The 54772-nt window shown below is 58.7% G+C and carries 59 protein-coding genes, 6 tRNA genes and 3 rRNA genes (1 of these 68 cut by a window edge); 57 read left to right on the forward strand and 11 right to left on the reverse strand.

Annotation, left to right across the window (positions count from 1 at the left end):
- From ACPRTJ_RS12665 to ACPRTJ_RS12705, 9 genes are all read left to right on the forward strand, one after another.
- Window positions 1-67 carry the final stretch of an ABC transporter permease gene (locus ACPRTJ_RS12665; RefSeq protein ID WP_043863767.1) on the forward strand. 1181 nt of this gene lie to the left of the window's left edge, so the window shows 67 of its 1248 coding nt (coding positions 1182-1248); its start codon lies off the left edge, out of view; its stop codon occupies window positions 65-67.
- An 11-nt stretch (window positions 68-78) separates the two neighbouring features.
- Complete coding sequence (locus tag ACPRTJ_RS12670) at window positions 79-906, forward strand: ABC transporter permease (RefSeq protein ID WP_043863768.1); 828 nt, start codon at window positions 79-81, stop codon at window positions 904-906.
- Window positions 907-1066: 160 nt separating this feature from the next.
- Window positions 1067-1741: a ribulose-phosphate 3-epimerase gene (gene rpe / locus ACPRTJ_RS12675; protein WP_043863783.1), complete on the forward strand. Its 675-nt coding sequence runs from the start codon at window positions 1067-1069 to the stop codon at window positions 1739-1741.
- Window positions 1738-2553: a phosphoglycolate phosphatase gene (locus tag ACPRTJ_RS12680; protein WP_043863769.1), complete on the forward strand. Its 816-nt coding sequence runs from the start codon at window positions 1738-1740 to the stop codon at window positions 2551-2553. Before rpe ends, ACPRTJ_RS12680 begins: the two co-directional genes overlap by 4 nt.
- A gap of 70 nt (window positions 2554-2623) precedes the next feature.
- Window positions 2624-4105 carry an anthranilate synthase component I gene (gene trpE / locus ACPRTJ_RS12685; RefSeq protein ID WP_426428982.1) on the forward strand — a complete coding sequence of 494 codons (1482 nt, stop codon included), beginning with the start codon at window positions 2624-2626 and terminating at the stop codon, window positions 4103-4105.
- Between the two features lie 62 nt (window positions 4106-4167).
- Entirely contained in the window at window positions 4168-4761 is a 594-nt protein-coding gene (locus ACPRTJ_RS12690) for an aminodeoxychorismate/anthranilate synthase component II (RefSeq protein ID WP_043863771.1), read from the forward strand.
- A 12-nt stretch (window positions 4762-4773) separates the two neighbouring features.
- A complete protein-coding gene (gene trpD / locus ACPRTJ_RS12695; protein ID WP_043863772.1) occupies window positions 4774-5823 on the forward strand; it encodes an anthranilate phosphoribosyltransferase in 1050 nt (349 codons plus the stop codon).
- The gene (gene trpC / locus ACPRTJ_RS12700; protein WP_054915953.1) at window positions 5820-6656 is read left to right on the forward strand and encodes an indole-3-glycerol phosphate synthase TrpC; all 837 of its coding nucleotides are present in this window, start codon (window positions 5820-5822) and stop codon (window positions 6654-6656) included. Before trpD ends, trpC begins: the two co-directional genes overlap by 4 nt.
- 52 nt (window positions 6657-6708) lie before the next feature.
- Complete coding sequence (locus ACPRTJ_RS12705; protein WP_058541841.1) at window positions 6709-7413, forward strand: lipoate--protein ligase family protein; 705 nt, start codon at window positions 6709-6711, stop codon at window positions 7411-7413.
- Here ACPRTJ_RS12705 and crp read toward each other — a convergent pair.
- The gene (gene crp / locus ACPRTJ_RS12710; RefSeq protein WP_043859825.1) at window positions 7410-8054 is read right to left on the reverse strand and encodes a cAMP-activated global transcriptional regulator CRP; all 645 of its coding nucleotides are present in this window, start codon (window positions 8052-8054) and stop codon (window positions 7410-7412) included. The genes ACPRTJ_RS12705 and crp overlap by 4 nt on opposite strands.
- A gap of 189 nt (window positions 8055-8243) precedes the next feature.
- Between crp and ACPRTJ_RS12715 the strand changes: the two genes are divergently transcribed.
- Window positions 8244-8666, forward strand: a complete 423-nt coding sequence (locus ACPRTJ_RS12715; RefSeq protein ID WP_043859826.1) for an OsmC family protein — start codon at window positions 8244-8246, stop codon at window positions 8664-8666.
- 34 nt (window positions 8667-8700) lie between these two features.
- On the opposite strand, the gene ACPRTJ_RS12720 is transcribed toward ACPRTJ_RS12715, so the two are convergent.
- The 8 genes from ACPRTJ_RS12720 to hemJ all read right to left on the reverse strand — a co-directional run bounded on the left by ACPRTJ_RS12720 (window position 8701) and on the right by hemJ (window position 14054).
- The gene (locus ACPRTJ_RS12720; RefSeq protein ID WP_426428983.1) at window positions 8701-9156 is read right to left on the reverse strand and encodes a hypothetical protein; all 456 of its coding nucleotides are present in this window, start codon (window positions 9154-9156) and stop codon (window positions 8701-8703) included.
- Window positions 9153-10193, reverse strand: a complete 1041-nt coding sequence (locus tag ACPRTJ_RS12725; protein ID WP_426429117.1) for a DUF2157 domain-containing protein — start codon at window positions 10191-10193, stop codon at window positions 9153-9155. The genes ACPRTJ_RS12720 and ACPRTJ_RS12725 overlap by 4 nt, the downstream gene beginning before the upstream one ends.
- Window positions 10190-10837, reverse strand: a complete 648-nt coding sequence (gene coq7, locus ACPRTJ_RS12730; protein ID WP_054915949.1) for a 2-polyprenyl-3-methyl-6-methoxy-1,4-benzoquinone monooxygenase — start codon at window positions 10835-10837, stop codon at window positions 10190-10192. Before coq7 ends, ACPRTJ_RS12725 begins: the two co-directional genes overlap by 4 nt.
- Window positions 10838-10902: 65 nt before the next feature.
- Window positions 10903-11241 carry a histidine triad nucleotide-binding protein gene (locus ACPRTJ_RS12735; protein WP_043859829.1) on the reverse strand — a complete coding sequence of 113 codons (339 nt, stop codon included), beginning with the start codon at window positions 11239-11241 and terminating at the stop codon, window positions 10903-10905.
- 73 nt (window positions 11242-11314) lie between these two features.
- Window positions 11315-12088 (reverse strand): SDR family NAD(P)-dependent oxidoreductase, encoded by a 774-nt coding sequence (locus tag ACPRTJ_RS12740; protein WP_043859830.1) that lies wholly within the window; start codon window positions 12086-12088, stop codon window positions 11315-11317.
- Between the two features lie 72 nt (window positions 12089-12160).
- Window positions 12161-12622, reverse strand: coding sequence for a DUF805 domain-containing protein (locus ACPRTJ_RS12745; RefSeq protein WP_058541845.1), 462 nt, complete (start codon window positions 12620-12622; stop codon window positions 12161-12163).
- Between the two features lie 27 nt (window positions 12623-12649).
- Window positions 12650-13606 (reverse strand): NAD(P)H-dependent flavin oxidoreductase, encoded by a 957-nt coding sequence (locus ACPRTJ_RS12750; RefSeq protein ID WP_426428985.1) that lies wholly within the window; start codon window positions 13604-13606, stop codon window positions 12650-12652.
- 22 nt (window positions 13607-13628) lie between these two features.
- Window positions 13629-14054: a protoporphyrinogen oxidase HemJ gene (gene hemJ / locus ACPRTJ_RS12755; protein WP_043859832.1), complete on the reverse strand. Its 426-nt coding sequence runs from the start codon at window positions 14052-14054 to the stop codon at window positions 13629-13631.
- A 139-nt stretch (window positions 14055-14193) separates the two neighbouring features.
- On the opposite strand from hemJ, the gene argC reads away from it, so the two are divergent.
- Both argC and erpA read left to right on the forward strand, forming a co-directional pair.
- Window positions 14194-15228: an N-acetyl-gamma-glutamyl-phosphate reductase gene (argC, locus tag ACPRTJ_RS12760; RefSeq protein ID WP_426428986.1), complete on the forward strand. Its 1035-nt coding sequence runs from the start codon at window positions 14194-14196 to the stop codon at window positions 15226-15228.
- 156 nt (window positions 15229-15384) lie between these two features.
- The gene (gene erpA / locus ACPRTJ_RS12765; RefSeq protein WP_043859834.1) at window positions 15385-15735 is read left to right on the forward strand and encodes an iron-sulfur cluster insertion protein ErpA; all 351 of its coding nucleotides are present in this window, start codon (window positions 15385-15387) and stop codon (window positions 15733-15735) included.
- Between the two features lie 55 nt (window positions 15736-15790).
- Here erpA and ACPRTJ_RS12770 read toward each other — a convergent pair whose 3' ends face one another.
- A complete protein-coding gene (locus ACPRTJ_RS12770; RefSeq protein ID WP_043859835.1) occupies window positions 15791-16882 on the reverse strand; it encodes an anhydro-N-acetylmuramic acid kinase in 1092 nt (363 codons plus the stop codon).
- A gap of 3 nt (window positions 16883-16885) precedes the next feature.
- Window positions 16886-18298, reverse strand: coding sequence for a peptidoglycan DD-metalloendopeptidase family protein (locus ACPRTJ_RS12775; RefSeq protein ID WP_043859836.1), 1413 nt, complete (start codon window positions 18296-18298; stop codon window positions 16886-16888).
- 210 nt (window positions 18299-18508) lie between these two features.
- On the opposite strand from ACPRTJ_RS12775, the gene tyrS reads away from it, so the two are divergent.
- The 45 genes from tyrS to rpsE all read left to right on the forward strand — a co-directional run bounded on the left by tyrS (window position 18509) and on the right by rpsE (window position 54770).
- A complete protein-coding gene (gene tyrS, locus ACPRTJ_RS12780) occupies window positions 18509-19708 on the forward strand; it encodes a tyrosine--tRNA ligase (RefSeq protein ID WP_054915947.1) in 1200 nt (399 codons plus the stop codon).
- A 558-nt stretch (window positions 19709-20266) separates the two neighbouring features.
- Window positions 20267-21803: ribosomal RNA gene (locus tag ACPRTJ_RS12785) — 16S ribosomal RNA — on the forward strand.
- Between the two features lie 84 nt (window positions 21804-21887).
- Window positions 21888-21964 (forward strand) — tRNA-Ile (locus tag ACPRTJ_RS12790).
- Window positions 21965-21971: 7 nt separating this feature from the next.
- Window positions 21972-22047, forward strand: a tRNA-Ala gene (locus ACPRTJ_RS12795).
- Between the two features lie 224 nt (window positions 22048-22271).
- A 23S ribosomal RNA gene (locus ACPRTJ_RS12800) occupies window positions 22272-25161 on the forward strand.
- Between the two features lie 138 nt (window positions 25162-25299).
- Window positions 25300-25415, forward strand: a 5S ribosomal RNA gene (gene rrf, locus ACPRTJ_RS12805).
- The 16S, 23S and 5S rRNA genes sit together here with 2 tRNA genes alongside, the layout of an rRNA operon.
- A gap of 168 nt (window positions 25416-25583) precedes the next feature.
- Window positions 25584-26543 (forward strand): bifunctional biotin--[acetyl-CoA-carboxylase] ligase/biotin operon repressor BirA, encoded by a 960-nt coding sequence (gene birA, locus ACPRTJ_RS12810; RefSeq protein ID WP_229589809.1) that lies wholly within the window; start codon window positions 25584-25586, stop codon window positions 26541-26543.
- Window positions 26533-27279 (forward strand): pantothenate kinase, encoded by a 747-nt coding sequence (locus tag ACPRTJ_RS12815; RefSeq protein WP_043861943.1) that lies wholly within the window; start codon window positions 26533-26535, stop codon window positions 27277-27279. The genes birA and ACPRTJ_RS12815 overlap by 11 nt, the downstream gene beginning before the upstream one ends.
- Window positions 27280-27286: 7 nt before the next feature.
- Complete coding sequence (locus ACPRTJ_RS12820) at window positions 27287-27709, forward strand: hypothetical protein (protein WP_054916720.1); 423 nt, start codon at window positions 27287-27289, stop codon at window positions 27707-27709.
- 143 nt (window positions 27710-27852) lie between these two features.
- A tRNA-Tyr gene (locus ACPRTJ_RS12825) sits at window positions 27853-27937 on the forward strand.
- Window positions 27938-27960: 23 nt separating this feature from the next.
- Window positions 27961-28034: transfer RNA gene (locus tag ACPRTJ_RS12830), tRNA-Gly, on the forward strand.
- Window positions 28035-28060: 26 nt separating this feature from the next.
- Window positions 28061-28136 (forward strand) — tRNA-Thr (locus ACPRTJ_RS12835).
- Window positions 28137-28221: 85 nt separating this feature from the next.
- On the forward strand, window positions 28222-29415 hold the full coding sequence (gene tuf / locus ACPRTJ_RS12840) for an elongation factor Tu (RefSeq protein ID WP_426428988.1): 1194 nt from the start codon (window positions 28222-28224) through the stop codon (window positions 29413-29415).
- Window positions 29416-29468: 53 nt separating this feature from the next.
- Window positions 29469-29544 (forward strand) — tRNA-Trp (locus ACPRTJ_RS12845).
- 45 nt (window positions 29545-29589) lie between these two features.
- Window positions 29590-29958 (forward strand): preprotein translocase subunit SecE, encoded by a 369-nt coding sequence (gene secE / locus ACPRTJ_RS12850; protein WP_426428990.1) that lies wholly within the window; start codon window positions 29590-29592, stop codon window positions 29956-29958.
- A 9-nt stretch (window positions 29959-29967) separates the two neighbouring features.
- Complete coding sequence (nusG, locus tag ACPRTJ_RS12855; RefSeq protein WP_043861939.1) at window positions 29968-30501, forward strand: transcription termination/antitermination protein NusG; 534 nt, start codon at window positions 29968-29970, stop codon at window positions 30499-30501.
- Between the two features lie 119 nt (window positions 30502-30620).
- Window positions 30621-31052, forward strand: a complete 432-nt coding sequence (gene rplK, locus ACPRTJ_RS12860; RefSeq protein WP_028944937.1) for a 50S ribosomal protein L11 — start codon at window positions 30621-30623, stop codon at window positions 31050-31052.
- The gene (gene rplA, locus ACPRTJ_RS12865; protein WP_043861938.1) at window positions 31052-31747 is read left to right on the forward strand and encodes a 50S ribosomal protein L1; all 696 of its coding nucleotides are present in this window, start codon (window positions 31052-31054) and stop codon (window positions 31745-31747) included. The genes rplK and rplA overlap by 1 nt, the downstream gene beginning before the upstream one ends.
- A gap of 200 nt (window positions 31748-31947) precedes the next feature.
- Window positions 31948-32448: a 50S ribosomal protein L10 gene (rplJ, locus tag ACPRTJ_RS12870; RefSeq protein ID WP_043861937.1), complete on the forward strand. Its 501-nt coding sequence runs from the start codon at window positions 31948-31950 to the stop codon at window positions 32446-32448.
- A gap of 78 nt (window positions 32449-32526) precedes the next feature.
- A complete protein-coding gene (rplL, locus tag ACPRTJ_RS12875; protein ID WP_043861936.1) occupies window positions 32527-32892 on the forward strand; it encodes a 50S ribosomal protein L7/L12 in 366 nt (121 codons plus the stop codon).
- Between the two features lie 219 nt (window positions 32893-33111).
- Window positions 33112-37185 carry a DNA-directed RNA polymerase subunit beta gene (rpoB, locus tag ACPRTJ_RS12880; protein ID WP_043861935.1) on the forward strand — a complete coding sequence of 1358 codons (4074 nt, stop codon included), beginning with the start codon at window positions 33112-33114 and terminating at the stop codon, window positions 37183-37185.
- A gap of 64 nt (window positions 37186-37249) precedes the next feature.
- Entirely contained in the window at window positions 37250-41449 is a 4200-nt protein-coding gene (gene rpoC / locus ACPRTJ_RS12885) for a DNA-directed RNA polymerase subunit beta' (RefSeq protein WP_054916698.1), read from the forward strand.
- A gap of 203 nt (window positions 41450-41652) precedes the next feature.
- Entirely contained in the window at window positions 41653-42024 is a 372-nt protein-coding gene (gene rpsL / locus ACPRTJ_RS12890; RefSeq protein WP_003186084.1) for a 30S ribosomal protein S12, read from the forward strand.
- A gap of 120 nt (window positions 42025-42144) precedes the next feature.
- Window positions 42145-42615 (forward strand): 30S ribosomal protein S7, encoded by a 471-nt coding sequence (gene rpsG / locus ACPRTJ_RS12895; protein ID WP_008089143.1) that lies wholly within the window; start codon window positions 42145-42147, stop codon window positions 42613-42615.
- 30 nt (window positions 42616-42645) lie between these two features.
- Window positions 42646-44793, forward strand: a complete 2148-nt coding sequence (gene fusA / locus ACPRTJ_RS12900) for an elongation factor G (protein ID WP_043861933.1) — start codon at window positions 42646-42648, stop codon at window positions 44791-44793.
- A 30-nt stretch (window positions 44794-44823) separates the two neighbouring features.
- Entirely contained in the window at window positions 44824-46017 is a 1194-nt protein-coding gene (tuf, locus tag ACPRTJ_RS12905) for an elongation factor Tu (RefSeq protein WP_043861932.1), read from the forward strand.
- A 143-nt stretch (window positions 46018-46160) separates the two neighbouring features.
- Complete coding sequence (gene rpsJ / locus ACPRTJ_RS12910) at window positions 46161-46472, forward strand: 30S ribosomal protein S10 (RefSeq protein WP_003186070.1); 312 nt, start codon at window positions 46161-46163, stop codon at window positions 46470-46472.
- Between the two features lie 81 nt (window positions 46473-46553).
- Entirely contained in the window at window positions 46554-47189 is a 636-nt protein-coding gene (gene rplC, locus ACPRTJ_RS12915) for a 50S ribosomal protein L3 (RefSeq protein ID WP_043861931.1), read from the forward strand.
- A 12-nt stretch (window positions 47190-47201) separates the two neighbouring features.
- Window positions 47202-47804 (forward strand): 50S ribosomal protein L4, encoded by a 603-nt coding sequence (gene rplD, locus ACPRTJ_RS12920; protein ID WP_010220305.1) that lies wholly within the window; start codon window positions 47202-47204, stop codon window positions 47802-47804.
- Window positions 47801-48100 (forward strand): 50S ribosomal protein L23, encoded by a 300-nt coding sequence (gene rplW, locus ACPRTJ_RS12925; RefSeq protein WP_009397515.1) that lies wholly within the window; start codon window positions 47801-47803, stop codon window positions 48098-48100. Before rplD ends, rplW begins: the two co-directional genes overlap by 4 nt.
- 14 nt (window positions 48101-48114) lie before the next feature.
- Window positions 48115-48939, forward strand: coding sequence for a 50S ribosomal protein L2 (gene rplB, locus ACPRTJ_RS12930; RefSeq protein ID WP_078481646.1), 825 nt, complete (start codon window positions 48115-48117; stop codon window positions 48937-48939).
- A gap of 16 nt (window positions 48940-48955) precedes the next feature.
- Window positions 48956-49231, forward strand: a complete 276-nt coding sequence (gene rpsS / locus ACPRTJ_RS12935; RefSeq protein WP_002555486.1) for a 30S ribosomal protein S19 — start codon at window positions 48956-48958, stop codon at window positions 49229-49231.
- A gap of 11 nt (window positions 49232-49242) precedes the next feature.
- A complete protein-coding gene (rplV, locus tag ACPRTJ_RS12940) occupies window positions 49243-49575 on the forward strand; it encodes a 50S ribosomal protein L22 (protein WP_003103908.1) in 333 nt (110 codons plus the stop codon).
- A gap of 13 nt (window positions 49576-49588) precedes the next feature.
- Window positions 49589-50275 carry a 30S ribosomal protein S3 gene (gene rpsC / locus ACPRTJ_RS12945; protein ID WP_010220308.1) on the forward strand — a complete coding sequence of 229 codons (687 nt, stop codon included), beginning with the start codon at window positions 49589-49591 and terminating at the stop codon, window positions 50273-50275.
- Window positions 50276-50287: 12 nt separating this feature from the next.
- Window positions 50288-50701: a 50S ribosomal protein L16 gene (gene rplP / locus ACPRTJ_RS12950; protein WP_003255479.1), complete on the forward strand. Its 414-nt coding sequence runs from the start codon at window positions 50288-50290 to the stop codon at window positions 50699-50701.
- A complete protein-coding gene (rpmC, locus tag ACPRTJ_RS12955; RefSeq protein WP_002555481.1) occupies window positions 50701-50892 on the forward strand; it encodes a 50S ribosomal protein L29 in 192 nt (63 codons plus the stop codon). The genes rplP and rpmC overlap by 1 nt, the downstream gene beginning before the upstream one ends.
- A gap of 2 nt (window positions 50893-50894) precedes the next feature.
- Window positions 50895-51161 (forward strand): 30S ribosomal protein S17, encoded by a 267-nt coding sequence (rpsQ, locus tag ACPRTJ_RS12960; RefSeq protein ID WP_008374160.1) that lies wholly within the window; start codon window positions 50895-50897, stop codon window positions 51159-51161.
- A 23-nt stretch (window positions 51162-51184) separates the two neighbouring features.
- Window positions 51185-51553: a 50S ribosomal protein L14 gene (gene rplN / locus ACPRTJ_RS12965; protein WP_002555479.1), complete on the forward strand. Its 369-nt coding sequence runs from the start codon at window positions 51185-51187 to the stop codon at window positions 51551-51553.
- Between the two features lie 11 nt (window positions 51554-51564).
- Window positions 51565-51879 carry a 50S ribosomal protein L24 gene (gene rplX, locus ACPRTJ_RS12970; RefSeq protein ID WP_008374158.1) on the forward strand — a complete coding sequence of 105 codons (315 nt, stop codon included), beginning with the start codon at window positions 51565-51567 and terminating at the stop codon, window positions 51877-51879.
- Window positions 51880-51899: 20 nt separating this feature from the next.
- A complete protein-coding gene (gene rplE / locus ACPRTJ_RS12975; RefSeq protein ID WP_043861930.1) occupies window positions 51900-52439 on the forward strand; it encodes a 50S ribosomal protein L5 in 540 nt (179 codons plus the stop codon).
- Window positions 52440-52452: 13 nt separating this feature from the next.
- Entirely contained in the window at window positions 52453-52758 is a 306-nt protein-coding gene (gene rpsN / locus ACPRTJ_RS12980; RefSeq protein ID WP_043861929.1) for a 30S ribosomal protein S14, read from the forward strand.
- Window positions 52759-52966: 208 nt separating this feature from the next.
- Window positions 52967-53359, forward strand: a complete 393-nt coding sequence (gene rpsH, locus ACPRTJ_RS12985; protein ID WP_010220313.1) for a 30S ribosomal protein S8 — start codon at window positions 52967-52969, stop codon at window positions 53357-53359.
- Window positions 53360-53371: 12 nt separating this feature from the next.
- Window positions 53372-53905, forward strand: coding sequence for a 50S ribosomal protein L6 (rplF, locus tag ACPRTJ_RS12990; protein ID WP_043861928.1), 534 nt, complete (start codon window positions 53372-53374; stop codon window positions 53903-53905).
- Between the two features lie 10 nt (window positions 53906-53915).
- On the forward strand, window positions 53916-54266 hold the full coding sequence (gene rplR, locus ACPRTJ_RS12995) for a 50S ribosomal protein L18 (RefSeq protein ID WP_043861927.1): 351 nt from the start codon (window positions 53916-53918) through the stop codon (window positions 54264-54266).
- Between the two features lie 3 nt (window positions 54267-54269).
- Window positions 54270-54770, forward strand: coding sequence for a 30S ribosomal protein S5 (rpsE, locus tag ACPRTJ_RS13000; protein ID WP_043861926.1), 501 nt, complete (start codon window positions 54270-54272; stop codon window positions 54768-54770).
- Window positions 54771-54772: the final 2 nt, after the last annotated feature.

Raw genomic sequence — 54772 nt, forward strand, 5'->3', positions numbered from 1 at the left:
GGCCACCGTGCTGTTGTACCTGATCTATAGCTGGCTGGTTGGCGCAAGCCGCCTGCGTCTGAGCTGAGGAGCGTTGTCATGCTGAGCCCTTACATGTCGCCCGTCGAACGGGTCTGGTACTACAGTTTGCGCATCCTTTGCGGGCTGGTGCTGCTGTTCCTGGTGTTGCCGGTACTGGTGATCATCCCGTTGTCGTTCAACTCGGGGAGCTTCCTGGTGTATCCGCTGCAAGGCTTCTCGCTGCAGTGGTACCAAGACTTCTTCGGTTCGGCCGAGTGGATGCGCGCCCTCAAGAACAGCATCATCGTGGCCCCGGCGGCGACGCTGCTGGCGATGGTGTTCGGCACCCTGGCCTCGATCGGCCTGACCCGTGGCGACTTCCCCGGCAAATCGCTGGTGATGGCGCTGGTGATCTCGCCGATGGTAGTACCGGTGGTGATCATCGGTGTGGCCAGCTACCTGTTCTTCGCCCCGCTGGGCCTGGGCAACAGCTTCACCTCGCTGATTCTGGTGCATGCGGTGCTGGGTGTACCGTTCGTGATCATCACGGTGTCGGCCACCCTGCAAGGCTTCAACCACAACCTGGTACGGGCTGCGGCCAGCCTGGGCGCCTCGCCGGTCACCACGTTCCGCCGGGTGACCCTGCCGCTGATCGCCCCGGGTGTGATCTCGGGGGCCCTGTTCGCCTTCGCGACATCGTTCGACGAGGTGGTGGTGACGCTGTTCCTCGCCGGGCCGGAGCAGGCCACGCTGCCACGCCAGATGTTCAGCGGTATCCGCGAGAACCTGAGCCCGACCATTGCTGCAGCGGCGACCTTGCTGATCGCGTTCTCGGTGGTGCTGTTGCTGACCCTGGAATGGCTGCGCGGGCGTGGCGAGAAGCTGCGTACCCAACAGCCGGGCTGAAACAGACGACCCTTCGCCGGCAGGGCTGGCTCCTGTAGGAGCCGGCCTTGTCGGCGAAGTGGGCACCACCGATCCTGATCCAGGCTTGATGCCAGTCAGCCCCTGACGGTTTGCCTGAGGTACAATGCGCGCCACCGTGATTCTGCCCAACAGGTGCGCCATGCAGCCCTACGCTATTGCCCCCTCCATCCTCTCAGCCGACTTTGCCCGCCTGGGCGAAGAAGTCGACAAGGTGCTCGAAGCCGGCGCCGATATCGTCCACTTCGACGTGATGGACAACCACTACGTTCCCAACCTGACCATCGGTCCGATGGTGTGCAGCGCCCTGCGCAAGTACGGCGTGACCGCGCCGATCGACGCACACCTGATGGTCACCCCGGTGGACCGCATCATCGGCGACTTCATCGAAGCCGGCGCCACCTACATCACCTTCCACCCCGACGCCACCCTGCACGTCGATCGCTCGCTGCAGCTGATCCGTGACGGCGGCTGCAAGGCGGGCCTTGTGTTCAACCCGGCTGCCTCGCTGGATGCGCTCAAGTACGTGATGGACAAGGTCGACATGATCCTGCTCATGAGCGTCAACCCGGGCTTTGGCGGCCAGAAGTTCATTCCGGCCACCCTCGACAAGCTGCGCGAAGCCCGCGCGCTGATCGATGCCAGCGGGCGTGATATCCGCCTGGAGATCGACGGTGGGGTCAACGTCAACAATATCCGGGAAATCGCCGCTGCTGGCGCCGACACCTTCGTGGCCGGCTCGGCGATCTTCAATGCCCCGGACTACAAAGAGGTGATCGCCAGGATGCACGCCGAACTGGCCCTGGCCCGCCCATGAGCGGCTTCGAGCAGCTGTTCCCCGGGGGCCTGCCCAAGCTGGTGATGTTCGACCTGGATGGCACCCTGATCGATTCGGTGCCGGACCTGGCGGCCGCCGTGGATCACATGCTGCTCGAAATGGGGCGCCAGCCCGCCGGTGTCGCCGCCGTGCGCGAATGGGTCGGTAATGGCGTGCAGGTGCTGGTGCGCCGCGCCCTGGCCGGCAGCATCGAGCATGCCGGGGTGGACGACGATGAGGCCGCGCGCGGGCTCGAGCTGTTCATGCAGGCCTATGCCGACAACCATGAATTGACGGTGGTCTACCCCGGCGTGCGTGACACCCTCAAGTGGCTGCACAAGCAGGGCGTGGAAATGGCCCTGATCACCAACAAGCCGGAGCGCTTCGTCGCTCCCTTGCTGGACCAGATGAAGATCGGGCGATACTTTCGCTGGATCATCGGCGGCGACACCCTGCCGCAGAAGAAACCCGACCCCGCCGCATTGCTGTTCGTGATGCAGATGGCTAACGTGGCGCCGGCCCAGGCGCTGTTCGTGGGCGACTCGCGCAGTGATGTGCTGGCGTCCCGGGCGGCAGGGGTGCAATGCGTGGCGCTCAGCTACGGCTACAACCATGGCCGCCCGATCAGCGAGGAGTCGCCCGCGCTGGTGATCGATGACCTGCGCGCGCTGCTGCCTGGTTGCTTAGATTCGGCCACTGAGCTAATGTCGGACGATCAATCCCCCCCTGATAGAGATTCCATCGTGGTGGCACCCGGCAAACTCTGGATGAAAGTCATCAAGGCCCTGGCCCGTTGGCGTTGGCGCGCCTGACTTTTTTCTGGCCGGCCTGATCCGGCGCGTTTGCCTGTACGACTTATTGCCCCATTGCCACGAGGCTATCATGACCCGCGAAGAATTCCTGCGCCTGGCCACTGCCGGCTACAACCGCATTCCCCTGGCCTGCGAAACCCTGGCCGACTTCGACACGCCGCTGTCGATCTACCTGAAACTGGCCGACCAGCCCAACTCCTACCTGCTCGAATCGGTGCAGGGCGGCGAGAAGTGGGGGCGTTATTCGATAATCGGCCTGCCATGTCGCACCGTGTTGCGCGTACATGACCATCAGGTGCGCATCACCCATGACGGTGTCGAGATCGAACAGCATGAAGTCGAAGACCCGCTGGCCTTCGTCGAGACGTTCAAGGAACGCTACAACGTACCGACCATCGACGGCCTGCCGCGCTTCAACGGTGGCCTGGTGGGGTATTTCGGCTACGACTGCGTGCGCTATGTAGAGAAGCGCCTGGGCAAGTGCCCGAATCCCGATCCGCTGGGCGTGCCGGACATCCTGCTGATGGTGTCGGACGCCGTGGTGGTGTTCGACAACCTGGCCGGCAAGATGCACGCCATCGTGCTGGCCGACCCCGCTCAGGACAACGCCTACGAAAATGGCCTGGCGCGTCTTGAAGAACTGCTCGAACAACTGCGCCAGCCGATCGCCCCGCGTCGCGGCCTGGCCCTGGGCGGCCCTCTGGCTGCTGAGCCGGAGTTTCGTTCAAGCTTCACCCAGGCCGACTACGAACGCGCCGTCGATACCGTCAAGGAGTACATCCTGGCCGGCGACTGCATGCAGGTGGTGCCCTCGCAGCGCATGTCCATCGACTTCAAGGCCGCGCCCATCGACCTGTACCGCGCGTTGCGCTGCTTCAACCCCACGCCGTACATGTACTTCTTCAACTTCGGCGACTTCCATGTGGTGGGCAGCTCGCCGGAAGTGCTGGTGCGGGTCGAAGACAACCTGGTCACCGTGCGCCCGATCGCCGGCACCCGGCCGCGTGGTGCCAACGAGCAGGCCGACCGAGCGCTGGAGCAGGACCTGCTGTCGGACGCCAAGGAGATCGCCGAGCACCTGATGCTGATCGACCTGGGCCGCAACGACACCGGTCGCGTTTCCGAAACCGGCTCGGTCAAGGTCACCGAGAAGATGGTGATCGAGCGTTACTCCAACGTGATGCACATCGTGTCCAACGTCACCGGCCAGCTCAAGCAGGGCCTGAGCGCGATGGACGCGCTGCGCGCCATTCTGCCCGCCGGTACCCTGTCGGGGGCGCCGAAGATCCGCGCCATGGAAATCATCGACGAGCTGGAGCCGGTCAAGCGTGGCGTGTACGGCGGCGCCGTCGGCTACCTGGCCTGGAACGGCAACATGGACACCGCCATTGCCATCCGCACCGCCGTGATCAAGGACGGTGAGCTGCATGTGCAGGCTGGTGGCGGCATCGTCGCCGACTCGGTGCCGGCGCTGGAGTGGGAAGAAACCATCAACAAGCGTCGGGCGATGTTCCGCGCGGTAGCCTTGGCTGAACAGACACCGCTCAGCTGAGAAGGGCGCCGCTGCGGCGCAACACAGAATTCAGAGTCGCCAGACTCAAGAGGTTGACCCAGATGTTACTGATGATCGACAACTACGACTCCTTTACCTACAACGTCGTGCAGTACTTCGGCGAGCTGGGTGCAGAGGTCAAGGTCATTCGCAATGACGAACTGACCATCGCCCAGATCGAGGCACTGCAACCCGAGCGCATTGTGGTGTCTCCTGGCCCGTGCACCCCGACCGAGGCCGGTGTATCGCTCCAAGCCATCCTGCACTTTGCCGGCAAGCTGCCGATCCTGGGCGTGTGCCTGGGCCACCAGTCCATCGGCCAGGCCTTTGGCGGTGATGTGGTACGGGCGCGCCAGGTGATGCACGGCAAGACCAGCCCCGTGTCGCACATCGACCAGGGTGTGTTCGCAGGCTTGAACAACCCGTTGACGGTGACCCGCTACCATTCCCTGGTGGTCAAGCGCGAAACGCTGCCCGAGTGCCTGGAAGTGACTGCCTGGACCACTCTGGACGACGGCTCGGTCGACGAGATCATGGGCCTGCGTCACAAGACACTGAACATCGAAGGGGTGCAGTTCCACCCCGAGTCGATCCTCACCGAGCAGGGCCACGAGCTGTTCGCCAACTTCCTCAAGCAGACCGGCGGCCGCCGCTAAGGATTTGACACCATGGATATCAAGAGCGCGCTGGGCCGCATCGTCGGTCACCTGGACCTGAGCACCGAGGAAATGCGCGATGTGATGCGCGAGATCATGACTGGCCAGTGCAGCGAGGCGCAGATCGGCGCCTTCATGATGGGCATGCGCATGAAGAGCGAAAGCATCGACGAGATCGTCGGTGCGGTATCGGTAATGCGCGAGCTGGCCGACCAGGTACAACTGCAGACCCTGGACCAGGTGGTCGATGTGGTCGGTACCGGTGGCGACGGCGCCAATATCTTCAACGTTTCCACCGCCTCGGCATTTGTCGTGGCCGCTGCCGGCTGCACCGTGGCCAAGCACGGCAACCGTGCGGTATCGGGCAAGAGCGGCAGCGCCGACCTGCTCGAGGCCGCCGGTATCTACCTGAACCTGACGCCGGTGCAGGTCGCGCGTTGCATCGACAGCGTCGGTATCGGCTTCATGTTCGCCCAGACCCACCACAAGGCGATGAAATATGCCGCCGCCCCGCGTCGTGACCTGGGGCTGCGCACGCTGTTCAACATGCTCGGCCCGCTTACGAATCCGGCCGGGGTCAGGCACCAGGTGGTCGGCGTGTTCACCCAGGCATTGTGCCGGCCGCTGGCCGAGGTGCTGCAACGCCTGGGCAGCAAGCATGTGCTGGTGGTGCACTCCAAGGACGGCCTGGACGAATTCAGCCTGGCCGCGCCGACCTTCGTTGCGGAACTGAAGAACGGCGAAATCACCGAGTACTGGGTAGAGCCCGAAGACCTGGGCATGAAGAGCCAGAGCCTGCACGGCCTGGCGGTAGACAGCCCGGCCGCGTCGCTGGAGTTGATTCGCGATGCCCTGGGGCGCCGCAAGACCGAAAACGGTCAGAAGGCGGCAGAAATGATCGTGCTCAATGCCGGCGCTGCGCTGTATGCCGCCGACCATGCCATGAGCCTCAAGCAAGGCGTCGAGCTGGCCCATGATGCACTGCACACCGGGCTGGCGCGAGAAAAGCTCGAAGAGCTGGGCGCCTTTACCGCGGTATTCAAGCAGGAGAATGAAGAGTGAGCGTACCGACGGTTCTGGAAAACATCCTGGCGCGCAAGGTTCAGGAAGTGGCCGAGCGCAGTGCCCGCGTCAGCCTGGCTGAACTCGAGCGCCTGGCGGCCGTCGCCGATGCGCCGCGCGGGTTCGCCAATGCGCTGATCGAGCAGGCAAAGCGCAAGCAGCCGGCAGTGATCGCCGAGATCAAGAAGGCATCGCCGAGCAAGGGCGTGATTCGCGAAGACTTCGTGCCGGCCGACATTGCCGTCAGTTATGAAAAGGGCGGGGCCACCTGCCTGTCGGTGCTTACCGATATCGATTACTTCCAGGGCGCCGATGCATACCTGCAGCAGGCGCGCGCCGCGTGCACGTTGCCGGTGATCCGCAAGGACTTCATGATCGATCCTTATCAGATCGTCGAGGCCCGTGCGCTGGGTGCCGATTGCGTGCTGCTGATCGTCTCGGCGCTGGATGACGTGAAGATGGCCGAGCTGGCGGCCACGGCGAAGAGCGTAGGGCTGGATGTATTGGTCGAAGTGCACGACGGCGACGAGCTGGAGCGTGCGCTGAAAACCCTGGATACACCGCTGGTGGGCGTGAACAACCGCAACCTGCACACCTTCGAGGTGAGCCTGGAAACCACCCTCGACCTGCTGCCGCGCATCCCGCGTGATCGCCTGGCAATCACCGAAAGTGGCATTTTCAATCGGGCAGACGTCGAGCTGATGGAGATCAACGAGGTCTACTCGTTCCTGGTGGGCGAAGCGTTCATGCGTGCCGAGCACCCGGGGTTGGAACTGCAGCGCCTGTTCTTCCCCGAGCGCGTGGTGCACAACCCGGCGCAAGGCCTGGACTGATCCACACTGAAGCCGGCGTTGCCGGCTTTTTTGTATCGACAAGGTGGGTGTGATGACTGAACAAGCTGTTGCGGTGACGGTGGAGGCGGGCTTGCAGGCCGAGCAGGACCTGCTGGCGGCTGTGTGCAAGGGCGAAAAGCAACATGGCCTGCTGTTCTGGCAGCCGACGGACCGCGCGCTGGTGATGCCGCGGCGAATGAGCCGGCTGGAAGGTTTCGAGGCCGCCTGCACCGAATTGGCCGTTGCCGGCTGGCCGGTGCTGCTGCGCGAGACCGGCGGTGAGCCAGTGCCGCAGTCGGCTGCGACAATCAATATCGCGTTGGTGTATGTGGCGCCGCGCAGCGAGGGTGATCACGGTCGTATCGAGAAGGCCTACGAGCGCCTGTGCCTGCCGCTATGCGAGGTGTTGCGCGAATGGGGCGGGCTGGCGTCGGTGGGGGAGATCGAGGGGGCGTTCTGCGATGGGCGCTACAACGTCAACCTCAATGGTCGCAAGCTGGTCGGCACGGCGCAGCGCTGGCGTCAGGGCCTGGGCGGCAAGCGCCCGGTGGTGCTGGTGCATGGCGCCTTGCTGCTGGACAACGAGCGCGAGTCGATGGTGGCGGCAGTCAATCGCTTCAATGAATGCTGCGAGCTTGAGCAGCGCTGCCGCGCCGACAGTCATATCGCTCTGCATGAAGTGGTGCCCCAGGCACCGCTGCTGGCGCGCCTGGAGCAGGCCTACTCGCAGGTGATCGCGGCGATCGAGCGCGATTAACGGGTGCCGAAGACCACCATGGTCTTGCCTTTGACATGCACCAGGTTACGTTCTTCGAGGTCCTTGAGCACGCGGCCGACCATCTCTCGCGAGCAGCCGACGATGCGGCCGATTTCCTGGCGGGTGATCTTGATCTGCATGCCGTCGGGGTGGGTCATGGCATCGGGCTGCTTGCACAGCTCCAGCAGGCAGCGGGCCACCCGACCGGTCACGTCGAAAAACGCCAGGTCGCCGACCTTCTGCGTGGTGTTGCGCAGGCGCTGGGCCATCTGGCTGCCCAGGGCGTAAAGGATGTCCTGGTCCTGGCGGGCCAGTTCACGGAATTTCTCGTAGCTGATTTCAGCCACTTCGCATTCGGTCTTGGCGCGTACCCAGGCGCTGCGCTGGTGTTCCTTGCCGATGGGTTCGAACAGGCCCAGCTCACCGAAAAAATCGCCACTGTTGAGGTAGGCGATGATCATCTCGCGGCCTTCCTCGTCCTCGATCAGGATGGTCACCGAGCCCTTGACGATGAACGACAGGGTATCGGCCCGATCACCAGCGCAGATGATGTTGTTCTTGGCTGCAAAGCGGCGACGCTGGCAGTGGGCGAGCAACTTGTCGATGTTCTTGATCTTGGCTGGAAGGGTTGTTGCAACCATGGCTGAATCCTGGAAAGACGCGACGCGTGGGCATTCTTGTCGACCGCTGGGCGCGGGTGCCAGCAGTTTGGCGCCAGCTTATCAGACGCCTGTAGGTGTATCGGCATATTTACTCGAACGCTTAGCCTTTTCGCACGTGCGCGCAAGGTCTAAGCTGACAGCCTTTTTCAAAGCAAGGGAATCCGGGTGATGAAGGCGCGTATCCAGTGGGCAGGCGAAGCCATGTTTCTTGGCGAATCGGGCAGTGGCCATGTAGTGGTCATGGATGGTCCACCCGAGAGTGGTGGGCGCAACCTGGGCGTGCGGCCGATGGAGATGCTCCTGCTGGGCCTAGGTGGCTGCAGCAATTTCGACGTGGTGAGCATTCTGAAGAAATCGCGCCAGGCGGTAGAGAGCTGCGAGGCGTTTCTCGAGGCCGAGCGGGCCGACGAGGACCCCAAGGTGTTCACAAAGATTCATCTGCGCTTTGTGGTCAAGGGCCGCGGCCTGAAGGAGGCCCAGGTCAAGCGCGCGGTGGAGTTGTCGGCCGAGAAGTACTGCTCGGCATCGATCATGCTGGGGCGCGCCGGGGTCGAGATCACCCACGCCTACGAGATTGTCGAGCTGGGTTGATCGTCGCGTGGCCATTCGCCGGTAACGCGGGCTGCTACAGGCGGATGCCGCTTCCCTTGTAGGAGCCAGCCTTGCTGGCGAAGCGCTCCAGCGCAAACAGCAGCATCAGCCCCGGTACCAGCGCCAGCAACCACCAGTGCAGGTTCAGCACCAGCAGCCCGAGTACTTCGCTTGTGCTCCAGGTATTGCCGAACGCGGTGGAGAACAACTCGCACAGCAGCCAGGCACTGACGGCCGCAATGCCAGCAAACACGCCGCCCAATACGCGGCGCCGGCGGATGATACTGCCCAGCAACACGAACAGCAGCATTCCGGGTACACAGAACAGCGCCAGATCCAGCGCGCTGTTGTCGGAATCGCCCAGATAGGGCAGCGACATGCTGAAGGGCGTTTCGCGCAGGCTTGCGGTCATCGCCAAGATGAACAGGTAGCCCACCAGCACCAACCCCATGCTTTGCAGCGCTCGAATCAGCAGCAGGCGCACCCTCATCGACGAAGCCCCGGCAACAGGTCGAGCAGGCCGTTCGGCAGCAGTGCGCGAAGGTTTGTACTCAGACGTTCGCGATGCTTCTGGTAGAGCAGGCCAAGGCTGATGACCCCCAGGCCGATCATGCTCAGCACTACCGGGAACAGCAGCGAGTCGGCGAATACGTCATACGACAGGTAGCCAAGGTAGGCCGAAACGCCCATGGCCCCGAACACCATGAACAATGGCCGGCGCAGCAGCACGGCGACCGCCATCAGCCCCAGGTTGATCAGGCAGTACAGCGCCTTGCCGAACTCGCTGTCACTGTCCATCGAGGTCAGCCCGCCCCAGAAGGCCAGCAGCCCGGCCAGATAACCCCAGAACGCATAGTCCTCGCGGGTTCGGCCATCGATGCCGAGGAACACCAGCAACAGGCCGAGGCCGAACCAAAGCGAAACCTTCTGGCGTTGCGCCCAGTTGAACGGCTCGCCGTAGATCCACTCGGTCAGGTCCATCGACATGAACCACAGCGCCACGGCGATGGGCATCACGATGAACGGGAAGGGGATCAGGCGCAGCATCAGCAGGCCGGCGATCACGGTGGCCGCTTCCATCAGCAGCCAGCCGCCCTGCACGTAGGTGTAGTAGCTGTGGTAGTGAGTCTGGGTATCGTCCAGGGGCCAGAAGCCGGTAAGGCGCTCGAGGGCGAACACCGCCAGCGGTACGATGCTGACCGCCACCGCTGCCAGCAGACCGGCAGGAATACGCTGGCCGCGTCGCTGAAGTGCCAGGCCACCGCCGGTCAACACGGCCATGTAGGCCAGCGCGATCAGCAGCAGTGCGCTGTCGCCGATGCGCATCCAGGCCTCGCTCAGCAGCCAGCCCATGGCCCCCATGATCAGCAGGGCGCCGAAGTAGAACGCGACATGGGCCAGCTGGAAACTGGGCCGTTGTGCGGGCTGGCGCTTGAGGAATTCAAGCAGGGCCTTGTCCTGGCCCGGGTTCAGTACGCCGGCATCGACGGCGCGGGCCAGGTCCCTGGCATCGAAGTGTTCCATCAGATTCGATAGGTGCTCTTGGTCATGACCTTGGCCATCAGGCTCATGCCGAACTTGACCGGTGCGGGGAAGCGAAAGCCGCCGGCATCCAGTGCCGACTCGGCGTGCTGCTCTTCATCGACGCGCATCTGTTCGAGGATTGCGCGGGACTTTTCGTCCTCGGCCGGGATCTGTTCCAGGTGCTCGTCCAGGTGCTTGCACACCTGGTGCTCGGTGGCCGCGACGAAACCGAGGCTGACCTTGTCGCTGATCAGGCCGGCGACAGCGCCGATGCCGAACGACATGCCATAGAACAGCGGGTTGAGAACGCTCGGGTGGCTGCCCAGTTGGCGGATGCGTTGCTCGCACCAGGCCAGGTGGTCGATTTCTTCCTCGGCGGCATGTTCCATCGCCTTGCGTACCTGCGGCAGCTTGGCAGTCAGGGCCTGGCCCTGGTACAGCGCCTGGGCACAGACTTCACCGGTGTGGTTGATGCGCATCAGGCCGGCGACGTGGCGGGTCTGGTCGTCGCTCAGGTCGGCGTCTGGCTGGATGATCGCAGGCGACGGGCGGGACGGTTGGCCGCTGAAGGGGAGCAAGGTGCGCATGGCGGTATCGGCCTGCAGCAACAAGCGGTCGAGCGGCGAATAGTGACGTTCGGTAGCCATCGGGCACCTCCGCAAGAATGTGCCCGACAGTTTAACCCAATCCAGATGACAGGGCTTGCGTTGGATCAGCCCGGCGGCCAGGTCATCTGGCGCTGGCCGAGCACGTGCATGTGGATGTGGTAGACGGTCTGTCCACCCTGCTCGTTGCAGTTCATCACCACGCGGAAACCGTCCTCGCAACCCAGTTCCTTGGCCAGTCGCTGGGCGGTGAACAGGATATGACCGGCCAGACCCTTGTCTTCTTCGGTGAGGTCGTTGAGGGTGCGGATCGGCTTTTTCGGGATGACCAGAAAGTGCACCGGCGCCTGGGGGGCGATATCGTGGAAGGCCAGAACCTGGTCGTCCTCGTAGATGATCCTGGCCGGAATCTCCCGGTTGATGATCTTGGTGAACAGAGTTTCCACAACGCTTGCTCCATGGTGGGGTTCGGGCTTGAGTGTACTCAGGCGCCGCTTGCTCGCCCAGTGCCGATTCGCTTCAGCGTGGGCAGTAGGCCCGGTTGATTGCGCCGGCCAGCTTGCGCGCAAGCCAGCGCGACAGCCAACGCGGGCTGGCGGCCAGCCAGCGGTTGCGCCGACCGGGGATGATCAGTGCGCGGTTCTTTTCCAGTGCGCGCACCGTGTACAGGGCCACTTCCTCGGGGCTCATGCAGCGGTTGCCGTTGTCCAGCCGGGGGATGCGCCGCAGCGGCGATCGAACCGGGCCGGGGCATAACACCGAAACCTTGATACCGGTCTGCTTGAGTTCCTCGCGCAGGCCTTCGGAAAAATGCAGCACATAAGCCTTGCTCGCCGCATAGGTGGTCATCCAGGGGCCGGGGGCGAAGGCGGCCAGCGACGCGACATTGAGGATCTGCCCGCCACCCTGCACCGCCATCGCGTTGCCCAGCGCATGGCACAGGCGGGTGAGGGCGAGGATGTTGACCTCGATGATGTCCTGCTCGTCGCCCCATTCCTGGGCCAGGAAGTGCCCGTAGGTGCGGATGCCGGCGCAGTTGACCAGCAGGTCGATCTGTCTGTCGCCTTCCTCGAGCTCCAGCAGAAAGCCGGACAGGCGCAATGGCTCGCCCAGGTCGCAGGCGCGCAGCAGCACTTCCACGCCGAAGCGCTGGGTCAGTTCCAGGGCGATGCTTTCCAGCAGATCGCGCTGCCGGGCCACCAGTATCAGGTTGCGCCCCCGGCGCGCGAGGGCCTCGGCCAATGCCAGGCCCAGGCCACTGGAGGCGCCGGTGATCATGGCGTAACGGGTCATGCAGTTCTCCAATCGGCAGGGGGCGGTGCGGCTGGCGCCTAGTTTACAGACTGGAGCGGGTAAAGGCTGCGGTCAGCCGTTGAGGGCAGTCATGTAGATACCCCACGCCATGAACGGTATCCACAGCGAGGCCACCACGATAACCGCCTTGGTGTTGGGGGGCGGTGGCGGCCCGTAACGATTGCTGGCGGGGTTGCCGGGAATCAACAGCAGGGCCAGGAAAACCAGGTTGCCGATGTAGTAGGGGATCAGGGTCAACAGGCTGTACCAGCCATTGAAGCCCAGGTCGTTCAGGCGCCGGGCGATGAACACCAGGCTGAAGATCTTGGCGGCCAGCAACATCGGCACGATGGCGGCGGCCAGGTCTTTGGAGAGCGAGGACATCAGTGCGACCAGTAGCACCGTCCCGAACACTGCGCCAATCAGCACCAGGCTCCAGGCCAGTAGCCGCACCCTCCCAATGCGGCCGCGCACGCTCATGACCCTGAGCTTTTCGTTGTTCAGTTGAAGGGGGTTGATGTAGGTGTCGCGCATCGGGCTTCCTTTGCCGTTGAGAGTGGTTCAGCCAGGCCGGTGCTGGCCCAGCTGGATCGCCGCGGCCTGGGCCTGGCGGTATTCGTGGTCGAGTCGAGCGATCAGTTGATCAACCGTGCCCAGGCTGTCGATGGCGCCGACGCCCTGGCCGGCGGACCATACGGTCTTCCAGGCCTTGGCCTCGTCATCCAGTGGCTTGAGCCGGCTTTCGCCCGACTTGCCCAGAGCGTTGAGGTCGAACCCGGCATTTTCCAGGCTCTGACGCATGAAGCTGGCCGGCACCCCGGACACTGCGGCGGTGTGGATGATATCGGCTGCCTTGGCATCCAGCAGCATTTGTTTGTAGGCGTCAGGCGCCTGGCTTTCGGTACTGCCAATGAAGTGGGTGCCCATGTACGCGAGATCTGCGCCCAGCAGTTGCGCGGCCAGAACTTCGTGGCCGCGGTTCAGGCAGCCTGCCAGCAGCAGCGTCTTGTCGAAGAACTGGCGAATTTCGGCAATCAGGGCAAAAGGGCTCCACGTACCGGCGTGACCACCGGCTCCCGCCGCCACGGCGATCAGGCCGTCCACGCCGGCCTCGGCGGCTTTCTCGGCATGGCGCCGGGTGGTGACGTCATGGAACACCAGGCCGCCATAGTCGTGGACGGCATCGACCACTTCCTTTGCCGCACCCAGGCTGGTGATGACGATGGGCACGCGGTGCTCGATGCAGATCGCAAGATCGGCCTGCAGGCGCGGGTTGCTGGGGTGCACGATGAGGTTCACCGCATAGGGCGCGGGGTTGTCGAGCCCGGCCAGGCCCGCCTCTATCTGCTCCAGCCAGGCCCTGAAGCCGGCACTGTCACGCTGGTTGAGCGCCGGGAAGCTGCCCACCACGCCATTGCTGCAGCAGGCCAGGACCAGCTGTGGATTGGAAATCAGGAACATCGGCGCTACCACCACGGGCAGGCGCAGGCGTTGTTCAAGCAGGGCGGGCAATGACATGGCGGGCTCTCGGAGTGGAGGATCAGAACGGTTTGACCACGACCAGGATGACGATGAGCAACAGGATGACCACAGGCACTTCATTGAACCAGCGGAAGTACACATGGCTGCGGGTGTTTTCGCCGCGCGCGAAGCGCTTCACGTTGGCGCCGCACATGTGATGGTAGCCGGTCAGCAGAATGATCAGGGTCAGCTTGGCGTGCATCCAGCCCTGCTTGAGGAAGTCGGGGTTGAGGCTGAGCAGCCAGATGCCGAACACGAAGGTCGCGATCATTGCCGGGCCCATGATGCCGCGGTACAGCTTGCGCTCCATGGTGACGAAGCGTTCCTGGCTGATGGTGTCCTGGCTCTGGGCGTGATAGACGAACAGGCGAGGGAGGTAGAACAGGCCGGCAAACCAGCAGACGACACTGACGATGTGCAGGGCTTTGATCCAGAGAAACAGCATTTTTAGGTAGTCCTTCAGGTTCACGGTCGTCAGATAGTAGTGGCTTGTGTGTGCAGGCGTCACCCGAACGGTTGTTACCAAGGCTGTGGGCCCATATTATCCGTGGTTTTCCAGTCGGTTCGTTGAAAGGGGCAGGTATATGGTCAAGGTCGGTATCGTCGGCGGCACGGGTTACACCGGTGTCGAGCTGCTGCGTCTGTTGGCACAGCATCCACAGGCTGAAGTGGCAGTCATCACCTCGCGTTCCGAAGCGGGCCTGCCGGTGGCCGAGATGTACCCGAACCTGCGTGGCCACTACGACAACCTGGCTTTCAGCGTGCCGGACACCAAGACCCTGGCGGCCTGTGACGTGGTGTTCTTCGCCACCCCGCACGGCGTGGCCCATGCACTGGCCGGCGAGTTGCTGGCAGCCGGCACCAAGGTCATCGACCTGTCGGCCGACTTCCGACTGAAGGACGCCGATGAGTGGGCGCAGTGGTACGGCCAGCCCCACGGCGCGCCAGAGCTGCTCAAGGATGCGGTGTATGGCCTGCCGGAAGTGAACCGCGAGCAGATCCGCAGCGCCCGCCTGATCGCCGTGCCGGGTTGCTACCCCACCGCGACCCAGCTGGGGTTCCTGCCGTTGCTGGAAGCGGGCATTGCTGATGCCTCGCGCCTGATTGCCGACTGCAAGTCTGGGGTCAGTGGTGCAGGCCGCGGTGCCAGCGTTGGCTCGCTGTTCTGTGAAGCCGGTGAAAGCATGAAGGCCTACGCGGTGAAAGGCCACCGCCATCTGCCCGAGATCCGCCAGGGCCTGCGCCGGGCAGCCGGTGGTGATGTCGGCCTGACGTTCGTGCCTCACCTGACGCCGATGATCCGCGGTATTCATTCGACCTTGTATGCCACCGTCGCCGACACCTCGGTCGACCTTCAGGCGCTGTTCGAAAAACGCTACGCCAATGAGCCGTTCGTCGACGTGATGCCAGCCGGCAGCCACCCGGAAACCCGCAGCGTGCGCGGGGCCAACGTATGCCGCATTGCCGTGCATCGCCCGCAAGGAGGTGATCTGGTGGTGGTGTTGTCGGTAATCGACAACCTCGTGAAGGGGGCCTCGGGCCAGGCGGTACAGAACCTGAACATTCTGTTCGGTCTGGACGAGCGTATGGGCCTGTCCCACGCCGGGCTGCTGCCTTAAGGCGCAACTGGCAGGCTGCAAGCGGGCATAGGGCGGCATTTGCCGCTTGTCGCTTGCGGCCTGCCGCTGCTTCTATTGTTGACCGATTTTCTCGGAGAAGCGGATAATGCGCGTCATCACGCATTAAGGCGGCAACAGCGCCGGGAGAAAGTCAGCATGAGCGTCGAATCCTTCACCCCCACGATTTTGCAATTCACGCAGGGTGCCGCGCACAAGGTGAAGACCCTCGTCGATGAAGAGGGCAATGATCGCCTCAAATTGCGCGTGTTCGTGACCGGTGGCGGTTGCTCGGGCTTCCAGTACGGCTTCACCTTCGACGAAGATGTGGCTGAAGACGACACCATCGTCGAGCGCGAGGGTGTTGCCCTGGTGGTCGACCCGATGAGCTTCCAGTACCTGGCGGGCGCGGAAGTGGACTACCAGGAAGGTCTGGAAGGTTCGCGTTTCGTCATCAAGAACCCGAACGCCACCACCACCTGCGGTTGCGGCTCTTCGTTCTCGATCTGAGTTACAGGCAGTACTGCTGACGCCGCGCCTCTGCGCGGCGTTTTGCTGTGTGCGTTCAGGCGGGGTAGATCGCGCCCAGAACGCGCAGGCCCTTGGCGCCAGTGACACTGGGGCGGTTGGCGGCGATGCCCTCCAGGCAGCAGTGTGCCAGCCAGGCGAACGCCATGGCTTCCACCCAGTCTGGATCGACGCCGTTGATGGCAGTGCTGCTGACCCGGGCGTTGGGCAGCAGGCAGGCCAGACGCTTCATCAGTGTGCCGTTGTGGGCGCCGCCGCCACAGACCAGCAGCGCCTGGGTGGCTGTCTGCGCCGCCTGCAGCGAGCTGACGATGCTGTGGGCGGTAAGTTCGAGCAGGGTGGCCTGCACGTCGGCATCGCTGCCGGGGGGCTGGCCGGCCAGGTGCTTGCGCAGCCATGTCAGGTTGAACACCTCGCGGCCGGTACTCTTGGGACCGGTGCCGGCAAAGAACGGATCGCTGAGCAGGCTGGCGAGCAGCCCGGGGATGACGTGGCCTGTGGCCGCCCAGGCGCCGTCGGCATCATAGCCGTGACCTTGTTTCTCGTTGATCCAGGCATCCAGCAGTACGTTGCCCGGGCCACAGTCGAAGCCGCTGACCGGCTTGCCGGTCTCGATCAGGCTCAGGTTGCTGAAGCCGCCGACGTTGAGTACTGCCAGGCGCTCGCCCTGATTGTCGAACAGCGCTTCGTGAAAGGCCGGCACCAAGGGGGCCCCCTGGCCGCCGGCAGCCACGTCGCGGCGGCGAAAATCGCTGACCACTGTAATCCCGGTCAGCTCTGCCAGCAGCGCCGGGTTGCCGATCTGCACGGTGAAGCCCTGGGCAGGCTCGTGGCGAATGGTCTGTCCGTGGCTGCCAATAGCGCGGATATCTGCAGGCTGCAGGTGCTGTTCGGCCAGCAATTGCTGAATGCCCTCGGCGGCCAGTCTCACCCAGGCAGCCTCGGCCAGGGCGGCGCGGGCAATTTCGTCGGGGCCGCTGGCGCACAGCGCGAGCAAGTCGTCGCGCAGCGCCTGGGGCATCGGAATGTAATGGGTAGCGAGCAGCGTGAGACGCTGCTCCTGTCTGATCAAGGCGATGTCCAGGCCATCGAGGCTGGTGCCGGACATCACTCCCAGATACAGGGCCATGGCTTAGCGCTTGGCCGAGGCCAGCATGGTGGCCTTCTCTTGTTCCATGCGCGCCATCAGCGGCTGGCTTTGCTGCAGGAAGCGCTGGCGTTCAGCCTTGGCGATCGGATCGGCCATTGGCAGCTTCTGTCCGAGCGGGTCGACGTGCACGCCATTGACCTGGAACTCGTAGTGCAGGTGCGGCCCGGTGGACAGCCCCGTGGTGCCGATGTAGCCGATCACCTGGCCCTGCTTGACCGTGCCGCCGGTCTTGATGCCCTTGGCGAAGCCCTGCATGTGCCCGTACAGGGTCTGGTAGGTATTGCCGTGCTTGATGATCACGGTGTTGCCGTAGCCTCCACGACGACCGGCCAGCAGTACCTTGCCGTCACCGGCGGCCTTGATCGGCGTGCCGCGCGGCGCTGCATAGTCGACGCCCTTGTGGGCGCGGATCTTGTTCAGGATAGGGTGCTTGCGACCTGCCGAGAAGCGCGAGCTGATGCGGGCGAAGTCCACCGGGGTACGAATGAACGCCTTGCGCATGCTATTGCCGTCGGCGGTGTAGTAACTGGTGTTGCCCTGCTTGTTGGTATAGCGCACCGCAGTGAAGCTCTTGCCGCGGTTGGTGAAGCGTGCCGACAGGATGTTGCCGTTGCCGACCACCTTGCCATTGACCACTTTCTGTTCGTAGATCACGTCGAATTCGTCACCCTGGCGGATGTCCTGGGCGAAGTCGATGTCGTAGCCGAAGATGCGGGCCATGTCCATGGTCAGCGAATGGTTCAGGCCGGCACGCTGCGCGGAAGCCGACAGCGAACTCTTGATGACGCCGTGCACGTAGGCCGAGCGAACCACAGGCTTGGTGATTTCACGGTTGAAGGCATAGCCCTTGTCGCCCTTGGTCAGGCGGATGGTCTCGAGATCGCTGACCTTGCTGTGCAGGCTGGCCAGTTGGCCGTCCTTGTCCAGTTCGATTTCCAGTACCTGGCCATGCTTGAGCTGGCTGAATTGCTTGGCCTGCTTGTTGCTGGCAAGCACCTCGTGCACCACATTGGCCGGCAGGCCGACCTTGGCGAACAGTGTCGACAGGGTGTCGCCACGGGCCACGGTGACTTCGCGGTGGCTTGGATCCTTGGCGGGTTCGGCAGTTGGGGTGGGTTCGGTCTTGGCGGTTTCTTCGGTGGGCGCGGGGGCAGTGTCAATCTGGGCGAACGGCGAGGCGGTGGTTTCTTCGCGGACGTCGGCCTGGGTGGTTTCCTGTTGCTTCAGCTGCTCGGCAGGGGATTCCAGCTCGAGGTTAAGGGTGGTTTTCTTGGCTTCGACCTCGCTGGAGGGGAACACCAGCAAGGCCAGGCTGAGCAGGGCGGCGATACCGCTGGCGGCCAACAGGTGGCTCTTCGGATAAAGCGGAGGCGCTTTAGTCGGTTCGTTGGTCATAGGTAGATTGACTTTGAAAAAGATGGATTGGAAAAGATGAATGACATGATGAAGATGAAATAACTGTATAAAATATAACCAAATCCCCTTCAGCGCAAGCGCGCAGACGTCATCAGTCGGGTGTGCGGTCACATCCGGGGCAAAAACTTGTATTTGATGGCTGATCTTGTATGGTTGGGGCCCTTTGAATCTGAGCCTTGCGGGTCTGTTATGAAGTCGGTTGAAGAGCAGCTAGCGCTGATCAAGCGTGGTGCGGAAGAGGTACTGGTCGAGGCCGAACTGGTCGAGAAGCTCAAGCGCGGGCAACCGCTGCGGATCAAGGCGGGTTTCGACCCGACTGCGCCGGATCTGCACCTGGGGCACACCGTCCTTATTAACAAGCTGCGCCAGTTCCAGGAACTGGGGCATCAGGTGATCTTCCTGATCGGCGACTTCACCGGCATGATCGGTGACCCGAGCGGCAAGAGCGCCACACGCCCGCCGCTGACCCGCGAGCAGGTGTTGGAGAACGCCGAGACCTACAAGCAGCAGGTGTTCAAGATTCTTGATCCGGCCAAGACCGAGGTTGCGTTCAACTCTACCTGGATGGACGCGCTGACCCCGGCCGACTTCATTCGCCTGGCTTCACAGTACACCGTGGCGCGCATGCTCGAGCGCGACGACTTCGACAAGCGCTATACCAGCAACCAGCCGATCGCGATTCACGAGTTCCTCTATCCGCTTGTGCAGGGCTATGACTCGGTGGCGCTGAAGGCCGATGTCGAGCTGGGCGGTACCGACCAGAAGTTCAACCTCCTGATGGGGCGCGAGCTGCAGCGTGGCTACGGCCAGGAGGCACAGAACATCGTCACCATGCCATTGCTCGAAGGGCTGGATGGCGTGAAGAAGATGTCCAAGTCGCTGGGTAACTATGTAGGTATCCAGGAAGCACCAGGGGTGATGTACAGCAAGCTGGTGTCGATCCCTGATACGTTGATGTGGCGTTACTTCGAGCTGCTGAGCTTTCGCTCCATGGAAGAGATCGATGGGTTCCGTGCTGAAGTGGCTGCTGGTGCCAACCCGCGGGATATCAAGATCAAGCTGGCTGAAGAGATCGTGGCACGCTTCCATGGTGAGGAGGCTGCGGCCAATGCCCACCGCGCAGCGGGTAATCGCATGAAGGATGGCGAGCTGCCGGAGGACCTGCCGCAGATCGACGTGCTGGCTGCCGAGGCCATGCCGATTTCTGCTGTGCTGAACAAGGCGGGCCTGGTCAAGAACTCGGCGGCAGCCCGTGATCTGCTGGCGGCAGGAAGCGTGAAGGTCGATGGTGAGGTCGTTGATCGTGGCTTCGTCTTCGAGCTGGGCTCCACCCATGTGTGTCAGGCGGGCAAGAAGGCGTTTGCACGTATCAGTCTGAAGGCTGAATAAAGAGAGGGCGGCGTAAGCCGCCCTTCCTATATAGAGAAGAGCTGGTTTGCTTTGTTTTGCGAAAGTTTCAAATTAACCCTTGACGCACGATTTAATCTCTCTATAATTCGCCCCACTTCCGGCGCAGTCGGAACGAAAAACTCCTTGAATATCAATGAGTTGGACGTTTCAGGTCAGGCTGGAGGTGCTTCGATCGAAAGATCGGCAGCGGTGAAAAAGGTGGTTGACAGCAGGTTGTAACGCTGTAGAATTCGCCTCCCGCTACGAGAGATCGAAGCGAGTCAAGTGTTTGAAGTGAAACGAAAAACTTCAAAATAAACGCTTGACAGACTCTGAGGAAAGCGTAGAATGCGCGCCTCGGTTGAGACGAAAAGTTCTTGACCAACCGCTCTTTAACAATTGAATCAAGCAATTCGTGTGGGTGCTTGTGAGCTCAGACTGATAGTCAGAAAGATTATCAGCATCACAAGTGACTGCACGAAAATCGAAAGATTTGAAAGTAAGTCATTTGAGAATGCTGAGCCAAGTTTAGGGTTTTCTCAAAACCCAAGCAGTATTGAACTGAAGAGTTTGATCATGGCTCAGATTGAACGCTGGCGGCAGGCCTAACACATGCAAGTCGAGCGGATGAGAAGAGCTTGCTCTTCGATTCAGCGGCGGACGGGTGAGTAATACCTAGGAATCTGCCTGGTAGTGGGGGACAACGTTTCGAAAGGAACGCTAATACCGCATACGTCCTACGGGAGAAAGCAGGGGACCTTCGGGCCTTGCGCTATCAGATGAGCCTAGGTCGGATTAGCTAGTTGGTGAGGTAATGGCTCACCAAGGCTACGATCCGTAACTGGTCTGAGAGGATGATCAGTCACACTGGAACTGAGACACGGTCCAGACTCCTACGGGAGGCAGCAGTGGGGAATATTGGACAATGGGCGAAAGCCTGATCCAGCCATGCCGCGTGTGTGAAGAAGGTCTTCGGATTGTAAAGCACTTTAAGTTGGGAGGAAGGGCAGTAAGCGAATACCTTGCTGTTTTGACGTTACCGACAGAATAAGCACCGGCTAACTCTGTGCCAGCAGCCGCGGTAATACAGAGGGTGCAAGCGTTAATCGGAATTACTGGGCGTAAAGCGCGCGTAGGTGGTTCGTTAAGTTGGATGTGAAATCCCCGGGCTCAACCTGGGAACTGCATCCAAAACTGGCGAGCTAGAGTAGGGCAGAGGGTGGTGGAATTTCCTGTGTAGCGGTGAAATGCGTAGATATAGGAAGGAACACCAGTGGCGAAGGCGACCACCTGGGCTCATACTGACACTGAGGTGCGAAAGCGTGGGGAGCAAACAGGATTAGATACCCTGGTAGTCCACGCCGTAAACGATGTCAACTAGCCGTTGGAATCCTTGAGATTTTAGTGGCGCAGCTAACGCATTAAGTTGACCGCCTGGGGAGTACGGCCGCAAGGTTAAAACTCAAATGAATTGACGGGGGCCCGCACAAGCGGTGGAGCATGTGGTTTAATTCGAAGCAACGCGAAGAACCTTACCAGGCCTTGACATCCAATGAACTTTCCAGAGATGGATTGGTGCCTTCGGGAACATTGAGACAGGTGCTGCATGGCTGTCGTCAGCTCGTGTCGTGAGATGTTGGGTTAAGTCCCGTAACGAGCGCAACCCTTGTCCTTAGTTACCAGCACGTTATGGTGGGCACTCTAAGGAGACTGCCGGTGACAAACCGGAGGAAGGTGGGGATGACGTCAAGTCATCATGGCCCTTACGGCCTGGGCTACACACGTGCTACAATGGTCGGTACAGAGGGTCGCCAAGCCGCGAGGTGGAGCTAATCTCACAAAACCGATCGTAGTCCGGATCGCAGTCTGCAACTCGACTGCGTGAAGTCGGAATCGCTAGTAATCGCGAATCAGAATGTCGCGGTGAATACGTTCCCGGGCCTTGTACACACCGCCCGTCACACCATGGGAGTGGGTTGCACCAGAAGTAGCTAGTCTAACCTTCGGGAGGACGGTTACCACGGTGTGATTCATGACTGGGGTGAAGTCGTAACAAGGTAGCCGTAGGGGAACCTGCGGCTGGATCACCTCCTTAATCGACGACATCAGCTGTCTCATAAGCTCCCACACGAATTGCTTGATTCATTGAAGAAGACGATTAGGTTAGCAACCTTCGATTGGGTCTGTAGCTCAGTTGGTTAGAGCGCACCCCTGATAAGGGTGAGGTCGGCAGTTCGAATCTGCCCAGACCCACCAATTTGCTGGGGCCATAGCTCAGCTGGGAGAGCGCCTGCCTTGCACGCAGGAGGTCAGCGGTTCGATCCCGCTTGGCTCCACCACCCCGCTTGCCAGTTTGTCAAAGCTTAGAAATGAATATTCGCGTCGAATATTGATTTCTGAACTTTATCAGAATCGTTCTTTAAAAATTTGGGTATGTGATAGAAAGATAGACTGGACAGCACTTTCACTGGTGTATGTTCAGGCTAAGGTAAAATTTGTGAGTAATTACAAGTTTTCGGCGAATGTTGTCTTCACAGTATAACCAGATTGCTTGGGGTTATATGGTCAAGTGAAGAAGCGCATACGGTGGATGCCTTGGCAGTCAGAGGCGATGAAAGACGTGGTAGCCTGCGATAAGCTTCGGGGAGTCGGCAAACAGACTTTGATCCGGAGATCTCTGAATGGGGGAACCCACCTGGCATAAGTCAGGTATCTTGTACTGAATACATAGGTGCAAGAGGCGAACCAGGGGAACTGAAACATCTAAGTACCCTGAGGAAAAGAAATCAACCGAGATTCCCTTAGTAGTGGCGAGCGAACGGGGACTAGCCCTTAAGTGGCTTTGAGATTAGCGGAACGCTCTGGAAAGTGCGGCCATAGTGGGTGATAGCCCTGTACGCGAAAATCTCTTAGTCATGAAATCGAGTAGGACGGAGCACGAGAAACTTTGTCTGAATATGGGGGGACCATCCTCCAAGGCTAAATACTACTGACTGACCGATAGTGAACCAGTACCGTGAGGGAAAGGCGAAAAGAACCCCGGAGAGGGGAGTGAAATAGATCCTGAAACCGTATGCGTACAAGCAGTGGGAGCCTACTTGTTAGGTGACTGCGTACCTTTTGTATAATGGGTCAGCGACTTATATTCAGTGGCGAGCTTAACCGAATAGGGGAGGCGTAGCGAAAGCGAGTCTTAATAGGGCGTTTAGTCGCTGGGTATAGACCCGAAACCGGGCGATCTATCCATGGGCAGGTTGAAGGTTAGGTAACACTGACTGGAGGACCGAACCGACTACCGTTGAAAAGTTAGCGGATGACCTGTGGATCGGAGTGAAAGGCTAATCAAGCTCGGAGATAGCTGGTTCTCCTCGAAAGCTATTTAGGTAGCGCCTCATGTATCACTGTAGGGGGTAGAGCACTGTTTCGGCTAGGGGGTCATCCCGACTTACCAAACCGATGCAAACTCCGAATACCTACAAGTGCCGAGCATGGGAGACACACGGCGGGTGCTAACGTCCGTCGTGAAAAGGGAAACAACCCAGACCGTCAGCTAAGGTCCCAAAGTTATGGTTAAGTGGGAAACGATGTGGGAAGGCTTAGACAGCTAGGAGGTTGGCTTAGAAGCAGCCACCCTTTAAAGAAAGCGTAATAGCTCACTAGTCGAGTCGGCCTGCGCGGAAGATGTAACGGGGCTCAAACCATACACCGAAGCTACGGGTATCACTTAGGTGATGCGGTAGAGGAGCGTTCTGTAAGCCTGTGAAGGTGAGTTGAGAAGCTTGCTGGAGGTATCAGAAGTGCGAATGCTGACATGAGTAACGACAATGGGAGTGAAAAACTCCCACGCCGAAAGACCAAGGTTTCCTGCGCAACGTTAATCGACGCAGGGTTAGTCGGTCCCTAAGGCGAGGCTGAAAAGCGTAGTCGATGGAAAACAGGTTAATATTCCTGTACTTCTGGTTATTGCGATGGAGGGACGGAGAAGGCTAGGCCAGCTTGGCGTTGGTTGTCCAAGTTTAAGGTGGTAGGCTGAGATCTTAGGTAAATCCGGGATCTTAAGGCCGAGAGCTGATGACGAGTTGCCATTAGGCGACGAAGTGGTTGATGCCATGCTTCCAAGAAAAGCTTCTAAGCTTCAGGTAACCAGGAACCGTACCCCAAACCGACACAGGTGGTTGGGTAGAGAATACCAAGGCGCTTGAGAGAACTCGGGTGAAGGAACTAGGCAAAATGGCACCGTAACTTCGGGAGAAGGTGCGCCGGTGAGGGTGAAGGACTTGCTCCGTAAGCTCATGCCGGTCGAAGATACCAGGCCGCTGCGACTGTTTATTAAAAACACAGCACTCTGCAAACACGAAAGTGGACGTATAGGGTGTGACGCCTGCCCGGTGCCGGAAGGTTAATTGATGGGGTTAGCTAACGCGAAGCTCTTGATCGAAGCCCCGGTAAACGGCGGCCGTAACTATAACGGTCCTAAGGTAGCGAAATTCCTTGTCGGGTAAGTTCCGACCTGCACGAATGGCGTAACGATGGCGGCGCTGTCTCCACCCGAGACTCAGTGAAATTGAAATCGCTGTGAAGATGCAGTGTATCCGCGGCTAGACGGAAAGACCCCGTGAACCTTTACTATAGCTTTGCACTGGACTTTGAATTTGCTTGTGTAGGATAGGTGGGAGGCTTTGAAGCGTGGACGCCAGTCTGCGTGGAGCCATCCTTGAAATACCACCCTGGCAACTTTGAGGTTCTAACTCAGGTCCGTTATCCGGATCGAGGACAGTGTATGGTGGGTAGTTTGACTGGGGCGGTCTCCTCCTAAAGAGTAACGGAGGAGTACGAAGGTGCGCTCAGACCGGTCGGAAATCGGTCGTAGAGTATAAAGGCAAAAGCGCGCTTGACTGCGAGACAGACACGTCGAGCAGGTACGAAAGTAGGTCTTAGTGATCCGGTGGTTCTGTATGGAAGGGCCATCGCTCAACGGATAAAAGGTACTCCGGGGATAACAGGCTGATACCGCCCAAGAGTTCATATCGACGGCGGTGTTTGGCACCTCGATGTCGGCTCATCACATCCTGGGGCTGAAGCCGGTCCCAAGGGTATGGCTGTTCGCCATTTAAAGTGGTACGCGAGCTGGGTTTAGAACGTCGTGAGACAGTTCGGTCCCTATCTGCCGTGGACGTTTGAGATTTGAGAGGGGCTGCTCCTAGTACGAGAGGACCGGAGTGGACGAACCTCTGGTGTTCCGGTTGTCACGCCAGTGGCATTGCCGGGTAGCTATGTTCGGAAGAGATAACCGCTGAAAGCATCTAAGCGGGAAACTTGCCTCAAGATGAGATCTCACTGGAGCCTTGAGCTCCCTGAAGGGCCGTCGAAGACTACGACGTTGATAGGTTGGGTGTGTAAGCGCTGTGAGGCGTTGAGCTAACCAATACTAATTGCCCGTGAGGCTTGACCATATAACACCCAAGCAATTTGCGTCGAACGACCAGATTGCGGTGTTGTGAAGACACAGTAAGCCGAAGATTTGTAGCTCACGAACATCACATACCCAATTCGCTGGAGTGTCTGAACAAGACCTTCTGGCAACAGAATTTCTTGACGACCATAGAGCATTGGAACCACCTGATCCCATCCCGAACTCAGTAGTGAAACGATGCATCGCCGATGGTAGTGTGGGGTTTCCCCATGTGAGAGTAGGTCATCGTCAAGATTAAATTCCGAAACCCCTATCTGCATCTGCAGGTAGGGGTTTTGTCTTTGTGGGTCGAAAAAAGCTGCGATCACGCAGCTATTTCTCCGTAAGGACGCGTCCTACAACAGGTATGCAATCCTTCAGCGCATAGCTATCATGCGTGCCTCATTGTGAGTCGAGATTGGCATGCTGAAGTTGTTGAAACTCCTCAAGGATGGTCGATTCCATTCCGGCGAGGCCTTGGGTGCTGCCCTGGGCATCAGCCGCAGCGCCGTGTGGAAGCAATTGCAGCATCTCGAGGCTGAATTGAGTCTGCCGGTGTACAAGGTGCGAGGGCGGGGCTACAGATTGGCTGCGCCCTTGTCGCTGTTGGACGTCAGCGCCATCGAGGGTGCCGGCACCGGCCGGCTCTGGCCAATGCACATCCATGAAGAGATTGACTCGACAAATGCCGAAGCGTTGCGCGCGATCAGTGCCGGTCGCCAGGCACCCTTTCTGGTTCTGGCTGAGCATCAGAGCGCAGGGCGCGGTCGCCGTGGCAGAAACTGGTCAAGCCCCTTTGCGCAGAATCTCTATTACAGCCTGGTGCTGCGTATCGACGGTGGCATGCGGCAACTGGAAGGCCTGAGCCTTGTGGTGGGTTTGGCGGTCATGCGTACCCTTCAGTCCGTCGGAGTGAATGCTGCGGGCTTGAAGTGGCCAAATGATGTGCTGGCCAACGGTCGCAAGATCGCAGGTATTCTTCTTGAGCTTGTGGGGGATCCCGCTGATGTCTGTCATGTGGTGCTGGGTATTGGTGTGAACGTGAATATGCAGACCAACAGCGAGGTCGATCAGGCATGGACATCCGTCCGGCTCGAGACAGGGCAGCAGGTTGATCGCAACCAGCTGGTTGCGCTGCTCAATGAGAATCTGCAGGTTTACCTGGAGCGACATCGTCAGTCGGGTTTTACCGACTTGCAGGCGGAATGGGAGCAAGGGCACCTGTGGCAGGGGTGTGCAGTATCGTTGATAGCCGGCGTCACCAGGGTCGACGGCGTTGTGCTCGGTATCGATCGTCAGGGCGCGCTGCGTCTTCAGGTCGAAGGTGTTGAGAAGAGCTTTAGTGGTGGTGAGCTCAGTTTGAGGTTGCGCGATGATTCTTGAGCTCGATTGCGGTAACAGTTTTATCAAGTGGCGGGTTATCCGCACCGACGCATCGGTTGTTGGCGGCGGCATCGTCGATACCAACCAGGCGCTGATCGAGGCTGTTGAGGCGCTTGCGGGCGATACCCCGGCCCGTTGCCGCCTGGTCAGTGTGCGTACAGAAGAAGAGACCGATCATCTTGGTGATGCCCTGGTGAAGGCGTTCGGGCTGTCGATAGTGCGCGCGCGCTCGGCAACTGCATTGGCCGGGGTTACCAATGGCTATGACGATTACGAGCGTCTTGGGCTCGATCGGTGGCTGGCTTTGCTCGGCGGGTACCATCTGGCCAGAAGGGCATGCGTGGTCATCGATCTGGGGACTGCTGTCACATCGGATTTCGTATCGGCGCAGGGGGAACACCTGGGAGGTTTCATCTGCCCTGGGATGCCATTGATGCGCAATCAATTGCGTACCCATACCCGGCGTATCCGCTATGACGACGAGTCCGCCGAGCGTGCATTGTCGAGTCTGCAGCCTGGGCGCTCTACCGTCGAGGCGGTAGAGCGTGGCTGTACGCTCATGCTGCATGGATTTGTGTTGACTCAGCTCGAGCAGGCGCGCTCATTGTGGGGTGAGGATTTTACCCTGTTCATTACCGGTGGCGACGCAGGACTGTTGCACCAGGTGGTACCGCAAGCCCGAATCGTTCCCGACCTGGTGTTCGTAGGCCTGGCGATGGCCTGTCCGCTGGAGTGAGGTGTGTATGCGCTGGTTGTTTCTGTTATTGCTGGTCCTCAATGTCGTCTACTACGTCTGGCACCAGCAGGAGGCACCGTTGAGGGCGAAAGAGGTGACATCGCTGTCGCTCTACAAGGGAAGTCAGCAGGGTATTCGTCTACTCAGCGAGTCTCGCGAGGCGCCATCGCAGAAGGACAATGAGTGTCTCTACCTTGGGGCATTGGCTAGCCCCGAGCTACTGGATAGCCTTCGTCAGCGTCTGATCAGCCTGGATATCCGGGCGCGCAAGGTGGTGGGCAGGCTGCCCGACAGTCAGGGGTGGTGGCTGCAGATAGCGCCTGAAAGCCGTCGCTTGCTGGACGCAACGGTGCTCGCCGGACTTTCCCATGATTTCAAAGACTTAAAAGATAAAATAATGTTGTGCGAAGGCGTTGCAACTATCGAATAGTTTGCATAGAATGGCGCCCGCTCCACAGCGATGACCACTAGGTGGTAACGCAGTGAAGCAGTTGTCAAAGTAGCTAACCTCAAGATTTTAATGAGAAAAAGCTTGACAGCAGGGCGGCAGGAGTAGAAAATGCCGGCCACATTGGAGGGGTTCCCGAGCGGCCAAAGGGATCAGACTGTAAATCTGACGTCTACGACTTCGAAGGTTCGAATCCTTCTCCCTCCACCAGTTTAGCGAGAGCTGCAAGCTCCGCGGGTATAGTTTAGTGGTAGAACCTCAGCCTTCCAAGCTGATGATGCGGGTTCGATTCCCGCTACCCGCTCCAGGTTTGCTGTTGTTGCACAGTGTTACGCTCTTGTAGCTCAGTTGGTAGAGCACACCCTTGGTAAGGGTGAGGTCAGCGGTTCAAATCCGCTCAAGAGCTCCATATGACAAGGCAGATATGAAAATATCTGCCTTTGTTTTAATGGTCGGTTTGATCTGCTTATTACTTCTACCGGGGGACAGTCTCGATGGCTAAGGAAAAGTTCGAACGTAACAAGCCGCACGTGAACGTAGGCACCATTGGTCACGTTGACCATGGTAAAACGACGTTGACCGCCGCGCTGACTCGCGTTTGCTCCGAGGTTTTCGGTTCTGCCAAGGTTGACTTCGACAAGATCGACAGCGCCCCGGAAGAAAAAGCACGTGGCATCACCATCAATACTGCGCACGTCGAATATGACTCGAACATTCGTCACTATGCGCACGTTGACTGCCCGGGTCACGCCGACTATGTAAAAAACATGATTACCGGTGCTGCTCAGATGGATGGCGCTATCCTGGTTTGCTCGGCCGCGGATGGTCCGATGCCGCAAACCCGTGAGCACATCCTGCTGTCCCGTCAGGTTGGCGTTCCGTACATCGTGGTCTTCCTGAACAAGGCTGACCTGGTAGACGACGCTGAGCTGCTGGAGCTGGTCGAGATGGAAGTTCGCGACCTGCTGTCCGCCTATGATTTCCCAGGCGACGATACCCCGATCATCATTGGTTCGGCTCGTATGGCGCTGGAAGGCAAAGACGATAACGAAATGGGCACCACCGCTGTCAAGCGTCTGGTCGAAACCCTGGATAGCTACATTCCAGAGCCTGAGCGCGCTATCGACAAGCCGTTCCTGATGCCAATCGAAGACGTATTCTCGATCTCGGGTCGTGGTACCGTTGTTACCGGTCGTATCGAGCGTGGCATCGTCCGCGTTCAAGACGCCCTGGAAATCGTTGGTCTGCGTGACACCACCACCACCACCTGCACCGGTGTTGAGATGTTCCGCAAGCTGCTGGACGAAGGTCGTGCTGGCGAGAACTGCGGCGTGCTGCTGCGCGGCACCAAGCGTGACGACGTTGAGCGTGGCCAGGTTCTGGTCAAGCCGGGTTCGGTCAAACCGCACACCAAGTTCACCGCAGAAGTCTATGTTCTGAGCAAGGAAGAAGGCGGCCGTCACACTCCGTTCTTCAAAGGCTACCGTCCACAGTTCTACTTCCGTACTACTGACGTGACTGGTAACTGCGAGCTGCCAGAAGGCGTTGAAATGGTAATGCCAGGTGACAACATCCAGATGACTGTCACTCTGATCAAGACCATCGCGATGGAAGACGGTCTGCGCTTCGCTATCCGTGAGGGCGGTCGTACCGTCGGTGCGGGTGTAGTGGCAAAGGTTATTGAATAAGTAGTTGATTTCTCTCGATCAGGCCGGCATAATGGTCGGCCTGATAAGCTTTTAGGTCAGTAGCTCAATTGGCAGAGCGACGGTCTCCAAAACCGTAGGTTGGGGGTTCGATTCCCTCCTGACCTGCCAGATTCACCTTGTGTGTCTGGCTTTCTTTTCACAGGATCCTCCTAGATGACTCCCAAGTCTGAAGCCCAAGACTCTCGTTTTGATCTGCTCAAGTGGCTGGCTGTTGTCGCTTTGGTGGTGGTAGGCGTGGTCGGAAATCAATATTACTCCGCTTCGCCGATTCTGTATCGCGTTATTGCACTCCTCGTTCTTGCTGCTGTTGCTGGCTTTGTTGCCTTGCAGACTGCAAAGGGCAGGTCGTTCTTTGCGCTGGCAAAGGAAGCTCGCACCGAGATTCGTAAAGTCGTATGGCCAACCCGCCAAGAGACCATGCAGACCACCCTTATTGTGGTGGCTGTTGTCCTGGTCATGGCGCTGCTGTTGTGGGGGCTCGATTCCCTGCTCGGCTGGTTGATTTCCTTGATTGTTGGCTAAGGGTGTCCTGTGGCTAAGCGTTGGTATGTTGTGCATGCTTACTCGGGTTACGAGAAGCATGTGATGCGCTCGCTCATCGAGCGCGTAAAGCTGGCTGGCATGGAAGATGGCTTCGGCGAGATTCTGGTCCCCACTGAAGAAGTGGTTGAAATGCGCAATGGCCAGAAGCGCAAAAGCGAGCGTAAGTTCTTCCCGGGCTACGTGCTGGTTCAGATGGACATGAACGAAGGGACTTGGCACTTGGTCAAGGACACCCCTCGTGTCATGGGCTTCATTGGTGGTACCGCAGACAAGCCTGCACCCATCACCGATAAAGAAGCCGAGGCCATTCTGCGTCGCGTTGCCGATGGCAGCGACAAGCCGAAGCCGAAAACGCTGTTCGAGCCAGGTGAAGTGGTTCGTGTTGTAGACGGTCCGTTTGCTGATTTCAACGGCACGGTCGAAGAGGTTAACTACGAGAAGAGCCGGCTCCAGGTAGCGGTGCTCATCTTCGGTCGCTCTACTCCGGTGGAGCTTGAGTTCAGCCAGGTCGAAAAGGTCTAGCAGAACGACGCATCCCATACCCCGCAGCCCTATGTGCTGCGGGGTTTTGTCGTCACTGGGATAAAACGCAAGTAATCCGGGGAGCCTTCTGGCGCTTGTACCCGATATTGGAGTAGCTCATGGCTAAGAAGATTCAGGCTTACATCAAGCTGCAAGTAAAGGCCGGCCAGGCCAACCCAAGTCCACCCGTCGGCCCAGCACTGGGTCAACACGGTGTGAACATCATGGAATTCTGCAAGGCCTTCAACGCCCGTACCCAGGGTCAAGAAGCCGGCCTGCCGACTCCTGTGATCATCACTGTATACAGTGACCGTAGCTTCACTTTCGAAACCAAAAGCACCCCTGCTTCGGTTCTGCTGAAGAAAGCAGCTGGCCTGACCAGCGGTTCTGCGCGTCCGAACACCGTCAAAGTCGGTACTGTGACCCGTGCTCAGCTGGAAGAGATCGCAAAAACCAAAAATGCTGATCTGACCGCTGCTGACATGGAAGCGGCCGTGCGTACCATCGCCGGTTCCGCTCGCAGCATGGGCCTCAACGTGGAGGGTGTGTAATGGCTAAGCTGACCAAGCGCCAAAAGGCTATCGCTTCGAAAATCGAAGCGGGCAAAGTCTACAACTTCGAAGAAGCAGCAGTGCTGCTGGCCGAACTGTCTACCGTGAAGTTCAGCGAGTCCTTCGACGTAGCCGTTAACCTGGGCGTTGACCCACGTAAATCCGACCAGGTCGTTCGTAGCGCTACCGTGCTGCCACACGGCACTGGCAAGACCGTACGTGTTGCCGTGTTCACCCAGGGTCCAGCTGCCGAGGCCGCTCTGGCTGCCGGCGCTGACCGTGTAGGCATGGACGATCTGGCTGCCGAAATGAAAGGCGGCGACCTGAACTATGACGTCGTTATTGCCTCCCCGGACGCAATGCGTGTTGTAGGTCAGCTGGGTCAGGTTCTGGGTCCTCGCGGCCTGATGCCTAACCCTAAAGTTGGCACCGTAACTCCAGACGTAGCCACCGCGGTCAAAAACGCCAAGGCTGGTCAGGTTCGCTACCGTACCGACAAAAACGGCATCATCCACACTTCCGTTGGCAAGATCGGCTTTGAAGCCGTCAAGCTGAAGGAAAACGTTGAAGCCCTGATCGCTGATCTGAAGCGTATCAAGCCAGCTTCCTCGAAAGGTATCTACGTCAAGCGCGTTACCCTGAGCACCACCATGGGCCCAGGTCTGGTAATCGATCAAGGTTCCCTGAACGCGTAAGACCGCGATGGGCGCGAGCAATTGCGCCCGTCAGCAAAAATTGGGGTCCCTGCCTGGCGGGGGCTATCCAAGACCGTAGGCGGCGCAAGCCTTAAACCTCAAGCCTACGCAGATGGTGCCCCTGATTCCTTACCGAGTCAGACACCAAAACGACATTCGGCTTCGGCTGGATGAAACGGTAACAAGCAGGAGTTTTACCCGTGGCAATTAAACTCGAAGACAAGAAGGCCATCGTCGCTGAAGTCAACGAGGCTGCCAAAGTCGCTCTGTCCGCTGTCGTGGCTGATGCCCGTGGTGTGACTGTAGGCGCAATGACCGGACTCCGTAAAGAGGCTCGTGAAGCTGGCGTTTACGTACGTGTTGTACGTAACACCCTGCTCAAGCGCGCTGTTGCCGACACTGAATTCAGTGTCCTCAACGACGTGTTCACCGGCCCTACCCTGATCGCGTTCTCCAACGAACACCCGGGCGCTGCTGCTCGTCTGTTCGCTGAGTTCGCCAAGGGTCAGAGCAAGTTCGAGATCAAGGCAGCTGCGTTCGACGGCAAGTTCCTTGCCGCAAACCAGATCGACGTGTTGGCTTCCCTGCCGACCCGCGACGAGGCCATTGCGAAGCTGATGAGCGTGATCCAAGGCGCGACCAGCAAGCTGGCTCGTACTCTGGCAGCCGTTCGCGACCAGAAAGAAGCTGCTGCTGCCTAAGGCACCGCAAGCCCTTTCGAAATCATACGTTTAATTTGATGGCTGCGTAGGCTGTCACCCCAATACAGGATTTAAGTCATGTCTCTGACTAACGAGCAAATCATCGAAGCAATCGGCCAGAAAACCGTTCTGGAAGTTGTTGAGCTGATCAAAGCAATGGAAGAAACCTTCGGCGTTACCGCTGCTGTTGCCGCTGCTGGCCCAGCTGCCGCCGCTGCCGTTGTTGAAGAACAAACCGAGTTCAACGTTGTTCTGGTTGCCGCTGGCGACAAGAAAGTAAACGTGATCAAGGCTGTTCGTGAACTGACCGGCCTGGGCCTGAAAGAAGCCAAGGAAAAGGTTGATACCGCTCCTCAAGTCGTTGCTGAAGGCGTTTCGAAAGAAGCCGCTGACAAAGCCAAGGCTGACCTGGAAGCAGCAGGCGCTACCGTCGAACTGAAGTAATTTCGACTGTGCGTCTCCAGCCCGAGCGACAAGCGAAAGGCTGATGGCTGGTGGCTTTTGCCACCGGCCTTTTTCCGTTATTGGCAGCCGATCAGGTCGGCGCCGATGACGAGCGGTAACCACCGATGACGGTGGCGCAAACCATGGGGTTTGCACGATTTTCTGGCTGCTCCCGTCGGGAGAAGCCAAACAAGCAGGTGACCAAGCTGGGGAACGCTGATGGCTTACTCATACACTGAGAAAAAACGTATCCGCAAGGACTTTAGCAAGTTGCCGGACGTCATGGATGTGCCTTACCTCCTGGCCATCCAGCTGGATTCGTATCGTGAATTCTTGCAGGCGGGAGCGACTAAAGATCAGTTCCGCGACGTGGGCCTGCATGCGGCCTTCAAATCGGTTTTCCCGATCATCAGCTACTCCGGCAATGCTGCCCTGGAGTACGTTGGCTATCGTCTGGGCGAACCGGCCTTTGATGTCAAAGAATGCGTACTGCGCGGGGTAACCTACGCGGTACCGCTGCGCGTGAAAGTCCGCCTGATCATTTTCGACAAAGAATCGTCGAACAAAGCGATCAAGGACATCAAAGAGCAAGAAGTCTACATGGGTGAAATCCCCCTGATGACTGAAAACGGTACCTTCGTAATCAACGGTACCGAGCGTGTTATCGTTTCCCAGCTGCACCGCTCGCCAGGCGTGTTCTTCGACCACGACCGTGGCAAGACGCACAGCTCGGGCAAGCTGCTGTACTCGGCGCGGATCATTCCTTACCGCGGCTCGTGGCTGGACTTCGAATTCGATCCGAAAGACTGTGTATTCGTCCGTATCGACCGTCGTCGCAAGCTGCCGGCTTCCGTACTGCTGCGCGCGCTGGGCTACACCACCGAAGAAGTGCTGAACGCGTTCTACACCACCAACGTATTCCACGTGGCGGGCGAAAAGCTCAGCCTGGAACTGGTGCCACAACGCCTGCGTGGTGAAATCGCGGTCATGGACATCCATGACGACAGCGGCAAGGTGATTGTCGAGCAGGGTCGTCGTATTACCGCTCGCCACATCAACCAGCTGGAAAAGGCTGGTGTCAAATCCCTGGACGTGCCGCTGGAATACGTTCTGGGCCGCACCACCGCCAAGGCGATCGTGCACCCGGCTACCGGTGAAATCCTGGCCGAATGCAACACCGAGCTGACCACCGAGGCACTGGTGAAGATCGCCAAGGCTCAGGTCGTTCGCATCGAGACCCTGTATACCAACGACATCGACTGCGGTCCGTTCATCTCGGATACCCTGAAGATCGACTCCACCAGCAACCAACTGGAAGCGCTGGTCGAGATCTATCGCATGATGCGTCCTGGCGAGCCGCCAACCAAGGATGCCGCAGAGACCCTGTTCAACAACCTGTTCTTCAGCGCCGAGCGTTACGACCTGTCGGCTGTCGGTCGCATGAAGTTCAACCGTCGTATCGGTCGTACCGAGATCGAAGGTTCGGGCGTGCTGAGCAAGGAAGATATCGTCGAGGTCCTCAAGACCCTGGTCGACATCCGTAACGGCAAAGGCATCGTCGACGACATCGACCACCTGGGTAACCGTCGCGTGCGCTGTGTCGGCGAAATGGCCGAGAACCAGTTCCGCGTTGGCCTGGTGCGTGTAGAGCGCGCGGTCAAAGAGCGTCTGTCCATGGCTGAAAGCGAAGGCCTGATGCCGCAAGACCTGATCAACGCCAAGCCGGTAGCGGCGGCGGTGAAGGAGTTCTTCGGTTCGAGCCAGCTGTCCCAGTTCATGGACCAGAACAACCCGCTGTCCGAGATCACCCACAAGCGTCGTGTCTCGGCACTCGGCCCTGGTGGTCTGACCCGTGAGCGCGCAGGCTTCGAAGTCCGTGACGTACACCCGACCCACTACGGCCGCGTGTGCCCGATCGAGACCCCTGAAGGTCCGAACATCGGTCTGATCAACTCCCTGGCGGCCTATGCCCGCACCAACCAGTACGGCTTCCTTGAGAGCCCGTACCGCGTGGTGAAAGAGGGTGTGGTTACCGACGACATCGTGTTCCTGTCGGCGATCGAAGAAGCTGATCACGTCATCGCACAGGCTTCGGCCACGATGGACGCGAAGAAGCAACTGATCGACGAACTGGTAGCGGTCCGTCACCTGAACGAATTCACCGTCAAGGCGCCGGAAGACGTCACCCTGATGGACGTTTCGCCAAAGCAGGTAGTTTCTGTTGCCGCATCGTTGATTCCGTTCCTCGAGCACGACGACGCCAACCGTGCGTTGATGGGTTCGAACATGCAGCGTCAGGCTGTACCGACTCTGCGCGCCGACAAACCGCTGGTAGGTACCGGCATGGAGCGCAACGTTGCGCGTGACTCCGGCGTTTGCGTTGTGGCTCGTCGTGGCGGTGTGATCGATTCCGTCGACGCCAGCCGTATCGTGGTGCGTGTTGCAGATGACGAAGTTGAAACCGGCGAAGCTGGTGTCGATATCTACAACCTGACCAAGTACACCCGCTCGAACCAGAACACCTGCATCAACCAGCGTCCGCTGGTGAGCAAGGGTGATGTGGTTCAGCGTAGCGACATCATGGCCGACGGCCCGTCCACCGACATGGGTGAGCTGGCTCTGGGTCAGAACATGCGCATCGCGTTCATGGCGTGGAACGGCTTCAACTTCGAAGACTCCATCTGCCTGTCCGAGCGTGTGGTTCAGGAAGATCGCTTCACCACGATCCACATCCAGGAACTGACCTGTGTGGCCCGTGACACCAAGCTTGGCCCAGAGGAAATCACCGCGGACATCCCGAACGTGGGTGAGGCTGCGCTGAACAAGCTGGACGAAGCCGGTATCGTCTACGTGGGTGCTGAAGTCGGCGCTGGCGACATTCTGGTCGGCAAGGTCACGCCAAAAGGCGAGACCCAGCTGACGCCAGAAGAAAAACTGCTGCGTGCGATCTTCGGCGAGAAGGCCAGCGACGTCAAAGACACCTCCCTGCGTGTGCCGACCGGCACCAAGGGTACTGTCATCGACGTACAGGTCTTCACTCGCGATGGCGTCGAGCGCGACAGCCGTGCGCTGTCCATCGAGAAGATGCAGCTGGACGAGATCCGCAAGGACCTGAACGAAGAGTTCCGCATCGTTGAAGGCGCAACCTTCGAACGTCTGCGCAGCGCCCTGAACGGTCAGGTCGTCGAAGGTGGTGCTGGCCTGAAGAAAGGTTCGGTCATCTCCAACGAAGTGCTGGACGGTCTGGAGCACGGCCAGTGGTTCAAACTGCGCATGGCCGAAGACGCGCTGAACGAGCAACTCGAGAAGGCCCAGGCCTACATCGTTGATCGTCGCCGTCTGCTGGACGACAAGTTCGAAGACAAGAAGCGCAAGCTGCAGCAGGGCGATGACCTGGCGCCGGGCGTACTGAAGATCGTCAAGGTCTACCTGGCAATCCGTCGTCGCATCCAGCCGGGCGACAAGATGGCCGGTCGTCACGGTAACAAGGGTGTGGTCTCCGTGATCATGCCGGTCGAAGACATGCCGCACGACGCCAACGGTACGCCGGTGGACGTGGTACTCAACCCGTTGGGTGTACCTTCGCGTATGAACGTCGGTCAGATCCTCGAAACCCACCTGGGCCTGGCGGCCAAGGGCCTGGGCGAGAAGATCAACCGCATGCTCGAAGAGCAGCGCAAGGTCATCGAGCTGCGCAAGTTCCTCACCGAGATCTACAACGAGATCGGTGGTCGTCAGGAAAGCCTGGAAGACTTCTCCGACCAGGAAATCCTCGACCTGGCGAAGAACCTCAAAGGCGGTGTGCCAATGGCCACTCCAGTCTTCGACGGTGCCAAGGAAAGCGAAATCAAGGCCATGCTGAAACTGGCAGACATGCCGGAAAGCGGTCAGATGCAGCTGTTCGACGGTCGTACCGGCAACAAGTTCGAGCGTCCAGTGACCGTTGGTTACATGTACATGCTCAAGCTGAACCACTTGGTGGACGACAAGATGCACGCGCGTTCCACTGGTTCTTACAGCCTGGTTACCCAGCAGCCGCTGGGTGGTAAGGCGCAGTTCGGTGGTCAGCGTTTCGGGGAGATGGAAGTGTGGGCGCTGGAAGCATACGGCGCGGCATACACCCTGCAAGAAATGCTCACAGTGAAGTCGGACGATGTGAACGGTCGGACCAAGATGTACAAGAACATCGTGGACGGCGATCACCGTATGGAGCCGGGCATGCCCGAGTCCTTCAACGTGTTGATCAAAGAGATTCGTTCGCTCGGTATCGATATCGATCTGGAAACCGAATAACACGTGACGCGAATCGGGAGCGCGGCTGAAAAGCCCGCTCCCTGCTCCGCCAGGAGGAAAGGCCTTGAAAGACCTACTGAATTTGCTGAAAAACCAGGGTCAAGTCGAAGAGTTCGACGCCATCCGTATCGGATTGGCCTCGCCTGAGATGATCCGTTCGTGGTCGTTCGGTGAAGTAAAAAAGCCGGAAACCATCAACTACCGTACGTTCAAGCCTGAGCGTGACGGCCTGTTCTGCGCCAAGATCTTTGGCCCAGTCAAGGACTACGAGTGCCTGTGCGGCAAGTACAAGCGCCTGAAGCACCGTGGCGTGATCTGCGAGAAGTGCGGTGTTGAAGTCGCGCTGGCAAAAGTTCGTCGTGAGCGCATGGCGCACATCGAGCTGGCCTCGCCTGTTGCCCACATCTGGTTCCTGAAGTCGCTGCCGTCGCGTATCGGCCTGCTGATGGACATGACCCTGCGTGATATCGAGCGCGTTCTCTATTTCGAGAGCTATGTCGTTATCGACCCGGGCATGACCACCCTGGAAAAAGGTCAGCTGCTGAACGACGAGCAGTACTTCGAAGCGCTGGAAGAGTTCGGCGATGACTTCGACGCCCGCATGGGTGCCGAGGCCGTCCGCGAACTGCTGCACGCTATCGACCTGGAACACGAGATTGGCCGCCTGCGCGAAGAGATTCCGCAGACCAACTCGGAAACCAAGATCAAGAAGCTGTCCAAGCGACTGAAGCTGATGGAGGCCTTCCAGGGCTCGGGCAACCTGCCTGAGTGGATGGTCCTGACCGTTCTGCCGGTTCTGCCGCCAGACCTGCGTCCACTGGTTCCGCTGGATGGCGGTCGTTTCGCGACCTCCGACCTGAACGACCTGTACCGTCGGGTGATCAACCGTAACAACCGTCTGAAGCGCCTGCTCGACCTGTCTGCGCCTGACATCATCGTGCGCAACGAAAAGCGCATGCTGCAGGAAGCGGTCGACGCACTGCTCGACAACGGCCGTCGCGGCCGCGCCATCACCGGCTCGAACAAGCGTCCTCTGAAATCCCTGGCCGACATGATCAAGGGTAAGCAAGGTCGTTTCCGTCAGAACCTGCTCGGTAAGCGCGTTGACTACTCGGGTCGTTCGGTAATTACCGTAGGTCCGACCCTGCGTCTGCACCAGTGCGGTCTGCCGAAGAAAATGGCCCTCGAGCTGTTCAAGCCGTTCATTTTCGGCAAGCTGGAAATGCGTGGTCTGGCGACCACCATCAAGGCCGCCAAGAAGATGGTCGAGCGCGAGTTGCCAGAGGTGTGGGACGTTCTTGCCGAAGTGATTCGCGAACACCCCGTACTGCTCAACCGTGCACCGACCCTTCACCGTCTGGGTATCCAGGCGTTCGAGCCGGTACTGATCGAAGGCAAGGCCATCCAGCTGCACCCGCTGGTCTGTGCCGCGTACAACGCCGACTTCGACGGTGACCAGATGGCCGTGCACGTGCCGCTGACGCTGGAAGCCCAGCTCGAAGCGCGCGCGCTGATGATGTCGACCAACAACATCCTGTCGCCAGCCAACGGTGAGCCGATCATCGTTCCTTCGCAGGACGTTGTACTGGGTCTGTACTACATGACCCGCGAAGCCATCAATGCCAAGGGCGAAGGTCGCGTATTCGCCGACCTGCAGGAAGTCGACCGCGTATTCCGCGCCGGCGAAGCGGCCCTGCACGCCAAGATCAAGGTTCGTATCAACGAAACCGTGAACGATCGTGATGGCGGCAGCGTTAAGAACACCCGCATCGTCGACACCACTGTCGGCCGTGCACTGCTGTTCCAGGTTGTACCGCCAGGTCTGTCGTACGACGTGGTCAACCAGCCGATGAAGAAAAAGGCGATCTCCAAGCTGATCAACCAGTGCTACCGCGTGGTTGGTTTGAAAGAGACCGTCATCTTCGCTGACCAGCTGATGTACACCGGTTTTGCCTACTCGACCATCTCCGGCGTTTCCATCGGTGTTAACGACTTCGTTATCCCGGATGAAAAAGCCCGCATCATCGGTGCTGCCACCGACGAAGTGAAAGAGATCGAGAGCCAGTACGCCTCCGGCCTGGTAACCCAGGGCGAGAAGTACAACAAGGTCATCGACCTGTGGTCCAAGGCGAACGACGAAGTGTCCAAGGCGATGATGGCCAACCTCTCGAAAGAGAAGGTCATCGACCGCGAAGGCAACGAAGTCGAGCAGGAGTCCTTCAACTCGATGTACATGATGGCTGACTCCGGTGCCCGGGGTTCGGCAGCTCAGATTCGTCAGTTGGCCGGTATGCGTGGTCTGATGGCCAAGCCGGACGGCTCGATCATCGAGACGCCGATCACCGCGAACTTCCGCGAAGGTCTGAGCGTACTGCAGTACTTCATCTCGACTCACGGTGCGCGTAAGGGTCTTGCGGATACCGCGTTGAAAACCGCGAACTCCGGTTACCTGACCCGTCGTCTGGTAGACGTGGCGCAGGATCTGGTGGTTACCGAGATCGACTGTGGCACCGAGCAGGGTCTGGTCATGACCCCGCACATCGAAGGCGGCGACGTTGTAGAGCCGCTGGGTGAGCGCGTACTGGGTCGTGTAATCGCCCGTGACGTGTTCAAGCCTGGCACCGACGACGTCATCGTTCCGGCCGGTACTCTGGTCGACGAGAAGTGGGTCGAGTTCATCGAGCTGAACAGCATCGACGAAGTGATCGTGCGTTCGCCGATCAGCTGCGAAACCCGCTACGGCATCTGCGCCAAGTGCTACGGTCGCGACCTGGCTCGCGGTCACCAGGTGAACATCGGTGAAGCTGTCGGCGTTATCGCTGCACAGTCGATCGGTGAGCCGGGTACCCAGCTGACCATGCGTACGTTCCACATCGGTGGTGCTGCAAGCCGTACCTCGGCTGCCGACAGCGTCCAGGTGAAGAACGGCGGTATGGTTCGTCTGCACAACCTCAAGCAGGTTGAGCGTGCCGACGGCAACCTGGTTGCCGTATCGCGTTCCGGCGAGTTGGCGATTGCCGACGAGTTCGGTCGTGAGCGCGAGCGTTACAAGCTGCCTTACGGCGCCGTGATTTCGGTGAAGGAAGGCGACAAGGTCGACGCTGGCGCCATCGTCGCCAAGTGGGACCCGCACACCCACCCGATCGTTACCGAAATGAAAGGTACCGTGACCTTCGTGGGCATGGAAGAAGGCATCACGATCAAGCGTCAGACCGACGAATTGACCGGCCTGACCAACATCGAGGTTCTGGACGTCAAAGACCGTCCGGCTGCAGGCAAGGAAATCCGTCCTGCAATCAAGATGGTCGACGCCAGCGGCAAGGATCTGCTGTTGCCAGGTACCGACGTACCGGCTCAGTACTTCCTGCCAGCCAACGCCCTGGTCGGTGTGGCTGACGGTGCACAGATCGGTGTTGGTGACGTTATCGCGCGTATCCCGCAAGAAACGTCCAAGACCCGTGACATCACCGGTGGTCTGCCGCGCGTTGCCGACCTGTTCGAAGCGCGCCGTCCGAAAGAAGCCTCGATTCTGGCTGAAGTCAGCGGTACCATCGCCTTCGGTAAAGAGACCAAGGGCAAGCGCCGTCTGGTCATCACCCCGAACGATGGCAGCGATCCGTACGAAGAGCTGATTCCGAAGTGGCGTCACCTGAACGTCTTCGAAGGCGAACAAGTGAACCGCGGCGAAGTCATCTCGGACGGTCCTAGCGATCCGCACGACATTCTGCGTCTGCTGGGTGTTAGCGCGCTGGCCAAGTACATCGTCAACGAGATCCAGGACGTTTACCGTCTGCAAGGCGTGAAGATCAACGACAAGCACATCGAGACCATCCTGCGTCAGATGCTGCGTAAGGTCGAGATTGCCGAGTCGGGTGACTCCAGCTTCATCAAGGGCGACCAGATGGAACTGACCCAGGTACTGGTAGAGAACGAGCGCCTTGGCGCGGAAGACAAGTTTGTCTCCAAGTTCACTCGTGTACTGCTGGGTATCACCAAGGCCTCGCTGTCCACCGAATCGTTCATCTCGGCGGCTTCCTTCCAGGAAACCACCCGCGTACTGACCGAAGCGGCGGTAACCGGCAAGCGCGACTACCTGCGCGGCCTGAAAGAAAACGTGGTCGTGGGTCGTCTGATCCCGGCCGGTACCGGTCTGGCCTACCACAGCGAGCGCAAGCGTCGCCGTGATGCCGACAAGCCGTTGCGTGTTAGCGCCAGTGAAGTGGAAGCTGCACTGACCGAAGCGCTGAACTCCAGCGGCAACTAAAGCGTAGGGCCCTGGCGGCCCTCACCCGATCTTCGCGACATAATCTGTTGCGAAGGGGAGGGTGGGGGATGTCGGGGCCTTGCCTTGACGAGGGGCAAGATCCTCTTTAGACTCTTGTACCCCTAAATTTGGTGGGACTTCGTCCTGCCATTTTGCTTTTCTTGCAAGACAATAGCGTCGCAAGACAACAGTGGAGCTAGTAGATGGCAACTATCAACCAGCTGGTACGTCAGCCGCGTAAGCGTATCGTCGAGAAATCCGACGTTCCTGCGCTGCAGAACTGCCCGCAACGTCGTGGCGTGTGCACCCGTGTGTACACCACCACGCCGAAAAAACCTAACTCGGCACTGCGTAAAGTATGCCGTGTGCGTCTGACCAACGGTTTCGAGGTTTCCTCGTACATCGGTGGTGAAGGCCACAACCTGCAAGAGCACAGCGTGGTACTGATCCGCGGCGGTCGTGTAAAAGACTTGCCAGGTGTTCGTTACCACACCGTTCGCGGCTCCCTGGATACCTCCGGCGTCAAAGGTCGTAACCAAGGTCGTTCGAAGTACGGTACCAAGCGTCCGAAGTAATCGGCCGTTTGCAGCAATTTGCAGTTATCAATTTTATTGAGTCGATAAGAGTAAGGTCGGGCACGCAACCTCTGGGTTCCCTGTCCCGAGCTAACCTGAAGACCGTTTGAGGGCTTATCAATGCCAAGACGTCGTGTAGCAGCCAAGCGTGAGATTCTGGACGATCCAAAATACGGATCGCAGATTCTCGCCAAGTTCATGAACCACGTGATGGAAAGCGGCAAGAAGGCCGTTGCCGAGCGTATCGTTTACGGTGCGCTGGACAAGGTCAAAGAACGCAAGAACAGCGATCCCCTGGAAATCTTCGAGAAAGCTCTCGACGCCATCGCTCCGCTGGTCGAAGTGAAGTCGCGCCGTGTTGGCGGTGCTACTTACCAGGTTCCGGTCGAAGTTCGTCCGTCCCGTCGTAACGCCCTGGCAATGCGCTGGTTGGTAGACTACGCGCGCAAGCGCGGCGAGAAGTCTATGGCCCTGCGCCTGGCCGGCGAATTGCTGGATGCTGCTGAAGGCAAAGGTGCTGCAGTCAAGAAGCGTGAAGACGTACACCGTATGGCCGAAGCCAACAAAGCGTTCTCGCACTACCGCTTCTAATTCAGGCATCACTATTTTTGCGAGGGCTCTATGGCTCGTACTACACCAATCAACCGCTACCGTAACATTGGTATTTGCGCGCACGTTGACGCGGGCAAGACCACTACTACCGAGCGGATCCTGTTCTACACAGGCCTGAGCCACAAACTGGGCGAGGTGCATGATGGCGCCGCGACCACCGACTGGATGGTGCAGGAGCAGGAGCGGGGTATCACCATTACCTCCGCTGCTGTCACTACCTTCTGGAAAGGCTCCAAGGGTCAGTATGACAACTACCGCGTAAACGTCATCGATACCCCCGGCCACGTTGACTTCACCATTGAAGTTGAGCGTTCGCTGCGTGTACTCGACGGCGCTGTCGTTGTGTTCTGCGGTACCTCCGGCGTTGAGCCACAGTCCGAAACCGTATGGCGTCAAGCCAACAAGTACGGCGTTCCACGTGTTGTATACGTGAACAAGATGGACCGTGCCGGTGCCAACTTCCTGCGCGTCGTAGGTCAGATCAAGAACCGTCTGGGTCACACCCCGGTTCCTGTTCAGCTGGCCATCGGTTCGGAAGAGAACTTCCAGGGTCAGGTCGATCTGATCAAGATGAAGGCTATCTACTGGAACGAAGACGACAAAGGCACCACCTATCGCGAGGAAGAAATTCCTGCTGATATGCTGGAGCTGGCTCAAGAGTGGCGCTCCAACATGGTTGAAGCGGCTGCCGAGTCCAGCGAAGAGCTGATGAACAAGTACCTGGAAGGCGAAGAGCTGACCGTCGAAGAAATCAAGGCCGGTCTGCGCGCGCGTACCCTGGCCAGCGAGATCGTTCCGGCTGTCTGTGGTTCGTCGTTCAAGAACAAGGGCGTTCCCCTGGTTCTCGACGCCGTTATCGACTTCCTGCCTGCTCCTACCGAGATTCCTGCGATCAAGGGTATCCACCCTGACCTGATCGAGAAGCCAAAGGAAGAGCTGGTCGACGCCGACTACGACGAGCGTCATGCCGACGACAACGAGCCGTTCTCGGCTCTGGCGTTCAAGATTGCCACCGACCCGTTCGTTGGTACTCTGACTTTTGTCCGTGTTTACTCGGGTATGCTGCAGTCCGGCGACTCCGTGATCAACTCGGTCAAAGGCAAGAAAGAGCGCGTTGGTCGTATGGTGCAGATGCACGCCAACCAGCGTGAAGAAATCAAGGAAGTACTGGCCGGCGACATCGCTGCTCTGATCGGCATGAAGGACGTCACCACTGGTGACACCCTGTGCAACGCCGACAAGCCGATCATCCTCGAGCGTATGGACTTCCCTGAGCCTGTGATTTCGGTAGCTGTCGAGCCGAAAACCAAGCAGGACCAGGAAAAGATGGGTATCGCACTGGGCAAGCTGGCTCAGGAAGACCCGTCGTTCCGCGTCAAGACCGACGAAGAAACCGGCCAGACCATCATCTCGGGTATGGGCGAGCTTCACCTGGACATCCTCGTTGACCGCATGAAGCGCGAATTCAACGTCGAAGCCAACATCGGTAAGCCGCAGGTTTCCTATCGCGAGCAGATCACCAAAGACAACGTCGAAATCGAAGGCAAGTTCGTTCGTCAGTCCGGTGGTCGCGGTCAGTTCGGTCACTGCTGGATCCGCTTCTCGCAGCCAGACGTGGACGCACACGGCAACATCACCGAAGGCCTGGTTTTCACCAACGAGGTTGTGGGTGGTGTGGTTCCGAAGGAATACATCCCGGCGATCCAGAAGGGTATCGAAGAGCAGATGAAGAACGGCATCGTTGCCGGCTATCCGCTGATCGGCCTGAAGGCAACCGTGTTTGATGGTTCCTACCACGACGTCGACTCTAACGAGATGGCGTTCAAGGTGGCGGCCTCCATGGCGACCAAGCAACTCGCAGCCAAAGGCGGCGGTAAGGTGCTTGAGCCGATCATGAAGGTAGAAGTTGTGACCCCTGAGGACTACATGGGTGACGTGATGGGTGACCTGAACCGTCGTCGTGGTCTGATCCAGGGTATGGAAGATTCGGTGTCCGGCAAGGTTGTCCGTGCTGAAGTTCCGCTCGGAGAGATGTTCGGTTATGCGACCGACGTTCGTTCCATGTCCCAGGGTCGCGCGAGCTACTCCATGGAATTCTCCAAATACGCTGAGGCTCCGTCGAACATCGTCGAAGCGCTCGTTAAAAAACAAGGCTGATTCAGTCCTTTAGGCTAGGAGTTAATTGTCGTGGCTAAAGAAAAATTTGATCGTTCCCTTCCGCACGTCAACGTTGGCACCATCGGTCACGTTGACCACGGTAAAACCACTCTGACCGCAGCTCTGACTCGCGTCTGCTCCGAAGTTTTCGGTTCCGCAGTCGTTGAATTCGACAAGATCGACAGCGCTCCAGAAGAGAAAGCTCGCGGTATCACCATCAACACCGCTCACGTTGAGTACAACTCGACCATTCGTCACTACGCTCACGTCGACTGCCCAGGTCACGCTGACTACGTGAAGAACATGATCACCGGTGCTGCCCAGATGGACGGCGCGATCCTGGTTTGCTCGGCTGCCGATGGTCCGATGCCACAAACCCGTGAGCACATCCTGCTGTCCCGTCAGGTTGGCGTTCCGTACATCGTGGTCTTCCTGAACAAGGCTGACCTGGTAGACGACGCTGAGCTGCTGGAACTGGTCGAGATGGAAGTTCGCGACCTGCTGTCCACCTACGACTTCCCAGGCGACGATACCCCGATCATCATCGGTTCGGCTCGTATGGCGCTGGAAGGCAAAGACGACAACGAAATGGGCACCACCGCTGTCAAGAAGCTGGTTGAGACTCTGGATACCTACATCCCAGAGCCTGAGCGCGCTATCGACAAGCCGTTCCTGATGCCAATCGAAGACGTATTCTCGATCTCGGGTCGTGGTACCGTTGTTACCGGTCGTATCGAGCGTGGCATCGTCCGCGTTCAAGACGCCCTGGAAATCGTTGGTCTGCGTGACACCACCACCACCACCTGCACCGGTGTTGAGATGTTCCGCAAGCTGCTGGACGAAGGTCGTGCTGGCGAGAACTGCGGCGTGCTGCTGCGCGGCACCAAGCGTGACGACGTTGAGCGTGGCCAGGTTCTGGTCAAGCCAGGTTCGGTCAAGCCGCACACCAAGTTCACCGCAGAAGTCTATGTTCTGAGCAAGGAAGAAGGCGGCCGTCACACTCCGTTCTTCAAAGGCTACCGTCCACAGTTCTACTTCCGTACTACTGACGTGACTGGTAACTGCGAGCTGCCAGAAGGCGTTGAAATGGTAATGCCAGGTGACAACATCCAGATGACTGTCACTCTGATCAAGACCATCGCGATGGAAGACGGTCTGCGCTTCGCTATCCGTGAAGGCGGTCGTACCGTCGGCGCCGGCGTCGTAGCCAAAATCATCGAGTAATCGTTGATCGTTTAGAAAGGCCCCCGCTTTTGCGGGGGCTTTTTTATTGGGTTGACACTCAGTGGGGGTGTCTATAGAATCACGCCTCCTTTTAACGGGCGTAGTGCGCCCGGTGGGAATAGCAGCCTGGAGTCTGAAATCCAATGCAAAATCAGCAAATCCGTATCAGGTTGAAGGCTTTTGACCATCGCCTGATCGACCAATCCACCCAGGAAATCGTGGAAACCGCGAAACGTACTGGTGCTCAAGTGCGTGGTCCAATTCCACTGCCTACCCGTAAAGAGCGGTTCACCGTTCTGGTCTCCCCGCACGTCAACAAAGACGCGCGTGACCAGTACGAGATCCGTACTCATAAGCGCGTACTGGACATCGTCCAGCCAACGGATAAAACCGTTGATGCTCTTATGAAGCTCGATCTTGCGGCAGGCGTGGAAGTGCAGATCAGCCTCGGCTAAGACTCGGGTCTTAGTCGTGTAACGCTCTGAAATGGGCGGCCATAGCGGGTGAAAGCCCCGTACACTCATGAGGTTTACAACATGACTATTGGTGTAGTCGGTCGTAAATGCGGTATGACCCGTATTTTCACCGAAGAAGGTGTCTCCATTCCGGTCACGGTCATTGAGATCGAGCCGAATCGCGTCACCCAGTTCAAAACCGAAGAAACTGATGGCTATCGCGCAGTGCAAGTCACTGTTGGCGAGCGTCGCGCTTCGCGTGTGACTGCTGCTCAAGCAGGTCACTTCGCTAAAGCGAACGTTGCCGCTGGTCGCGGTGTCTGGGAATTCCGTCTTGAAGAAGGCGAGTACCAGGCTGGCGACTTGATCAATGCAGAAATCTTCGCTGCTGGCCAAATGGTAGACGTTACCGGTCAGTCGAAAGGTAAAGGCTTTGCCGGTACCATCAAGCGTTGGAATTTCCGCGGTCAAGACAATACCCACGGTAACTCCGTTTCCCACCGCGTCCCGGGCTCTATCGGCCAGTGCCAGACTCCTGGTCGTGTATTCAAGGGCAAAAAAATGTCCGGTCACATGGGCGCCGAGCGCGTGACCGTTCAGTCCCTCGAAGTAGTGCGCGTCGACGCTGAACGCAATCTGTTGCTGGTCAAGGGTGCCGTTCCTGGCGCTACTGGCGGCAATCTGGTTGTGCGTCCGGCTGCCAAGGCTCGCGGTTAAGGGGAAGCTGACATGCAACTAAATGTAAATGACGCTCAAGCGATCGAAGTTTCCGAACTGACTTTCGGCGGCGAATTCAACGAGACGCTGGTACACCAAGCAGTCGTGGCCTACATGGCCGGCGGCCGTCAGGGCACCAAGCAGCAGAAAACCCGTTCCGACGTTGCTGGTGGCGGCAAGCGCCCATGGCGTCAGAAAGGCACTGGCCGCGCTCGTGCCGGTACTATCCGTAGCCCAATCTGGCGTGGCGGCGGTACCACTTTCGCAGCTCGTCCTCAAGACCACTCGCAGAAGCTCAACAAGAAGATGTACCGCGCAGCAATGCGTTCCATCCTCGCCGAGCTGGTGCGTACCGACCGTCTGGTCGTGGTTCAGGACTTCGCTGTTGAAGCACCGAAAACCAAAGACCTGCTGAACAAACTGAACGGCATGGGTCTGAGCGACGTACTGATCGTTTCTGATGCTGTTGATCAGAATCTGTACCTGGCTGCTCGCAACCTGCCGCACGTCGACGTACGTGACGTACAGGGTTCCGATCCGGTCAGTCTGATCGCATACGACAAGGTGTTGATCACCGTGTCGGCCGTGAAGAAATTCGAGGAGCTGCTGGGATGAACCAGGAACGCGTATTTAAAGTTCTACTTGGCCCGCACGTTTCCGAGAAGGCCACGGTTCTGGCTGACAAGAAAGGCCAGTTCGTTTTCAAGGTTGCTACCGACGCAACCAAGCTGGAAATCAAGAAGGCCGTCGAAAGCCTGTTCAGCGTGAAAGTGGAAAGCGTGACTACCCTGAACGTTCTGGGTAAGACCAAGCGTACCGCTCGCGGTCTGGGCAAGCGTAATGACTGGAAGAAGGCGATCATCTCCCTTCAACCCGGCCAAGATCTCGATTTCAGCAGCAGTGCTGAGTAAGGAAGGGGTGCATCATGGCAATCGTTAAATGCAAACCGACTTCCCCTGGCCGCCGTTTCGTGGTCAAGGTGGTCAACAAGGAGCTGCATAAAGGCGCTCCTCACGCACCGCTGCTCGAGAAGAAATCGAAGTCTGGTGGTCGTAACAACAATGGCCGCATCACTACGCGTCACGTAGGTGGTGGTCATAAGCAGCATTACCGTATGGTCGACTTCCGTCGCAACGACAAGGACGGCATCGTCGCCACTGTCGAGCGTATCGAATACGACCCGAACCGTACTGCTCACATCGCACTGCTCTGCTACGCAGACGGCGAGCGCCGCTACATCATCGCCCCTAAAGGCGTGAGTGCTGGCGACCAGCTGATCGCAGGTGCTCTGGCTCCAATCAAGCCAGGCAACTCCCTGCAACTGCGCAACATTCCAGTGGGTAGCACCATTCACGGCATCGAACTGAAGCCGGGCAAAGGTGCACAGATCGCTCGTTCCGCTGGTGCTTCGGCTCAGCTGATCGCTCGCGAAGGTGTCTATGTGACCCTGCGTCTGCGCTCTGGTGAAATGCGTAAAGTCCTGGCTGAGTGCCGTGCGACCCTGGGCGAAGTCTCGAACTCCGAGCACAGCCTGCGTTCGCTGGGTAAAGCTGGTGCCAAACGCTGGCGTGGCGTTCGCCCAACCGTTCGTGGTGTTGCCATGAACCCGGTTGACCACCCACATGGTGGTGGTGAAGGTCGTACCTCCGGTGGTCGTCATCCGGTATCGCCATGGGGCTTCCCGACTAAGGGCGCGAAGACTCGTGGTAATAAGCGTACCGACAAAATGATCGTCCGTCGTCGCAAGTAAATAGAGGGATACGACAGTGCCACGTTCTCTGAAAAAAGGTCCTTTTATCGATCTTCACCTACTGAAGAAGATCGAAGTGGCGGCGGAAAAGAACGATCGCAAACCAGTTAAGACCTGGTCGCGCCGTTCGATGATCCTGCCACAAATGGTCGGTCTGACCATCGCGGTACACAACGGTCGCCAACACGTCCCAGTTCTCGTGAACGAAGACATGGTCGGCCATAAACTGGGCGAGTTCGCCGGTACCCGCACCTACCGCGGGCACGTGGCTGACAAGAAAGCCAAGCGTTAAGGGGTAAGGAAATGGAAGTAGCCGCTAAGTTGTCGGGCGCTCGCATCTCCGCCCAGAAAGCCCGCTTGGTCGCCGACCAGATCCGCGGGAAGAAGGTGGGCGAAGCGCTCAACCTGTTGGCCTTCAGCAGCAAAAAAGCCGCTGAAATCATGAAGAAAGTCCTCGAGTCGGCCGTAGCCAACGCCGAGCATAACGAAGGCGCAGACGTTGATGACCTGAAGGTCTCCACCGTTTTCGTCAACGAAGGGCGTTCGCTGAAGCGCATCATGCCGCGTGCCAAAGGCCGCGCTGATCGCATCGTCAAGCGGTCTTGCCATATCACTGTCAAGGTTGCGGACAAGTAACGGAGTCGATCAGATGGGTCAGAAAGTACATCCCACTGGCATTCGCCTGGGAATCGTCAAGGAGCACACCTCCGTCTGGTACGCAGACGGTCGGACTTATGCGGACTATTTGCTCGCAGATCTGAATGTGCGTGAGTACCTCCAAGACAAACTAAAAAGCGCGTCCGTTAGCCGTATCGATATCCATCGTCCGGCTCAAACTGCACGCATCACCATCCACACCGCTCGTCCAGGTATCGTTATCGGGAAGAAAGGTGAAGATGTTGAGAAACTGCGTCAGGACCTGACCAAGCAAATGGGTGTGCCTGTGCACATCAATATCGAAGAGATCCGCAAGCCGGAACTCGACGGTATGCTGGTAGCTCAGAGCGTAGCTCAGCAGCTGGAGCGTCGTGTGATGTTCCGTCGCGCCATGAAGCGCGCCGTACAGAACGCCATGCGTATTGGTGCCAAGGGCATCAAGATCCAGGTGAGCGGTCGTCTCGGCGGTGCTGAAATCGCACGTACTGAATGGTATCGCGAAGGTCGTGTGCCACTGCACACCCTGCGTGCCGACATCGACTATGCCACTTACGAAGCTCACACCACTTACGGTGTGATCGGTGTGAAGGTTTGGATTTTCAAAGGCGAAGTTATTGGTGGTCGCCAAGAAGAACTGAAACCACAAGCACCAGCGCCTCGTAAAAAAGCTGCTAAGTAAGGGGTACGCCAAATGTTGCAACCAAAGCGTACAAAATTCCGCAAGCAGATGACTGGCCACAACCGTGGTCTGGCACTGCGCGGTAGCAAAGTCAGCTTCGGCGAGTTTGCTCTGAAAGCTGTTGCTCGCGGTCGTCTCACCGCTCGCCAGATCGAATCGGCACGTCGTGCCCTGACCCGTCACGTAAAACGTGGCGGCAAGATCTGGATCCGTGTATTCCCGGACAAGCCGATCTCCAAGAAGCCTCTCGAAGTGCGGATGGGTAAAGGTAAGGGTTCCGTGGAGTACTGGGTTGCCCAGATCCAGCCAGGCAAGGTCCTGTACGAGATCGAGGGTGTTTCTGAAGAGCTGGCGCGTGAGGCATTCGCCTTGGCGGCTGCAAAGCTGCCTCTCGCCACCTCCTTTGTTAAGCGGACGGTGATGTGATGAAAGCGAATGAACTTCGTGAAAAATCAGCACAGCAGCTGAACGAGCAACTGCTCGGCTTGCTGCGCGACCAGTTCAATCTGCGTATGCAGAAGGCAACTGGCCAGTTGGGGCAGTCGCACCTGCTCTCGCAAGTTAAGCGTGACATCGCTCGCGTGAAAACTGTGCTCAACCAGCAGGCAGGTAAGTGATCATGGCTGAAGCTGAAAAAACCGTCCGTACGCTGACTGGCCGTGTCGTCAGCGACAAGATGGACAAAACCATCACCGTACTGATCGAGCGTCGCGTAAAGCACCCGATCTACGGTAAATACGTTAAGCGTTCGACTAAGCTGCACGCGCACGACGAAACCAACCAGTGCCACATCGGCGACAAGGTCTCCATCCGCGAGACTCGTCCGCTGGCCAAGACCAAGTCCTGGGCACTGGTTGAAGTTCTCGAACGCGCTGTTGAAGTCTAAGGGCTAGGGGTCGGAGAAATTTTATGATTCAGACTCAATCCATGCTCGATGTGGCCGATAACAGCGGCGCTCGTCGCGTCATGTGCATCAAGGTGCTCGGCGGTTCGCACCGTCGCTACGCCGGTATCGGTGACATCATCAAGGTAACCGTCAAGGAAGCAATTCCTCGCGGTAAAGTGAAGAAAGGCCAGGTGATGACTGCTGTTGTAGTCCGCACTCGCCACGGTGTCCGTCGTGCTGACGGCTCCATCATCCGCTTTGATGGCAATGCTGCTGTTCTGCTGAACAACAAGCAAGAGCCGATCGGCACCCGTATCTTTGGGCCAGTGACCCGTGAACTTCGTACTGAGAAGTTCATGAAGATCGTCTCGCTCGCCCCAGAAGTGCTGTAAGGAGATCCGACATGCAAAAGATTCGTCGTGACGACGAGATCATCGTGATCGCCGGCAAAGACAAAGGTAAGCGCGGTAAGGTGCTCAAGGTTCTCGCTGACGACCGTCTGGTCGTTGGTGGGATCAACCTGGTGAAGCGTCATACCAAGCCTAACCCTATGTCGGGCGTACAAGGCGGTATCGTCGAGAAAGAAGCGCCACTGCACGCTTCCAACGTCGCCATCTTCAACGGCGAAACCAACAAGGCTGACCGCGTTGGTTTCAAAGTAGAAGAAGGCAAAAAAATTCGTGTCTTCAAGTCGACCCAAAAAGCGGTTGATGCTTGAACACTGCTAGGTAGAAGACCATGGCACGACTGAAAGAGATTTACCGGAAGGAAATTGCTCCCAAGCTTAAGGAAGAACTTAAGCTGGCGAACGTGATGGAAGTTCCGCGCGTTACCAAGATCACCCTGAACATGGGTCTGGGCGAAGCTGTCGGCGACAAGAAAGTCATCGAGCACGCTGTAGCTGACCTCGAGAAGATCACCGGTCAAAAAGCCGTTGTGACTTTCGCTCGGAAATCCATCGCGGGCTTCAAAGTCCGTGAGGGCTGGCCGATCGGCGTCAAAGTCACTCTGCGCCGTGATCGTATGTACGAATTCCTGGACCGCCTGCTGGCGATCTCCCTGCCTCGGGTTCGCGACTTCCGCGGCCTGAATGCCAAGTCCTTCGACGGTCGTGGCAACTACAGCATGGGCGTGAAAGAGCAGATCATCTTCCCGGAAATCGACTACGACAAGATCGATGCTCTGCGCGGTCTGGACATTACCCTGACCACCACTGCTCGTACGGATGACGAAGGTCGCGCTCTGCTGCGCGCTTTCAAATTCCCGTTCCGCAACTGATTGGAGTAGGAAAATGGCCAAGAAGAGCATGAAAAACCGCGAGCTGAAGCGTCAGCTCACGGTTGCTAAATACGCCAAGAAGCGTGCTGAGCTCAAAGCTACCATCGTTAATCTGAATGCAACTCCAGAAGAACGTTGGGCAGCCTCGATCGCTCTGCAGAAGCAGCCACGTGACGCAAGCGCCTCGCGCATGCGTAACCGTTGCCGCATCACCGGTCGTCCACACGGCGTTTACCGCAAGTTCGGCCTCGGCCGTAACAAGCTGCGTGAAGCAGCAATGCGCGGTGACGTTCCAGGTCTGGTCAAAGCCAGCTGGTAAGACGTACCGGCAGGGCCCTGGCGGCGGGGGAGTGATCTTCCGACCGCCGGTGATCTTGCAACGAAACAAGCCCCTTATGGGGCTTGTTTCGTTTCTGGGATGTGTCTAGAATGACCGGCTCACCTGAGCCCGGGTTTTTTGCCCGTTGTGTTCAGGTGACTGTAGTAGCCGAAAGGCTAATTTTTCTTGTATCAGGAGCGTCTAGCCCATGAGTATGCAGGACCCGTTAGCGGACATGCTAACTCGAATCCGTAATGCCCAGATGGCTGAAAAGTCCGTCGTAAGCATGCCGTCCTCGACCCTGAAGGTGGCTGTAGCCAAAGTTCTGAAAGACGAAGGTTACATCGCGGGTTATCAGGTCAGCAGTGAAGTCAAACCTTCGCTGTCCATCGAGCTGAAATACTTCGAAGGCCGTCCGGTCATCGAGGAAGTCAAGCGCGTAAGTCGTCCAGGCCTGCGTCAGTACAAGTCCGTCGAAGAACTGCCGAAAGTACGTGGCGGTCTGGGCGTGTCTATCGTCTCCACCAACAAAGGTGTGATGACTGATCGTGCTGCGCGCGCTGCCGGTGTCGGCGGCGAAGTACTCTGCACAGTGTTCTAAGGGGGGATAAGCATGTCTCGCGTCGCTAAGAACCCCGTTAAGCTGCCAGCCGGTGTCGAAGTCAAATTCGTCGGCCAACAGCTTTCGGTGAAGGGTGCCAAGGGCACTCTCGAACTGAACGTTCACTCGTCCGTTGAAGTTGTTGAAGAAGCTGGTGAGCTGCGTTTCGCTGCTCGCAACGGCGACCAACAAACTCGCGCAATGGCCGGCACTACCCGTGCACTCGTGAACAACATGGTCCAGGGCGTAAGCCAAGGCTTCGAGCGCAAGCTCCAGCTGGTCGGTGTTGGTTACAAGGCGCAAGCCAAGGGCACCGTGCTGAACCTGGCGCTCGGCTTCTCGCACCCAGTGGATTATGAACTGCCTGAGGGCATCACCGCTGAGACCCCTAGCCAGACCGACATCCTGATCAAGGGTATCGACAAGCAGCTGGTAGGTCAGGTGGCCGCTGAAATCCGCGACTTCCGTCCACCAGAGCCGTACAAAGGCAAGGGTGTGCGTTACGCGGACGAAGTCGTCCGTCGTAAAGAAGCCAAGAAGAAGTAGGGCATAGCAAATGACCGACAAAAAAGTTACTCGACTGCGTCGCGCTCGCAAAGCACGCCTGAAAATGCACGAACTCGAAGTCGTGCGTCTCTGCGTGTTCCGCTCCTCGCAGCACATCTATGCCCAGGTCATTTCGGCCGACGGCAGCAAAGTCCTGGCCAGCGCCTCGACTTTGGACAAAGACCTGCGTGATGGCGCCACTGGCAACATCGACGCGGCCACTAAGGTTGGCAAGCTGGTAGCTGAGCGCGCGAAAGCCGCCGGTGTATCTCAAGTTGCCTTTGACCGTTCTGGCTTCAAGTACCACGGCCGCGTTAAAGCGCTGGCAGATGGTGCTCGTGAAGGCGGACTGGAGTTCTAAGTTATGTCAAATAACGATCAAAAGCGCGACGAAGGCTACATCGAGAAGCTGGTTCAAGTTAACCGCGTAGCCAAAACCGTAAAAGGCGGCCGTATCTTCACTTTCACCGCGTTGACCGTGGTAGGTGATGGCAAGGGTCGCGTTGGTTTCGGCCGTGGCAAATCGCGCGAAGTACCTGCTGCGATCCAGAAAGCCATGGAAGCTGCCCGTCGCAACATGATTCAGGTAGACCTGAACGGCACCACTCTGCAGTACGCCACCAAGTCCGCCCATGGCGCTTCGAAGGTGTACATGCAGCCTGCTTCCGACGGTACCGGTATCATCGCCGGTGGCGCGATGCGTGCTGTCCTGGAAGTTGCTGGCGTTCAGAACGTCCTGGCCAAGTGCTACGGCTCGACCAACCCAGTGAACGTGGTTCATGCCACTTTCAAGGGTCTGAAGGCTATGCAATCTCCTGAATCCATTGCTGCCAAGCGCGGCAAGAGCGTCGAGGAGATCCGCTGATC

This window comes from Pseudomonas palmensis (assembly GCF_049942755.1).
In the GTDB taxonomy this organism is placed as follows: domain Bacteria; phylum Pseudomonadota; class Gammaproteobacteria; order Pseudomonadales; family Pseudomonadaceae; genus Aquipseudomonas; species Aquipseudomonas palmensis.

Bases quoted from the DNA above. Each gene is read 5' to 3' on its own strand.
- argC (WP_426428986.1), top strand. From the start codon at position 14,194: ATGGTCAAGGTCGGTATCGTCGGCGGCACGGGTTACACCGGTGTCGAG.
- rplN (WP_002555479.1), top strand. From the start codon at position 51,185: ATGATTCAGACTCAATCCATGCTCGATGTGGCCGATAACAGCGGCGCT.
- ACPRTJ_RS12690 (WP_043863771.1), top strand. From the start codon at position 4,168: ATGTTACTGATGATCGACAACTACGACTCCTTTACCTACAACGTCGTG.
- ACPRTJ_RS12820 (WP_054916720.1), top strand. From the start codon at position 27,287: ATGCGCTGGTTGTTTCTGTTATTGCTGGTCCTCAATGTCGTCTACTAC.
- ACPRTJ_RS12720 (WP_426428983.1), bottom strand. From the start codon at position 9,156: ATGAGGGTGCGCCTGCTGCTGATTCGAGCGCTGCAAAGCATGGGGTTG.
- ACPRTJ_RS12740 (WP_043859830.1), bottom strand. From the start codon at position 12,088: ATGACCCGTTACGCCATGATCACCGGCGCCTCCAGTGGCCTGGGCCTG.
- secE (WP_426428990.1), top strand. From the start codon at position 29,590: ATGACTCCCAAGTCTGAAGCCCAAGACTCTCGTTTTGATCTGCTCAAG.
- ACPRTJ_RS12815 (WP_043861943.1), top strand. From the start codon at position 26,533: ATGATTCTTGAGCTCGATTGCGGTAACAGTTTTATCAAGTGGCGGGTT.
- tyrS (WP_054915947.1), top strand. From the start codon at position 18,509: ATGAAGTCGGTTGAAGAGCAGCTAGCGCTGATCAAGCGTGGTGCGGAA.
- ACPRTJ_RS12705 (WP_058541841.1), top strand. From the start codon at position 6,709: ATGACTGAACAAGCTGTTGCGGTGACGGTGGAGGCGGGCTTGCAGGCC.
- rpsE (WP_043861926.1), top strand. From the start codon at position 54,270: ATGTCAAATAACGATCAAAAGCGCGACGAAGGCTACATCGAGAAGCTG.
- tuf (WP_426428988.1), top strand. From the start codon at position 28,222: ATGGCTAAGGAAAAGTTCGAACGTAACAAGCCGCACGTGAACGTAGGC.
- ACPRTJ_RS12770 (WP_043859835.1), bottom strand. From the start codon at position 16,882: ATGGCCCTGTATCTGGGAGTGATGTCCGGCACCAGCCTCGATGGCCTG.
- rpe (WP_043863783.1), top strand. From the start codon at position 1,067: ATGCAGCCCTACGCTATTGCCCCCTCCATCCTCTCAGCCGACTTTGCC.
- trpD (WP_043863772.1), top strand. From the start codon at position 4,774: ATGGATATCAAGAGCGCGCTGGGCCGCATCGTCGGTCACCTGGACCTG.
- birA (WP_229589809.1), top strand. From the start codon at position 25,584: ATGCTGAAGTTGTTGAAACTCCTCAAGGATGGTCGATTCCATTCCGGC.
- ACPRTJ_RS12750 (WP_426428985.1), bottom strand. From the start codon at position 13,606: ATGTCATTGCCCGCCCTGCTTGAACAACGCCTGCGCCTGCCCGTGGTG.
- rplE (WP_043861930.1), top strand. From the start codon at position 51,900: ATGGCACGACTGAAAGAGATTTACCGGAAGGAAATTGCTCCCAAGCTT.
- rpoB (WP_043861935.1), top strand. From the start codon at position 33,112: ATGGCTTACTCATACACTGAGAAAAAACGTATCCGCAAGGACTTTAGC.
- rplA (WP_043861938.1), top strand. From the start codon at position 31,052: ATGGCTAAGCTGACCAAGCGCCAAAAGGCTATCGCTTCGAAAATCGAA.
- rpsQ (WP_008374160.1), top strand. From the start codon at position 50,895: ATGGCTGAAGCTGAAAAAACCGTCCGTACGCTGACTGGCCGTGTCGTC.
- rpsC (WP_010220308.1), top strand. From the start codon at position 49,589: ATGGGTCAGAAAGTACATCCCACTGGCATTCGCCTGGGAATCGTCAAG.
- ACPRTJ_RS12680 (WP_043863769.1), top strand. From the start codon at position 1,738: ATGAGCGGCTTCGAGCAGCTGTTCCCCGGGGGCCTGCCCAAGCTGGTG.
- rplD (WP_010220305.1), top strand. From the start codon at position 47,202: ATGCAACTAAATGTAAATGACGCTCAAGCGATCGAAGTTTCCGAACTG.
- fusA (WP_043861933.1), top strand. From the start codon at position 42,646: ATGGCTCGTACTACACCAATCAACCGCTACCGTAACATTGGTATTTGC.
- ACPRTJ_RS12715 (WP_043859826.1), top strand. From the start codon at position 8,244: ATGAAGGCGCGTATCCAGTGGGCAGGCGAAGCCATGTTTCTTGGCGAA.
- trpE (WP_426428982.1), top strand. From the start codon at position 2,624: ATGACCCGCGAAGAATTCCTGCGCCTGGCCACTGCCGGCTACAACCGC.
- rplR (WP_043861927.1), top strand. From the start codon at position 53,916: ATGACCGACAAAAAAGTTACTCGACTGCGTCGCGCTCGCAAAGCACGC.
- rplC (WP_043861931.1), top strand. From the start codon at position 46,554: ATGACTATTGGTGTAGTCGGTCGTAAATGCGGTATGACCCGTATTTTC.
- rplF (WP_043861928.1), top strand. From the start codon at position 53,372: ATGTCTCGCGTCGCTAAGAACCCCGTTAAGCTGCCAGCCGGTGTCGAA.
- rpsL (WP_003186084.1), top strand. From the start codon at position 41,653: ATGGCAACTATCAACCAGCTGGTACGTCAGCCGCGTAAGCGTATCGTC.
- rplW (WP_009397515.1), top strand. From the start codon at position 47,801: ATGAACCAGGAACGCGTATTTAAAGTTCTACTTGGCCCGCACGTTTCC.
- rplP (WP_003255479.1), top strand. From the start codon at position 50,288: ATGTTGCAACCAAAGCGTACAAAATTCCGCAAGCAGATGACTGGCCAC.
- rpmC (WP_002555481.1), top strand. From the start codon at position 50,701: ATGAAAGCGAATGAACTTCGTGAAAAATCAGCACAGCAGCTGAACGAG.
- hemJ (WP_043859832.1), bottom strand. From the start codon at position 14,054: ATGCTGTTTCTCTGGATCAAAGCCCTGCACATCGTCAGTGTCGTCTGC.
- ACPRTJ_RS12670 (WP_043863768.1), top strand. From the start codon at position 79: ATGCTGAGCCCTTACATGTCGCCCGTCGAACGGGTCTGGTACTACAGT.
- ACPRTJ_RS12775 (WP_043859836.1), bottom strand. From the start codon at position 18,298: ATGACCAACGAACCGACTAAAGCGCCTCCGCTTTATCCGAAGAGCCAC.
- coq7 (WP_054915949.1), bottom strand. From the start codon at position 10,837: ATGGCTACCGAACGTCACTATTCGCCGCTCGACCGCTTGTTGCTGCAG.
- rpsH (WP_010220313.1), top strand. From the start codon at position 52,967: ATGAGTATGCAGGACCCGTTAGCGGACATGCTAACTCGAATCCGTAAT.
- rpsJ (WP_003186070.1), top strand. From the start codon at position 46,161: ATGCAAAATCAGCAAATCCGTATCAGGTTGAAGGCTTTTGACCATCGC.
- rpsG (WP_008089143.1), top strand. From the start codon at position 42,145: ATGCCAAGACGTCGTGTAGCAGCCAAGCGTGAGATTCTGGACGATCCA.
- rplX (WP_008374158.1), top strand. From the start codon at position 51,565: ATGCAAAAGATTCGTCGTGACGACGAGATCATCGTGATCGCCGGCAAA.
- rplV (WP_003103908.1), top strand. From the start codon at position 49,243: ATGGAAGTAGCCGCTAAGTTGTCGGGCGCTCGCATCTCCGCCCAGAAA.
- crp (WP_043859825.1), bottom strand. From the start codon at position 8,054: ATGGTTGCAACAACCCTTCCAGCCAAGATCAAGAACATCGACAAGTTG.
- rplB (WP_078481646.1), top strand. From the start codon at position 48,115: ATGGCAATCGTTAAATGCAAACCGACTTCCCCTGGCCGCCGTTTCGTG.
- rpsN (WP_043861929.1), top strand. From the start codon at position 52,453: ATGGCCAAGAAGAGCATGAAAAACCGCGAGCTGAAGCGTCAGCTCACG.
- rplK (WP_028944937.1), top strand. From the start codon at position 30,621: ATGGCTAAGAAGATTCAGGCTTACATCAAGCTGCAAGTAAAGGCCGGC.
- erpA (WP_043859834.1), top strand. From the start codon at position 15,385: ATGAGCGTCGAATCCTTCACCCCCACGATTTTGCAATTCACGCAGGGT.
- ACPRTJ_RS12745 (WP_058541845.1), bottom strand. From the start codon at position 12,622: ATGCGCGACACCTACATCAACCCCCTTCAACTGAACAACGAAAAGCTC.
- rplL (WP_043861936.1), top strand. From the start codon at position 32,527: ATGTCTCTGACTAACGAGCAAATCATCGAAGCAATCGGCCAGAAAACC.